Consider the following 53,473-nt stretch of genomic DNA (forward strand, 5'->3'; position numbering starts at 1 on the left):
AATTTTTATTAATTTATCCTTGTGATAATCAGTAAAAAACAGTAAAATTTCACGCTTTAAAGCGCCTGTAGCTCAGCTGGATAGAGTACCTGGCTACGAACCAGGCGGTCGCACGTTCGAATCGTGCCAGGCGCACCAAAATTGAAATACAATCAAGCAGTTATCATTAATTTGGTAACTGCTTTTTTGTTTCTGCTGTTCTTGCTTATTAGAACTTTTTTAAATGCCATTATCTTTAGTATGCTTGCACACCATACTTGAGTAGCATTCTCGGAAGAATATCATCAAGGTTCTGGACTTCTTCATCCTGCAACTCAATTAGATTAAACCCATATTTTTTGTAGATTTCGATTTTTTGTTTCTTCCGTGCCAGATATTTCTGATCGTTTTCATAACCCCAGTATTCAATATAGACTTTACCGGTCGGGATATAAAAATCGCAGTAAACATCTTCTTCTATTGGCAACTTGCGTTCATAGGCATGAACAATCTCAGCCATATAAAGCCAGTTATCAATTAACATCTCGGCTTTGGAGCGAACAAAATGTCCATCAGCACTGCGGTGCTTAGCTTCAAATTTTTCTCGAAATCCAATCTCGGTTTTTTCTTGTGCGGTATCAATAACCGGTTCGGACTCCGAAGATTTACCCTTAACCTGATCAATCGATTCATTAAGCGATTTAAGCTGAAGAATTGACTCAGGCCAGCGTACAAATGGTATACCTGACTTCCAATCTTCAGTTTGGATCCCTCCAAGTTTCACCCCCTGTTCGGTAGCAATCCACCCTTTAATGCCTTTTTTTAACCAGCCCAGCTCTGAAAGAATAAAGTTGATTTTGTTGGCTGAAATTTCAAAGTGGGCAGCCAAGGTTTTTGCGGTCATAAGTGTTTTTGATGCATTCTTATCAGCTGATTCAAGCTCTTCCTGAGAAGCCAGCGGGATTGTCTCTGGCCAAACTATGTATTTCCCATATTTGTCGGACTCCTGATACTCACCGCCACTGGCTTCTCCGTTCACGGTAAGAACCCAACTCTCACCATCTCTATTAATCAAACCTTGTTTGGCAAACTGGGAAAATAACTCTTTTGCTGAAATACCATGTATTTTTGCCAGTGCAGAGGTGGATATTTTTTTCATTAGTCAGTCTTCCTTGAACAAATATTATTCTGAAACAGATGGTTAATGACTTGTATGTATAGTCTTTTCAACGCTCATCTAATTTGACTTCGTACATATGTTTATCAGCCAAGTTTACTAACTCATCTGCAGATGTTGCATCTTGTGGACACGATGCTGAACCGATACTGGCTGTCACCGAAAGACTATTACCGTTATATATAAGTGGCTGTTGAATTGACTCATTAATCGTTTTTATAACTCGCTGAGCCTGAACCGGTGACGTTTCCGGTAACAAAACTGCAAACTCATCTCCTCCCAATCTTGCCAGTGTATCCGTCTGGCGCAAGGTTTTATTAAGCTGTTTTGCTACGTGTTTAAGAATCTCGTCTCCAACGTGATGGCCATAGTTGTCATTTATCGCTTTGAATCCATTTAAGTCGATGAACAGGATAGTGAACTCACGTTTGTTTCGACGGTAATCCTGAATAAGTTTATTGATAAATTCAAAAAACATCAGGCGATTTGCCAGTCCGGTTAAACCATCATGATATGCCTGCCATTCCAATTTACTCTCGGCCTCACGCCGGCTGGTGATATCAATAATAAATGCCAATACATGTTTATCATCTAATGCGGTTAAACGCTCCAGAAAGTAATACTCTTTGCCATCTACGGTCAATGGATACTCTAAAGTTGCTGGCTCACCCGTAAGAATCGTAGTGGCTATCAAGGCCAATTTCTTCTCAACCAGTTCTGGTTCTAATATTTCGCTGATATTGGCTCCATTCAATTTATCCACCGGCAAAAGCAATGGGAAACTTTCTTCAACTTCATAATCAATAATAGTACCGTCGGCCCGCATTGTGAGCAGAAGATCTGGCATGGCATCAATAATGGCTTTATTACGTTGATTAAGAACAGACAGCAGCTGCCTGGACTCAATCTGTTTAAGCAGTTGATATCCCAGAATCATCAATAACAGCGTGAAAGTTAGCAAGATGATGATGTTTCGTTTCATCATCAGATTTTGATAACGTTGAATCAACTGATTGGATGCAGCCAGATTTTCAGCAACAATGGAAAACATTCCCCACCGGTCAAGAAGCTGAACATCACACAGTGCATTGTCATCTAATTTAATGCGATAGATGCCAAGATCAGTTGTTGTCTCAGATTTATTGTTTTTGCAAAGACTATAAATATCACCTTTATACAGCTCATCATCCAGATTGGAAGACCAAATGAGTTTGCCAAACTGATCGGTTAACAATGCGGAAATATTTTTATTTTTAGTGATTTTGCCAAGCTGAGCGGTCAGAGCAGAACTTGTTATTGTGGCAAGCACCACTCCCATAAATTCATCTTCGCTATTTCGGATCGGATAACTCATCGCAATGTATAAAGCACTTTCCTGAATAACGGATTGTCTGGGAGATGATATAAAAAACTTCGATTGGTTACTTTTTAAATGCTCAATAAAGTAATCCCGCGTTGAAATAGAGGGCTGATAACCATCTCTGGTAGAGAACGTCACCTCCCCCTTACTGTCAGCAAGAGTGATATGCCAGATTGAAGGATTTAAATTTTTTAACCTCATAGCAAATGCCGAGACTTGCTCCGGGGAATAAACCGCTAAGGAGCCAAGCTGTTTAAGATTTGCAGCCAAAAAAGAAAACTCTTTATCAATAAGCTCTGCTTGCAACACAGATGACATGCTGACACGTTGAGAGATTTGGGAATGAATCGAGTTTTGATAGCCAGAGAGTTGTTGATGGTAAAAAAAGTGCAAACTTAACGCACCAACAAACCATAAGCACACCATGACAAACACGATAGAAGTGCGATTAAAAAACCATTTTTCAACGTTTTTACTCATATATTCAGATTAGCGCGATAGTAATAAAATCGCACTAAAAACACTTTAGAATTCGGATAGTTGTGCACATTTTTTAATAAAGCACCTGCTAAGCATCGTTACTTAATTATCGGTTGAAAACTAAAATACTTAATTGGTTTATTGGACTAGTATCGATCTTGTTCATGGTGGAGTTTTTTAAAGGTAATAACCAAATTTTTTTCGTAGCTGGTATCTAAAGTACATGAGAAATTATGTAAATTGATGACTAGTGCACGCATATTGCTTCCTTGTAGTGATGAGTGGCACTGATTTGCTACATCCTACAACGAAAAATTGATTTTGCTAGATAAAAATCAGGCTGATGAACAGAGCAGACTTCACACTGTTCATCAGCCTTGGATTGAAACGTTTTATTATCAGAGGTTATTGGTCGTTACAGTAACGATTCAATAGCTTCCGTGAGTTTTTTGTCAGTTGGTTCAACCTTGCTTGGAAAAGCAGCGACAACTTTGCCTTCTTTGTTAATTAAATATTTGCTGAAATTCCATCCAGGCTGTTCACTCTGGCGGTTAATTTCCTGAAACACCGGATTGGCTTTCTGACCAGTCACATAGCTTGGTGCGATCATGGTAAACGTGACACCAAAGTTTTCCCGGCAAACACGTTCAGTTTCAGCTTCGTCTTTGGCTTCCTGATTAAAATCATTGCTGGCAAAACCAACAACCATCAAACCACTTTCCTGGTATTTCTGGTGCAAAGCTTCCAAGCCTTCAAACTGCCGGGTATAACCACAGTGGCTGGCGGTATTTACGACTAATATGGGTTTACCATCAGCAACTTCACAAAGGTTTACAGTTTCATTGGAATGCAGTTTGGGCAGTTCATAATTCAGAAAATCCGGGCAGGATGATTCCGCCTGCACGGAGAAAGACAGCATTAAGCCCGAAATCAACAGCAATAGCAGACGCATAATCAATATCCTTTATAAGTATTCATCAATCAAAGCCATCTCGGCTTTAATACCTAATCAAGCAGACCAGCTAAAACCACAAAAGTTGAGATAAAGCGTTATTAACGGCTTGGATAAAACAGATTAAATCGCCGTAGCCAGATATTTATCATCAAGTCTCGGTACCGCATCCAGTAAATTTCGAGTATGTGCATTCTGTGGCGATTTCATCACTTGCTGGGTAATGCCTGATTCGACTAACTGCGCTTTGTGCATCACCACCATTCGATCCGCAAGATAATCGACCACACCCATGTTATGGGTAATAAACAACATGCCAATGCCCTCTTCATCCACCAACTGTCTTAATAGTCTTAAGATACCGGCTTGCACCGAAACATCCAGTGCTGAAGTGATTTCATCACACAGAATAAATCGCGGTTCCAATACTAATGCTCTGGCAATTGCCAGACGTTGACGCTGGCCGCCAGAAAATTCATGCGGATAACGCCATAAACTATCGGTTGGCATTTCCACCCGATCTAAAAATCTCGCTGCAATCTGAATACGTTCTGCATCAGTTTGACCGATACCATGAACCCGCATTGGCTCAACTAATGTGGTGTGGATCGGTAAGCGTGGATTCAAACTCGAACCAGGGTCCTGAAACACCACCTGCATACGCCGTCTTAAAGGCCGCATTGCTTTGGCAGATAGTTGAGTAATATCTTGTCCTTCAAGAATAATGCTGCCCGCAGTCACATCCTGCAGTCTTAATAAGGCTCGGCCTAATGTGGTTTTGCCACAACCTGACTCCCCCACCAGAGCGACTATTTCGCCAGCATTAACCTGTAATGAAACGTTATCCACCGCTTTAAACTGATCGACAACGCGACGCATCAGCCCCCGTCGCACCGGAAAATACACTGACACGTCTTTGACTTCCAATAAGATCTTATCGGATTTGGCTGGTCGGGTTGGTCTGGGTAAGCGTTCAGGTAATGCAGCAATCAAGCTTTGTGTATATTCATGTTGTGGGTTACGCAGCACTTCAGCAGTGGTGCCACTTTCAACTAATACACCTTTACGCATAACGCCGACAACATCAGCAATCTGAGCCACTACCCCAAAATCATGGGTAATGAATAACATGCCCATACCACGCTTGGTTTGCAGCTCACGCATTAATTTGAGGATTTCCGCCTGTACGGTTACATCAAGCGCGGTGGTCGGTTCATCAGCGATTAACAATGCCGGTTCACAAATCAACGCCATCGCTATCATGACTCGCTGACGCTGTCCGCCAGATAAGCGATGTGGAAACTCACGAATTCGGCTGGCAGGTTCAGGAATACGTACTTCTTCAAGCGCGGCTAGAACTCTTTGTTTACGGGCTTCTTCACTGAGTTCTGGTCGATGGATCTGTAACACTTCATCCAACTGTTCACCAATGGTTTGCACCGGATTAAGCGAAGTCATTGGCTCCTGAAAAATCATCGCAATACGACTGCCACGTACTTTCCTCAGCGTTTCAGTATCGGCATTAAGTAACTCGACATCTGCCAGTTCGCCTTGCGGATCTGATAAACGAATCTTACCCGCGGGATAGCGGAAATGATTTTGCGGCAACAACCCCATAATGGATAAAGCTGTAACGGATTTGCCACTGCCTGATTCGCCAACTAAACAATAAGTTTGTCCGGATTCAACTGCCAGACTGATGCTATTGACTGCGCGTAGCCAATTTTCACCTTCACCCAGTTCGGTTATCAAATTTTCAACTTCCAGCAACTTCATGACTGCATACCTCGACTGGTATGCGGATCAACAGCATCGCGTAAAGACTCACCTAACAGGTTGTATGCAAACACTGTCATGAAAATAGCACCGCCGGGAAACACCGCCAGCCACCAGTTAAATGTAGACGATTGCACCGCCTGATTGAGTAATTGTCCCCAGGAGGGATCATCAACCAAACCAAGACCAAGAAAGCTCAATGTCGCCTCTGCCAGAATCGCTGACGCCACACCAAAACTGGTAGCCACTAATAACGGTGCCAGACCGTTAGGCAACATATGACGGAATAAAATTGAGCGTAATGGCAAACCACTGGCAACCGCCGCCTGCACAAAATCCTGTTGCCGAAGTTTGAGAAATTCTGCTCGAACATAACGGGCATAACCGGACCAGGCCGTTATCCCGATAATCACCATCATCATGTAAATAGAACGTCCAAAAAACGCGACGAATGACAACAGCAGGAATAAGGTCGGTATTGCTTCAAATATTTCCACCAGTCGCATGCCGATAATATCGACAATGCCAGAAAAATAGCCCATCAAGCCCCCAATAATGGTGCCGATAACCAAGGCAATTCCGGTAGCGATAAAGCCGATGCCCAAGGCGATTCGTGATGCATGAATCATTCGTGAAGCGACATCCGCACCATTTTCATCCGTGCCCATCCAATGAGTCCGGTTCTGTGCAGATAACGGTGATTCAATACCGGTATCGGCATAATCACGTAAATAATCTTTTGCCGAATATGGAATCGGAGCGCGAATTATTTTTTCTACTTTACCTTCAGCTTCCAGCTCACGGTAATGCTCATACACGACCAGAATGGGTGGTGAAACCGTTGCATAGGCAATAACGGAAACAACCGCAATACTGACCAACCACAATAAAATCTTTTTCCACACGACTAATGAAAATGCTGAGATGACCAAGGTGATAAAAAAGCCACTTAACCAAATCCAATCCAGTGCTTCCATGTGCTTGAGTAACGGACTGGTGGCCTGGCCATCAATCACCAGATAAATGGGATGACTGCTAGCCAGAAACGGGGAAAAAGTTGCAATCATCACCAGTAAGCCAATCCATGCCAAACCGATCTTGGCGCTGGTTCGTTTTAATAATGATGAAACAACCTGTTGCGCCCAGGATTTGGACGGTTGCTTGACTGGAACTTCAATTATTTGCTCAGTCATAACTAACCCTCGGATCGACAATCGCGTAAGCAATATCAGCCAGTAAATAGCCGACTAATGTCAGCAGACCGGAAATCAATGTCACAGATAAAACTAACTCCCGATCACGGGTTTGAACCGCTTCAACGGCCAGTTTTCCCATACCATCAATACTGAAAATGCTTTCCACAATCACCGAACCCGCCAACAAACTCGGCAGCAAGGTTGCAGAAACGGTAATCAATGGCAGCAGCGAATTACGAAATACATGCCGCCATAAAACACTTTCTTCATCGACACCTTTAGCTCGGGCAGTACGAGCATAATCTGCTGCCAGATTTTCCAGCAACGATGACCGTGTCAGTTTGGCTAAAAAGGCCAACCCACCATAGGAAAGCGCGATAACCGGTAACACTAAATGCCACAGCCGATCTAATAAATATCCGCCCTGAATGAGTTCAGCGCCTAATAGATTGGATAATGCCAAACCAAATCCCACCGCAAATCCGCCGGTAATAATAATTCGCAAAGCAACATTGCCCAGTCCCGCGAAAAGTCTCACCAACATGGCCATCGAAGGAATCAACAACACATGTAGCACCCCGAACATGTCACCATTCAGATTAAACGCCATGGCGTAGCCCAACACTGCACCGATAATTAGCCCGGCAAGTTGTCTGATCTTCAATGAAAACGTTACCACTGCACTGATAAGCGCAACCGTGAGCAAAGCCACACAGGCAAAGGTAATAAACACATCGCCCATGCTGGCCATTAATGGCAGGAAAGTCTGATCAGCAGTCTCTCTTCGCATCAAACCGCCGGTTGGAAACCATCGCCAGTATTGTTCTGAAGCAAAAAAACCGATAAAAAGAACCCCGGCCAACATACTGGGCACAGACCACAAGCCGAGCAGGAAAATATTTGAAGTGACATCAAAGCGACCACCACGCTGCCGGGCGGCTTGCACACCAATGCCGATGGCCAAAGCATAGATAAGTGGTATTGAAATCAGATTGAGTAATAGCGTGATGGGTAAACGTTCAGCGATCATATCGGTGACCGGACGCCCGTAACGGAAACTGGTGCCCAAATTAGTCCCTTTCCATAAGGAAAACTCGCCAAAAGAGCCATCGGGCAAACGTTTAAAACCAATCGGTGAAATATTATTCAACCAGCGAACATATTGCACCGGGGCCGGTTTATCCAGCCCATAAAGCTTGTTGTAATAATCTTCCAGCGCCTGGCGGCTTTGCGGTTCCAGCTCCATGCCATCTACCAGCGATTGAGCACTGATTCCCCCCGGAGCCGCCGCCATCACTGTAAAGACGACAATGGTGATGCCGAGCAGCGTCGGAATCATCAGCAGGATGCGTCGTAACAGATAATTCAACATAGTTGTTTAGCGTCTGTTCTGTAGTTCGGCCGGCACATATATCTCAACCGGAACACTCATCAGATTCAGACCCAAACTGGTTTTTTCCAGATTGTGGATACGGCGATCAATAAAAGCCATGGTATTGCGGCGGAACAGGAAGGTATAGGGTTGATCATCCACCAGAATTTTCTCCGCCTGATGCCACAACTTCATACGTTCTTCTTCTTTCACCTCAGATCGTGCCGCATCGATTACAGCGTCAAGTTCAGGGTTTCGATAGTTGATAAAGTTATCCCCACCTTCCACCGTCTGGCTAGAGTGGAACATTTGGTAAATATCGATTTCGATACCTGAGGTCCAGGCCAGCGTGATGGCATCAAAGTTTTTCTGCTGGATGTTTTCCACCATCACCGACCACTCAGTTGGATTCGGTTTCATGATAATGCCGGAACGGGCATATAAATCACGCAGGAAAAGCACCATCCGCCGGGTATCATCACTGTCCTGAAAATAAGTCAGCGAGAATTCAAATCTGTCACCGTCAGGAGTTTCCAGAATGCCATCGTTGTTGCTGTCCTGAAAACCCGCTTCCATCAATAACTCACGAGCCTTTTCAATGTTATAGGGAATCGCCTGATTGGCTTCATCATGTTGGGCAGATCCTGGCATAAAGGGACTGGCAGCAGGCTGACCATAACCGAGGAATATTTCTTCCAACACCCTGTCTACATTAGTCAACAAGGACATTGCCATCCGTACCCGTTTATCAGCAAAAATGGTTTTCTTACCGCCACGCTCCTGATTCCAGGCAATAAAACTATAACCAGCGGTTGGGCTCATATATTCAAAATTCTGGCTGCGTTCAGTAATGCCCTTGTCATCAAGCAGATTTTGATATTCACGTGGCCGGGCACTGTAAACATCGATATCACCATTACGGAAAGTAGTTAACCGGGCACTGTCATTTTCGATAATACGCCAGACGATTCGATCAAATGACGCACTGACAGGTCCCCAATAGCGCGGATTACGCACCAGTTCGACAACACCGGTATCCGGTGTCCAGCCTTCCGGGTTACTTAAACGAAATGGGCCAGACCCCATTAATAACCCACGACTTTCATTAAATTTTTGTGGATCATCGAGAAAACGGCCATAGAAATGTTCAGGTAAGATGTCCAGGCTGCCTGCTAATTGCAGACTATTGAAATAGGGTTCATTGAAAACAAACTCAACATGATAATCATCCAGCGCGGTTACCCGTTCCATCCTGGATAAATACGCACGGCTACGCGGTGCGGCAATGGCTTCATTCATGATGAAATTAAAGGTGAATTCAACGTCTTTTGCGGTTAAAGGCTCACCATCAGAAAAAGTGATATCACGACGCAAAGTAAAAGTAATCGTCAAACCATCCGACGACGTAGTCCAGTCTTCCGCCAGCAAACCATTCCATTCCAGCGTATCCGGATCACGTGACAATAAGGATTCCAGTACATATTGCTGAACTTCACTTGAATAAGCATCTGCCGAAACCAGTGGGGTTAAAGTGCGGATGTTGCTGGCAAAGGCCATCATCAGCCAGTCACCTTGCGCATAATCTTCTTTTTCAGCGGCCAGACGCGCCCGTTCGAATGCGTCAGTTCCTTTCACATCATTAAGGCTTGTTGGTCGATTGTTTGGATTACTACTGAAATCAGCTGTACGTATCGTTTGTTCAAGATTACGCAATAAACCCCGCGTCGCGCGGATATCTTTTGCCTGCTCCTCCATCACCCGGGTCATTTCATTCATTTTGCTCCATTGCCGGTCTATCTGGACCATCAGCAACAGAAACATCACTACAAATAAACTTAATCCCAGCCAAAACCAGAGCTTACTGATACCCACGTTTCCATTTTTCATGCTTTTGTTTGCCTATATCTCTGTAGATGTGCGTTATTTTTGTTAATTGTGTTGCCCAGACTGACAGTTTGTACATCCGCTGTCAGTAGATTTCTACTAAAAATTAGCTTCACGACATGACAGTTTCAAATTTAAATTGGTTCTTAAACCCTGTTAAATTGTTCATTAACTCTCTCTGTCGTTATTGACGCTGCCCCAGACAGAATTGAATTTCTGCCAGATTTTTCTCCACACATTTCTCGCCGGACTGAATCGCTTCAGCTGCACGATAAAACTCCAATAATCCAATATGCGATATCCGCGGTTGCAATAATACATCCGGTGGGTCCCCTGCCATGCGGCTACGGGTAATTCTGTCCTGCGTGATATTCACTGAGGCCGCAATGGCCGCAAACATATCCGGTACATATTCTTTGGCTGGTCTCTCCTCGCCAAAAAAATTGCCCGTGTAATTGGTAATAAACTCACTGAGTCGATTGCCAAGCAAACTGGCACTTTGGTCATTTTTCGGCACGGGTGGATTTTGATGCAAATGCTTACCTAAAATATCGCCATTCAGATTCACTGCAATCACGATATCAGCCCCTAATGCGCGACAGACTGAAACTGGAACTGGATTAACCAGTCCACCGTCAATTAACCAGCGATTGTGATGTTTTATCGCCGGGAACAAACCCGGTAACGAGATTGACGACCAGACTGCTTCCAGTAATTTTCCTTGAGTATTCCAGACTTCCTGGCCCGAATGGAGATCTGTCGCTACGCTGGCATAACGAGCAGATAGTGACTCAATCAACATCGAATCATCCGCTACATAGCATGATAAAAAATCATGCAGCTTGTCTTTGTTGACCACGCCATTGAAGGGAAAACCAATTTTAAAAAAACCGGCAGTTTCGAGCTTGGTCAGTTGAAGTAATCGTTGTTGCAGATCGGGTAATTTATTACTCAGATAAGCCGCACCGACCAGAGAGCCTATTGACGTCCCCACCACTATATCCGCTTTTATTCCCGCTTTTTCCAACGCATTTATAACGCCAATATGGGCCCATCCTCGAGCGGAACCACTACCTAACGCTAAGCCTATTTTCAGTGAATCTTTCATTGATTTTCCATTAATTATAGGTTGCTTTTAGCGTTAACCTGATGAAAGAATTAAAGATATAGGAAATCAAACCGCTATCTTTGTAGAGTCGTGCAAAGTTGGGGCAAGATGATGGATATTTCACGAATTTATCATAATAATTTTTTAATTACATATAGCACACAACCTGTAAATCCTGGACAGCCAGCTGCGGATAAAACCCAGTCCACCATCCAGGAAGATAGACGGCAGCGTCGTGAGCGACGTAAACGCAGACAGAAAACATTAATTGAAAGAAGGGTTTCTTCAGAACGGCGTGGCCCTGCCTTCGATGCAAAGGCCTGAACTCAGATTTTTTTCAGCAGCTTTCGATCAAATAAACCCCAGCGTCCCGTTTTCACTGCGCCACGTCGAATGCCATTGACCGGCGCAATATAAAACAAATCACCATTCTGTCCCAATAACTGCTGTCTGATACCACTGGCTTTGGCAATTTTGGCGTTAGCTTTCATATGCATCAATTCACCATGAACCGGAATAGCACATTGAGGCTGTACCCATTGATACATGGTTTTCAGCTCTTCACTGGCCGGATGTCCCGAAGCGTGAATGGGTAAGGCACTGTTATCAATATCAATCACATCAACCTGCATGCCCTTAAGCCGCTCAATCAATGTGGCAATTGCTAATTCATTACCAGGAATAACTTTAGAGCTGAAAATAACGGTATCACCAGGTGACAATTGCAAATCGCGAAAACTGTTCTGGCTCAAGCGGTTTAATGCTGTTCTGGGTTCACCCTGACTACCAGTCGCCACCAATAGAACAGTGTGCGCAGGCAGATAACCCAAATGTGCTGAATCAACCGATGTTTTCACATTAGTCCATAAACCCACATTTTTGGCTGCTGATACAGTGTTGATTAATGATCTTCCAAGCAACCCCAAATGCCGGCCGGTTTCTTCAGCAATCCTCGCCAAAGTATGTAATCGCGCGATATTACTGCCAAAACAGGCAACAACGACCCTGCCCTTGGCGTGTTCAACATGGAATTTCAGGCCTTTATACAGATTCGCTTCTGATTCAGACCAGCCTCGCACATTGGCATTGGTCGAGTCACAGACCATTGCATCCACCTGATATTCCGCCAGCTTTTGAAATGCACTGGCATCATATGTCTTACCCACCACTGGGGCTTTATCAAGCTTCCAATCTGCAGTATGAAAAACCTTACCCACCGGCGTGCTGATTAATAAGGCATAGGGCTCTGGTATGGAATGTGTCAGTCGTAGCCATTCCACATGAAATACCCCAATCTGTCGTTTGGCATCGGCTTCGACGATGATCACCGGCACTTTATCTGCAATTCCCTGTTCGACCAGTTTACGGCGCAGCATTTCGGCGGTAAATGCGGTGGTATAAACCGGACAACGAAAATATTCCCACAGATAGGGCACTGCACCGATATGGTCTTCATGTGCATGAGTAATAATCAGGCCATCCAACTGTTGGCGACGGTCAATCAGAAATTGCGGATCCGCCATTTGAATCGGTGGGTTTTGGCTATTGAGCGGATCGCCAAACTCATCTACCTCTGCTTGAAAAGTGACGCCACAATCTACAATTAACCAGCGCCCGTTATGTCCATATACATTCAGGTTCATACCAATTTCGCCACAGCCTCCCAACGGCAGGAACCAAAAATCATCTTTTCCAGGTGTCATCCAGACCTCTTAATTCAGGCTCCTCAACAGGAGTCAGTGTTCAGTATTTTTCGGGGCAAATCGTGTGGTGATATGACTGGTGATACTTTTCGCCAGTTCATCTTCACTGAAAAAAACTTTACCAATACCATCTTTTGTTAATAGTTGTGCTTCGGCCGCATTGTATGTTCTTAATACAATCTCAATACCCGGATTTAATTTGCGGGCGGTATCAGCCATTTGTCTTATATCAACTGGATCCGGTGTTGCAATAACCAGCATGGCAGCATTGGCAATATGTGCCTGAATTAATACTGCAGGTTCGGCGGCATTACCCGCCACCGCTGCAATACCCTGTTTGCGTAACGCTTTGACCTGTTCGCGATTTTGTTCTGCAACAACAAATGGAATATCACGGGCTTTCAGTGCTTCAGCAACCCGACTGCCAACACGACCGAATCCGACCAACACCACCTGCCCCTTAAGAAATTTACTTGCGGTGGACATCGGCAACTCAGCAAACGGCTCCTGGCGACGTTCCAGTCTGCGGGCTAAAAATGAACGCATCAATATCCATTTACGTAGTGGATTGACCACAGAGAACAACAATGGATTCAGTGCTATCGAAATGATAGCTCCGGCCAGTACCAGATTCATTCCTTCCTGGGGTAATAATCCCAGAGTCAATCCTAAACCGGCAAGAATAAAAGAAAACTCACCGATTTGCGCCAGACTGGCAGCCACCGTTAAAGCCGTGTTCAGCGGATAACGAAACGCCAGCGTGATCGCCATTGCCGCCATGGATTTACCAATAATGATAATACCTACCACAGCCAAAACATGTAGTGGCTGTTCAAGCAGAATTACCGGGTCAAACAACATACCTACTGCAACAAAAAACAACACTGAAAACGCATCGCGCAGCGGTAACGATTCCTCTGCCGCGCGATGACTGAACTCGGACTCACGCATCATCATGCCAGCAAAAAAAGCGCCTAAGGCAAACGACACATTGAATAATAATGCCGCACCATAAGCAATGCTGATGGCGGCGGTAATAGTGGCCAAAGTAAATAATTCACGCGATCCGGTCCCTGCCACCTGCCAGAGGATCCACGGAAAAAGTCGACGACCTAGAATCAACATCACCGCAACAAATGCAGTAACTTGAAACAGTATCTGACTGATAGTTCGCCAAAGTGGCGCATCTGAAACGCCTGCTTCGCCAGAACCTAAAATCCCCGCCAATGCTGGCAGTAACACCAGCATCAGTACAGTGGCCAAGTCTTCGACAATCAGCCAGCCTATTGCAATACGCCCATTTATTGTCTCCAGCAACCCTTGGGATTCCAGAGCTTTTAATAACACCACCGTACTGGCACAGGATAATGACAAACCCAACACCAGTCCCTCTCCAAAAGTCCACCCCCAACTCATGGCGAGCATGGTGCCGAGCAAGGTGGCAATAGACATCTGCACAATGGCCCCGGGAACTGCAATGCGCTTGACCGCCATCAAGTCCTTGAGGGAGAAATGCAAGCCCACACCAAACATCAAAAGCATCACCCCAATTTCGGATAATTGAATCGCAATATCAACATCAGCATGAAAACCGGGTGTGCTGGGCCCAATAATGATTCCTGCCAGCAAATAGCCAACCAAAGCAGGGATATTAATTTTTTCGGCAATAAAGCCCAGCACCAGTGCCAGACCGAAGCCGGCAGCAATCGTGCTGATAAGGGGGACATGGTGTTCCATAAGTTTCAGCCTTTTTCCTTAAAAACACTGACTAAACTCTGTACACCCACATCGGTTTACAGACCATCCTTTTTCTGAGTTTTACCTAGCAAGTCATTAAAACACAAGCTATTTTCAATATGGTTTTTTCCCTGTTACTCTAGGTCAAATGAGGCCTTATGCGTAAAGGAAATATGTGAGTTAAATCAACAATGCTATACTACGCGGCTGTTTACAGTTGAATACGCTTCAAGCTTTTAACGACCCAAATCAATTAGAGGCAAACTGATGGAAGACACCACCCTTATGTCAGAAGGATTCACGCTTATGCTGACCGGCATGGGTTTTGTATTTATGTTCTTGACCGTACTAGTACTCGTCACAACCTTAATGTCATGGATAATTACCCGCTACGAAAAGAGCGTCGGCGCCCTTCCAGTTGATGGCATACCCGCTCCAACCGCCGTACTCGGTCAACCTGCATCAAACACCAAAAACTCATCACAGCCTTCCCAAGATCACGCACTACTCACCGTATTATCAAGCGCAGTGCATAAATACCGAAACAAAAAAAATAAGTGACGCCAAGTCACCATATAACTAAGTTTAATCACAAGGCCATAATATGACCGAAGCAAAAAAAACTCTTGGCATCACGGATGTTGTTCTACGTGATGCCCATCAATCTTTATTTGCAACTCGACTCCGTTTGGATGATATGTTGCCGATTGCCGATAAACTTGACCAAGTCGGTTACTGGTCAGTCGAAACCTGGGGTGGCGCAACGTTTGACGCCTGTATTCGTTATTTAGGCGAAGATCCCTGGCACCGTATCCGCAGTTTGAAAGCAGCTATGCCGAATACGCCACAACAAATGTTGTTGCGCGGTCAGAATTTGCTCGGTTATCGCCATTATGCTGATGATGTCGTACGCAAGTTTGTTGAAAGAGCCAGCATTAATGGCGTTGACGTATTCCGCGTATTTGACGCGATGAATGATCCACGTAACCTTGAAGTCGCCATTAAAGCCGTGTTGGAAAATGATAAACACGCCCAAGGCACCATGGCCTATACCATCAGCCCTGTTCATGATCTGCAAATGTGGCTGGATATGGCAAAACGCATCGAAGATATGGGTGCCCATTCCCTATGTATTAAAGATATGGCTGGTTTGCTTAAGCCTTACAAAGCTTTTGAACTTGTTAAAAGTCTTAAGCAAACCATTGATATCCCTATACATATGCAATCCCATGCCACTACAGGCCTGTCGACGGCAACCATTATGAAATGTGTTGAAGCTGGTATTGATAATGTGGATACAGCAATTTCCTCCATGTCGATGACCTATGGTCATTCCGCGACTGAATCAGTGGTATCCATCTTTGAAGGTACTGATCGTGACACGGGTTTAAATATTGAATTACTTGAAGAAATCGCCGCTTACTTTCGCGAAATCCGGAAAAAATATGCCAAGTTTGAAGGCAGTTTACGTGGGGTAGATTCACGCATCCTGGTGGCTCAGGTTCCGGGCGGTATGTTGACCAATATGGAAAGCCAGTTGCGTGAACAAAATGCACTGGATCGTATGGATGAAGTTTTACATGAGATTCCGCGAGTGCGCGAAGATCTCGGCTTTATCCCATTGGTTACCCCTACTTCGCAAATTGTCGGCACCCAAGCGGTTATTAATGTTTTGACTGGCGAGCGCTATAAATCCATTACTGAAGAAACCCAAGGTATATTACGTGGAGAGTATGGTTCAGCGCCTGCTCCCTTCAATACTGAGCTGCAAAAACGCGTTTTGAATGGTGCTGAGGTGATTACTTGCCGACCAGCGGATCTGCTTGAAGATGAAATGGATAAACTTACCGCTGAGTTGGTTTCACTGGCAGACCAGGACAACTTCAAACTGGAAGAAGGTGAAAGACAGATTGATGATGTATTGACCTTTGCCTTGTTTAACCAGACAGCAATTAAATTCCTCAAAAATCGTGGCAATCCGGATGCTTTTGAGCCATTACCCACGGCTGAAGCAACTCATTCATCAACTGCTCCTGCTAAACAAGCTGGCGCACCAGAAACTTACACTATTACCGTCAATGGCCAACAATATGTGGTTGAGGTCAATGAAGGCGGTGATATCAGTCAGATTGACAGTTCACAAGCACCTCAAGCAGTTCAAACGGCTCCCCAACAGCCAGTCAGCGAAGGTGCCGTCGTCAAGGCGCCTTTATCCGGAAATATCTGGAAAATCATGGTAGCTCAAGGACAAGCCGTTAATGAAGGTGATGTGATACTCATCCTTGAAGCGATGAAAATGGAAACACAGATCGTGGCAGAACATGCCGGTACTGTGACTGCTATCAATGTAAAACCCGGTGATACCGTCAAAGTTGGCGACGCACTGGTTTCAATCGCTTAAGGGCTAGTCGAATGGATAAGTTATTACATCTATGGGAAGCCACTGGTTTCTATCAAATGCAGCTCGGTCAGGCTGTGATGATTCTGATCGGTATGTTGTTGTTATATCTGGCTATCAAGAAAAACTTTGAGCCATTATTGCTGGTACCCATTGGATTTGGTGGTGTATTGGCCAATATTCCAGGAGCAGGCTTAGCCGAAGCCGGTGGTATTTTGGATTTGTTTTATACCATCGGTATTGCGAGTGGGGCTTTCCCACTGATTATATTTATGGGTGTGGGTGCAATGACCGATTTCGGTCCTTTGTTAGCGAATCCCAAAACCTTATTTCTGGGCGCTGCAGCACAGTTCGGTATTTTTGCCACGCTGATGGGGGCAGTGTTACTTTCGACTTTCGGAATTTTTGATTTCACTCTGGCAGATGCCGCGGCAATCGGCATTATTGGTGGTGCTGATGGTCCGACGTCGATATATGTTGCCAGTAAACTGGCACCGGAGTTATTGGGTGCAATTGCGGTGGCATCGTATTCTTATATGGCCTTGGTTCCATTGATCCAACCACCTATCATGCGTGCGCTGACTAATGAAAAAGAACGCAAAATCCGTATGCACCAGCAAAGACATGTGTCACAACGTGAAAAAATTGTCTTCCCGTTGGTATTGTTGATTCTTGTTGCCCTATTCCTGCCGGATGCTGCTCCATTACTGGGTATGTTCTGTTTTGGTAATTTGATGAAAGAATGTGCGGTGGTGGATCGTCTAAGCAACACTACCCAAAACTCATTAATCAATACCGTGACCATCTTCCTGGGCTTGGCTGTTGGTTCACGCTTAAGTGCGGATAGTTTTTTGAATCATATGACTCTGGGTATTTTAGTGCTTGGTATGGTCGCATTTTCTATCGGTACCGCATCCGGTGTCATCATGGCGAAGATTCTGAATAAAGTAACTAAAGAGCCCATTAATCCATTGATTGGTTCTGCAGGTGTATCAGCTGTGCCTATGGCGGCACGGGTTTCAAATAAACTGGGACTTGAAGCTGATAAACATAACTTCCTGTTGATGCATGCCATGGGTCCGAATGTGGCCGGGGTTATCGGTTCAGCAGTGGCTGCAGGTATTTTGATCAATTACGTCGCAAGCTAATCTTTTTGCTCCCTGAAACAGCCTGTTTCAGGGAGCAATTTGTTTACCCTTCACTATTCTGACGCCCGCGATTTGATTACCAAAGCCTCTTATTTCACAGCCATAGCCGCTAAATGATGCTTGTGATTCAACCAGTCCCAACCATTTCTCACCCGGAGCTTGAGCACCACTCATTCTGCTAAAGGTAAGTCCTCTGCTCTGCAGTTCAATGACAATATCGTTATACGTCATTCCCGGTTTGATTTGCTGACAAGCAGTTTTAATCTTTTCGGTTTCCCACACGTAATAGAGCGGGTATAACATCACCAGCACAATTGAAAACTGTAGCAACTTTACTAAGATCAGCTGATATTTCATGGCTAAGTTTCCTTTCATCAAGCCATATTGAGTTTGCTGATTGTAGTGGGTATGACTTTACTAAAACGTGATGTACAGATTGTTTTCCCATAAATAACAGGATCATTAAATGACAAACGAAATCACCACCGTGCATATCACTAAAAGCCCGGTCGAACTGTTCAAAATTCTCAAATTTGAAGGCATCGCCGACAGCGGCGCTGAAGCGAAAAATATCATTGCTGAAGGCCATGTTAAGGTCAACGGTGTGGTGGAAACACGTAAACGTAAACAGATGGTAGCTGGCGATATTTTTCAGATCGGTGACGATAGCTGGCAATTAGTAGATTGACATTCAAACAAATTAATATATGTTTTTCATATATATGAATTTCCGAATATATCACCATTATGGATTTACTGAGTTTTCACAAATGTCTGGCAGACGAAACGCGTTTGCGTTTAGTCCTGCTAATAGTCGATCAAGACGAATTATGTGTCTGTGAATTGATTTCAGCCCTGCAAATCAGTCAGCCAAAAATATCACGTCACCTGGCGTTACTCAGACAAAGTGGTCTTTTGCTGGATCGACGCCAAGGTCAATGGGTGTATTACCGTCTAAACCCTGATCTGCCCGCTTGGGCGACACAATCCATTGATGCTGCTTATCAAAGCAAACCGAACTTTTTTAGAGATGATTTAGTGAAGTTACAGCGCTTAGGTAATTGCTGCTAAAAATTTTAGCCTGAAATATATGGATAAACATATGTTATGACAACCACTCCTCCCAAACTGTTATTCCTGTGCACCCACAATGCCTGTCGCAGCATCCTGGCTGAAGCCATTTGTCGACAATTAGCTGGTCATAAATTTATCGTTGCCAGCGCGGGTAGTCAGCCAGCCGGAAAAGTGTTTCCCCAAACCTTAAACAAACTAACTGAACACGGTTACAACATTGATGGATTATCCAGTAAATCCTGGGAAGCTTTGAGTGACTATCATCCTGATATCGTGATCACCGTCTGTGATCAGGCCGCAGGTGAAAGCTGCCCTATCTGGTTCGGCAAAGCCGTCAAAGGTCATTGGGGATTGCCTGATGCTTCCAAAATCACTGATTCAAACGAACGGGATCAATGTTTTGATGGTTTGATTCAACTGCTTGAAACAAGCTTTACTGCTTTGTTGGAATTATCGTTGGCGAAGCTTTCTGCAACGGAAATCAGCACTGAATTAAAACGAATTGGAGCCACTAACTGATGGGTATTTTTGAACGTTATTTATCGGTATGGGTCGGGCTGAGCATTCTGGCAGGATTATTTTTAGGTAATCTGTTTCCGCCCATATTCGATCTAATCGCCAGCCTGGAATACGCTCATGTAAATCTGCTGATTGCGATATTTATCTGGTTGATGATTTATCCAATGATGGTACAGGTGGATTTCACCGCCATTAAAGATGTTGGCAAAAGGCCGCAGGGAATTTGGCTGACTTTGGTCATCAACTGGCTGATCAAACCTTTCACTATGGCTGCTTTAGGTTGGTTGTTTTTTAAAGTATTTTTCGCCGGTTGGGTCGATCCGCAATCAGCTGATGAATATATTGCCGGCATGATTTTACTGGGCGTTGCACCCTGTACGGCGATGGTATTTATCTGGAGCCAACTGGTTAAAGGCGATGCCAATTACACTCTGGTGCAAGTCTCGCTCAATGACATCATCATGATTTTCGCTTTTGCGCCGATTGCCGCATTTTTACTTGGCATCACTGACTTAACTGTGCCCTGGGAAACCTTGCTGATCTCAGTCGTGTTATATGTTTTATTACCTCTTATTGCAGGCTTTTTTACCCGGCAACACATCATTAAAAGCAAAGGCTTACCCGCTCTCAACAGCTTTTTAAGCCATATCAAACCTTGGTCAATCATGGGTTTATTGGCCACTGTGATTTTGCTGTTTGGTTTTCAGGCTGAAACCATTTTGCAACAACCTTTTATTATTGTGCTGATTGCTATTCCCTTGTTGATTCAAACTTACGGGATTTTTGCTTTGGGTTACTTTACAGCCATCAAAATGCGTCTGCAACACGATGTCGCTGCTCCTGCCTGTTTAATTGGCACCTCAAACTTTTTCGAAATGGCCGTTGCTGTTGCCATTTCATTATTCGGTCTGCATTCAGGTGCTGCTCTGGCAACCGTGGTCGGTGTATTGGTGGAAGTGCCAGTCATGCTGACATTAGTCTATTTTGCCAATCGCACCCGACACTGGTTTCCTAAACAAGAGAATTTATCATGACAATCAAAGTAGGTATTAACGGTTTTGGTCGTATTGGACGCTTGTGTTTACGCGCTGCGTGGGAATGGCCAGACATTGAGTTTGTACAATTAAATGATCCTGCTGGTGATGCTGAAACTCACGCGCATCTATTAAATTTTGATTCGGTACATGGTCGTTGGGAGCATTCTGCACTAGCCAATGGCAGCAATATTACAGTTGGTGATAAAACCCTTGCGGTAACCGCGAATAAAGCCATTAATGACACCGACTGGTCAGGCTGTGATGTTGTTATTGAAGCATCCGGCAAAATGCGTGATAGCACAATGTTACAAGCGTATTTGGATCAAGGTGTAAAGCGTGTGGTGGTGACAGCCCCGGTCAAACAGGCTGGTATCTTAAATGTGGTAATGGGTGTGAACGATGATCTGTACGATGCGGATGCGCATAAAATTGTGACCGCCGCCTCTTGCACCACAAACTGTCTGGCCCCTGTCGTCAAAGTTATTCATGAAAAGCTGGGCATCAAACACGGCATGATCACCACCATCCATGATTTAACCAATACTCAGTCAATTATGGATACCCCGCACAAAGATTTACGCCGGGCGCGTATGTCTGGTAACAATTTGATTCCCACCACAACCGGCAGTGCCACCGCTATTACTGAAATTTTCCCTGAACTCAAAGGCCGCTTAAATGGCCACGCGGTTCGCGTCCCCCTAGCTAATGCTTCATTAACGGATTGTGTGTTTGAAGTTGAACGCGCTACCTCGGTTGAGGAAGTCAACGCGTTATTAAAGTCCGCTGCAGAAAATGAATTAAACGGAATCCTGGGCTATGAAGAAAAACCCTTGGTATCGAGTGATTATCGGGGCGATCCACGTTCAAGCATTATTGACGCCCTATCCACCATGGTCACCAATCAGACACAGGTGAAAATCTACGCCTGGTATGACAATGAATGGGGCTACAGCATGCGAACCATGGAACTGGTACTTAAAGTAGGTCTAAGCTGAGTTATCTGGCCTGACGGAAGGTCAGGTTATATCGATACGACCCGGTCAATGGATGCTGACCGGGCTTTAACGTTAATACACCATGGTAATAACGTCTTGCCGCCCCACCCCAGACAATTACATCACCGTGCTCTAATGGAATTCGCTGTACAGAATCATTTCGCTTTGGCCCGCCGAACTGAAACACGATTGGCAACCCCAGTGAAACAGAAACTATTGGCTGAGAAAAATCCTTTTCATCCTTATCCTGATGCAGGCCCATTTTGGCACCGACTTCATAGCGGTTTATCAGACATACATCAGGTGAAAATCGGCTAAAACCGGATTGTTTTGCCGCTGTTTCAGCAAGTTCGCGAAAACTTTCCGGCATTGCTGGCCAAGCCTGTTGAGTTTGCGGGTCAATTTCACTGTAACGGTAACCCTGTCTGTCACTATGCCATCCCACGTCACCACAATTGGTAATTGCGGCAGACATATAAAAACCGCCCGGTGTCTGCATCCTGCTAAAAGGCGATTCTGCCGAGAGAGTGTCAAGCTGATTTAACAATTGGGGCGCCATTTGCAAAGCAAAGCTTCTTAACAAAAAAACTTCCGGCAGGATTTGTTCACATTGAAGCTGATTTGCCTCAGCAAATAAATCCGCTGTGATCATTTTGTCAGTGTCATGCGCTCACGACGCAACAAAGCCTGCTTAATCTCTACACCCCAGCGATAACCGGAAAGTGAACCATCCTTACGAATCACTCGATGGCATGGAACAATCACCGCAATATTATTCGCTCCACAGGCACTGGCAATGGCTCTCACCGCGCCCGGATTCTGCAGTTTTTCAGCAATATCGCTATAGCTAACAGTTGAACCAGAGGGAATATCAGACAAGGCTTGCCAGACTTGTTGCTGGAACAGTGTACCTCGTTGATCCAACCGGAAATCAAAACGCTTTTGCGGATTGTGTATTTGATCAATTACTTTTGAGAGAGTGCTTTTCACACCCTTGCCACCATCAACACAGGTTGCAGCAGAAAACTGCTGTTGCAGACTGGCCATCATATCCTTGGGAGATTTACCCAAATACACGGCACAAATTCCGCTTGAAGATTCTGCTGTCAGTACATGCCCTACATGGCTGATACCAATAGCAAAATGGATTTTTTCAGTTACTGGCGCAACGACTTTCAATTCACTGGCCATCATTGACTGTCCTCTGTTCACGTTGCGTTCACCTTACTGTTGTTAGTTTACATTCTAAATCGTATTCCCTTGTCAGTTTAACAGTAGGGAATTTGCCGATGCACACAGTTTAAAATTGGATTAAGCTGTGATTGATATGGGAATTATTCCTGGACACTACTATGAAATTGAAATTAATTTTACTGTTATTAGCTGCGCCACTGTTAGCAAATGCTGGTGCTGTTTCTCAACTCGGAACCGGCGATCCGCTAAAACTGGTTTATCAGGAAATGCTTTACCAATATCAGGTAGGTCTGGAATTGCATCAACAATACGACTTCAAGCAGCCGATTGATGTGATGCAGTGCAAAAATCAACATGGATATATTCAAACACGTGCACGATCCATGGTGGGTACTGCCAATCAAGTTGAAGAAGAAATCCGCAGTGAAGTAATTGATGCGGCATGGTTCGCATTAAATTGTTCACGTTGCGGCAGTCCGGCCGATAGTTGCGACGCCGTGCCGGAAAAACTGCAGTTCATTAAATCGCAGCTCGAAGCAAAACAAAAAGCTAAATCTGAGCAGCAATAATTTCACGCCCATCCAGACGTTTACATTTTTGAGATGTCAGATATTTACTCTCGTTAATTTTTACTTTTAAAACAGTGATTAATGATTATCAACGATGTTGCTTAGTTAAGCTTTAAGCATAGTGATAAGTACTTTTTCCAACGTTTTAATGTTTCTTCTTTTTTCTTTCATCCCAGAGGTCTTTGATGAACCAATCGCAAGATATTACTCTGTTATCACCTATCAAAATTGGTGACCAGACATTTAGAAATCGAATGGTCATGGCACCATTAACGCGGAACAGAGCGGGTGAAGGCTTAGTGCCCACTGACATGAATGTGATCTATTATCAACAGCGGGCATCTGCTGGCCTGATTATCAGCGAAGGTACACAAATAGCGGATGATGCCTTAGGTTACCCATTGACGCCCGGCATTCACACAGAAGAACAGATAATCGGATGGCGGAAAGTAACTGATGCCGTGCATAAAGAAGATGGTCTGATTTTTGTCCAGTTGTGGCATTGCGGCCGGGTTTCACATAGCTCTATGCTACCAAATGGCATGAAACCGCTTGCCCCCTCAGCCATTAAACCTGCAGGAGAAGTTTATACCTACCAAGGTATGCAACCCTATGAAACACCCCAAGCCATAGAAACCGCAGATATTCCACGAATTGTTGAACAATACCGTCACGCCGCCTGTTGTGCAGTTGAAGCAGGTTTTGATGGGGTCGAAATTCATGCGGCCAATGGCTATTTACTTGATCAATTTTTACGCGATGGTACCAACAAACGTGAAGATCAATATGGCGGCAGCCTAGAGAACCGCGCTCGCTTAATTATGGAAGTGACTGCTGCAGTCTGCGAAATTTGGGACCCGAAAAAAGTAGGCATTCGCTTATCACCTTTACAACCTTTCAATGACTTGCATGATTCCAATCCCGAGGCCACTTTTAGCTATATAGTCAAGGCACTTAATAAATTCGGGCTGGGCTATTTGCATATCACCGAGATGGGCGCAGAGACTCCTGGAATAGCTGGCCCGGCATTTGATATCAGCGCATTACGTGAATTATGGGATGGTATCTACATGACCAACAGCAATTATGACCAGGCATCAGGGAATAAAGCCCTAAAAGAAGGTAAAGCCGACCTGATTTCGTTTGGAAAATTATTTATTGCCAATCCGGATCTACCCGAACGATTTGCCACTAATGCCATGCTCAACGAAGCAGATTCCAACAGTTTTTATGGTGGTGATGAAAAAGGCTATATTGATTATCCATTTCTCAAACCTGCATAAATTTAAAATTTCGATAAAAAAACCGGCTTAGCCGGTTTTTTTATGTCTGAAGATTTTGTTACACGAAAGATTAAACGCCAATCAGCAGACAATGGGCTTATAGGGTGTGTAATAATCTTAATTGCTTTTGTTCAAGGTTTAATATGGATTTTATTAATACACTTTTTCTTCTCGGCGGCCTGCTTATCACGCTAAGCATTCTTGGTAGCCGACTCTCATCAAAATTTGGCCTTCCATTACTGATCATCTTCTTGGTGCTCGGCATGCTTGCCGGTGAAGAAGGTATTTTGGGCATCGAGTTTGATGATTACTCAATGGCATTTCTGATTGGCCATCTTGCCCTAGCCATGATTCTGCTGGATGGTGGACTGCGAACCAGGCTGAAAACCTTCAGGGCCGGCTTCAAACCCGCCCTCTCCCTCGCGACTTTAGGCGTTCTGCTCACCAGTGGCAGTGTTGGTTTGCTCGCTATGTGGGTATTTGATCTCAGTTTGTTTGAAGGCTTATTGATTGGTGCCATTATCGGGTCAACCGATGCGGCAGCCGTATTTTCTATGCTCAGCGGCCGCGGCATTAACCTCAATGAACGTGTTGGTGCTACGCTGGAAATTGAATCTGGCACCAACGATCCGATGGCGATTTTCCTGACCATTATGTTAGTTGAAGTGCTGGTTGGCGAAATTGGCGGACCATTAGATACTGTTTTATTTTTACTACAGCAATTTGGCTTTGGCTTGATTATCGGTATTGGCGGCGGCTGGTTAATTGCCCGATTACTCAGTTGGTTGGATTTAGCCCCCGGACTTTATGCCATGTTGGCATTAGCGCTTGGTTTCAGTGTATTTGGCCTGACCGGCGCAGTTGGCGGCAGTGGCTTTTTGGCTATTTACCTTTGTGGCTTGATGATTGGCAATCGTCCAGGACGTCATTTGAACTTTATTCTACCGGTACACGATGGTCTGGCCTGGCTCAGTCAAATCGGCTTGTTTCTGATATTGGGGTTATTAGTTAATCCCAGTGAATTAATTGAATATGCCCTGCCCGCTCTGGTTATTGCATTAGCCTTAATTTTTATTGCCAGACCAGTAGCGGTAGTTCTATCGGTCAAACCCTTTTTTCGCTTTCGCTGGCGCGAAATCGGTTTTATATCCTGGGTTGGACTGCGTGGCGCCGTCCCGATTGTGTTGGCCATTTTCCCGGTGATTGGCGGCGTTGAAAATGCATCGTTGTATTTCAATGTCGCCTTTGTAGTGGTACTGCTTTCATTGTTGATTCAGGGCAGCACACTGTCGTTGATGGCGCGTTGGATGCGAGTTGAAATTCCTGTTGGAATTACACCAAACCATCGCGGCGCATTAGGAATATTGCCGGAAAATGATTATGAGTTATTTGTTTATCGTATTGAAAACGAACAATTAGATGGTCAGCCAATTCGATTAATACGTTTTCCATCAGGTACGTTGATTTCAGCGTTATTTCGTAATCATGTGATGTTGCATCCCAAAGGCAGTACCGAACTCAAACTTAACGACACTATTTGTGTGATTAGCCGAAATGAAGATTTGGATGCGTTGAATCAAATCTTTAGCGGTCATTCCAAGCTTAAGCAAAAAGAGGCCTTTTTCGGCTCATTCAACATTCGCGGTGATGCATTACTAGAAGATGTCGCTAAAGCCTATGGTCTGGTTATCAGCTCTGCCCAATCTGGCATGACTGTAAGTGATTTTATTTCTCGCCGAGTTGGTGGACACCCGGTGGTAGGTGATGATGTAGATTGGCATGGCATTCATTGGGTAGTGAACGAAGTTGATGGCGATAAGATCATCAAAGTCGGACTCAGATTGTATTAATTACAATGCGGTGTAGATATCCAACACACCGTTAATGACAAACTGCACGGCTATTACTGACAGAATGATGCCAAAAATACGGGTGATAATCTCCTTACCGGTTTCGCCAAGGTAACGCACCAGAAAATGTGAATAAACCATCGCCAGATAACACGATCCGGTAGTTAGAATGATGGCTAGAAACACTAATATCAAATGTCCTGTTGTTGGTGCCTCACTGGTCAAAATCATCACTGTGGCAATCGCACCGGGGCCACTCATAAAGGGAATGGCCAGCGGAATCACCGAAATATCTCTGGCAATCTTGCCATCATTTCCGGGTTCAGAGGCATTGCTGGTTTCACCTTCATCCAACCCTTTGCGAATCATACTCATGGCAATCCCAAATAAAATCAAACCGCCAGCAATGCGAAACGCCTCAATGGTAATGCCAAAGATTTTAAATATCAGACCGCCTAGTAAGGCAAACACAAAAAATACCGCTGTCGCAATCAAACTGGAACGTTTTGCAACAGCTTTACGTGTTGCTTCTGTGGTACGTGGCAGAAGTGACACAAACATAAATGCTGTGGTCAGTGGATTGACGATGACAAACAATGCCGCAATGGTGATGACCCAATAATCAAAAAGCACACTTACGTTCATTTCTCATCACCTGAAAACTTAAAAGCCCATATCCTCTCATAATTTTTGAGTCAAGTACGATAGATGGTGAATTTCAATCCTGTTGTAACATGGTCGCAAACCAACAATCTTCTGCCTTTACAGCTTAACCAATCCTCGTACTGATCGTGGAGTAATCATCTTAAATTGTGGTGTGCTATACCCAACGGGTAGACTAGAAAACAACCAATCACAATCACTTTATCAGGAGTGACCTTTTTGTTTCGCAATCGACTTTATCTGGCCTTTTTTCTTTTGCTGATTATTACCCTGTTACAGGCCAGTCTTGCTGTGTGGGTTTCGGGTGTGGCGAGTTACCATCTTGAACGTGGTCGTGTTGCCAATCAAATGCTCAATGAATTTATTGCTTTAGGCGCTGATAAACAGCGATTGAAAGTCTGGCTGGCTCAGGCGCTGCTAACCAAAGAGTCCCCCATTGATCAACGGGATAATTATTTACAGCAGATGTATGACCATCTGGCAAACATCAATACCTTGTTATTACAGGATCAGAAACTCGCGCAAACAGCTGATGATTTCGATGCGATTAGTCAGCAGATGAAAACACTATCGATTCTCGAAACCAATGTGCAAGCATTGCAGCGTAATCTGGAAGAGAAAGAAACCCAACCACTGGCCGAAGCCGAGTTATGGCGGTTGTTGATTGAAACCTTTGATAATCTTGAAGGATTGGACCTGAAAAATGTGATTGCCAATGCCATCAATTTGCAACGTGAACGCTCCTCCACCGCTGAATATGCGGCCGCTGAAGCCTTAAAACATGTCAAGTTTCTGGTAGTAGTCATGTTGATTTTTGGCAGTATCACGGCCATCGTCTTGGCTTTAGTGTTATCACGATCGTTATACCAACCCATTCAGCAATTATTAAATGGTACCTCGGCACTGGCGGAGGGAAATCTGCATTATAGGCTTCCTGAACAGGGACATTCTGAATTCACCATGTTATCCCGAAGTTTTAATCAAATGGCGGCTGGGCTTGAACAAGCCATCCAAAAGGAAGAAAACCACTCCAAACTGGTTGAACAAGAAGTCGCTGAACGTACCAGACAGTTACAACATGCACTCGAACAACTTCAGCAAGCAGAACAGCAACAAAAACGTTTTCTAGCCGATGTCAGTCATGAATTGAGAACACCCGCCACGGCAATTCGGGGAGAAGCAGAGATATGCTTGCGCGGACAAGACAAAGAAGCCCAGATATACAAAGAAAGCCTGGTACGTATTGTCGACACTGCTAATGATTTATCCAATCGAATTGATGATTTGTTGATGCTGGTACGTGGTGAACAACAATTACAATTACGCTTAAAAACGGTGAGCATTAACGACTTTTGGTTAAAACTAAAAAATTCAGCTGATCCATTGCTTTCGGGGTATTCAACAAAACTGCTGACACATTTCAAACCGGAAAATCTCAATGCCGATGCGAAACTGTATATCGATATCGACAAGATGCAACAAGCGGTGATGATTCTGTTAGATAACGCCATGAAATATTCCCCCGCTGGCTCAACGATTAAGTTGGAATTTATCCTGGATGAACAGCTGACCATCCATATTCAGGATAGAGGCATCGGTATCGCTGAGACCGACCTTGAGTTTATTTTTGATCGTTATTTCCGTGCTGAAAACGCCAGGCAAATGCGACCTGACGGCCTAGGGATCGGTTTGAGTTTATGCCGTTTTATCGTCGAAGCGCATCATGGTTCTATTCATCTAGAAAGTGAACGAAATGTTGGCACATCGGCGACCATTGAATTGCCGCTTATGGAAAGCTAATCCCTGATGAATATTCTAATTGTAGAAGATGATCGAAAAGTCGCTGATTTTCTGTATCGAGGTCTCAAAGCTGAGGGTTATTTTGTTTCTATGGTCCACGATGGAGATCATGTTTTGCATGCCATCATGGAGTACCAGCCACGGGTGATGATTTTAGATCGAATGCTGCCGAATAAAACCGGTTTGGAGATTTGCCAGCTGATTCGCGCACAAAAATTACCGGTCAAAATTCTGATGTTATCGGCCATGGGTGAAGTGAACCATCGTATTGAAGGCTTGCGTAATGGTGCAGATGATTACCTTACCAAGCCTTTTGCCTTTGAAGAACTACTGGCACGTATTGAAGCTCTGGCAAATCGGGCAAACAGCGACATGCAATCACGTCTACTGCAATATGCCGATCTTGAAATGGATCTGGATACCATGCAGGTGAGATGTAAAGGTGTGAGCTTGGAGCTGACGGCTAAAGAATTTCGTCTGCTGGAATTATTAATGGCCTCGCCGGAAAAGGTGTTCAGCCGGGAGCGGATCCTGACCAATGTCTGGGAAGCCAATGAAGATCCGCTTACCAATGTGGTGGATGTTTATATTCGCCGTTTGCGCCGTAAAATTGATGAACCGTTTGACACCAAATACATCAAAACCCTGCGTGGTGTAGGCTATTGTCTGTCACAAAATTAGGCCGGACAGATTTGGCATCTGCCCGGCAATCTTGTTCAGCTTATTCAGGCATAGCTGAAGAGTGATGGTGACGAATCAACCATTGTCCATCAACATAATCGTAAATATAGCTATATCGAGCCTGAACTTGTTGTCCGTCGTCAAAACTAAAAGTATAAATCCCGACATCTGAAGCCTGATTACAACTGGTGGTAATAACGCGCTGATTAATTTCACCAACCGGCTTCTTAGCTAAGAAATCAACGAAATAGGCTTCGATACTTGCAGTATCAGTCCGCATTTCATTTGAGACGGTAGGTAGCAATACGGCATTATCCAGATAATTGGCTGCCACTTGTGCCGGCTCGCCCGTTGCCAATGATGAATTCCAGCGTTCAAATAACCCTGCCACCTCATCATTTGTTGGCAATACACAGGATTTAGCGACCTCAGCCTGTGCCGTGCCTGCCAAGCCCAGGGTGACAGAAGCAATTAAAAACATAGCTGTTTTATTAAGCATTTTTTCCTCAGTTTGCTGTTTAGGGAGTTCCATCATAGCGATGCTCCATGAACCTAAACTTGAGAGAAAATGAACACAAACTGCTCTGAACATTAACATCTGATGAACAGAATTTTAATTATCCAGATAAAAATAGCCCCCAAAGCATTTAGCTTTGAAGGCTAGGATTAAGCTACAAATTGACCACTGCGATAATCAGCAAAAGCTTGTTCCAACTCGGCGCGGGTGTTCATTACAAATGGCCCTGCCCGTTCCACCGGTTCGTTAATCGGTTTCCCGGCTACAACGATAAAAGTACTGTCCTGTTCAGCCAATACTTTCACCGCATCGCCTTCTTTTAATACCGCCAGTTGCGAAGCACCGATAGAAGTCGGTTTATCGCCAATACTGACTCGCCCTGCTGCCACGTATACAAAGGCATTATGGGTCGCCGGTATATTGTCTTCAAACACACTGCCAGCAGTCGCATCAATCACAAAATAAACCGGTTCAACAAAACTGTTATCAATAACACCTTTGGTTCCGTTGATGGTTTCACCGGCAACTACTTTTACCGTTAAACCTGCTTCGCGTGTTTCTATTGCAATCTCGCTGGCAGCTTTTTCCTGATATCGTGGTGCCATCATTTTCTGTTCAGCGGGCAGATTCACCCATAATTGGAAACCTGCCAACAAACCCGCTTCCTGCTCAGGTTTTTCTGAGTGGATAATGCCACGGCCTGCTGTCATCCATTGTACGCCGCCAGTTTCGATGACTCCTGCATTACCGGCACTGTCTTCATGACGCATCTTGCCAGCCAACATATAGGTTACCGTTTCAAAACCCCGATGTGGATGGGGTGGAAAACCGGCAATATAGTCTTCTGGTTTATCGCTACCAAACGCATCGAACAGTAAAAACGGATCCAACATATCTATTTCATGCGAGGCAATTAACCGTCTTAACGATACCCCCGCCCCATCCGAAGTCATCTGACCTCGAATCCATTTTTTCACTTCACGTTGTTGTGCCATGATGGCCTCCTTACGCCGCAATCACTGCAGCCAATTTCTCGCTGCTGTCCGGCTGTTCAAAATAGTGGTTGGCATTGACCAATGTGACATCACTAATGCCAATAAACTGCATAAAAAATTTCAAATACTGACTGGCAAAATCCACATCACTTTCCAGTGGTACGCCACCTGATGCCATCACCAGATAAACTTTTTTGTTTTCCAGTAATCCGACAGGACCATTTTCGGTATAGCGAAAGGTTTCGCGCGCTCTGGCCACCAGATCAATCCAGGCTTTGAGAACTGCCGGTATACCAAAGTTATAAATCGGTACTGCCAGAACCATTACATCTGCAGCCTTGACTTCATTAATCAGCTGATCAGACAAGGCCAATACATTTTTTTGTGCCTCACTTCTATCAGCTGGATCGGTAAAGTTGGAATTAATCCATTCTTCGTTGATAAATGGCAAACCTGTAGCCACATCACGTTGCTGCAAGGTTACATCATGTTGATTAGCCAATATCTCGGTTAACTGGGTCGATACCGTCCGGGTTAATGATCCGTCATAACGACCACTGGCATTAATATGTAATACATTTAATTTTTGCATCATTTAATTCCTTATGTACGCGCAGCCAGCGCTGCATCAATTGAAAAGCGTTTTGCACCATGGCTCATCAACACCAAAAAACCACCGGCTATTGCGATATTTTTCATAAACAAAATACTTTGAATTTGATCGGCAAAATCAAGGTGAAAAAACACTGCCGATAAAATTGAAAATCCCGCCAGCAAAAAAGCTGTGATACGGGTTTGAAAACCAACAATAATCGCGATCGCACCCAATATTTCTGTGGCAATCACCAGCGGTAAAAGAGCCGGCGAAATCCCCATAGCAGCCATGTATTGAGCTGTTCCTTCATAGCCAGCACCAAGCTTGCTTAAACCTGCACTGAGAAACAGTACTGAAAGTAAAATTCGTCCTGTCAGGTCGGTAATATTGCTAAACATTTTTATTTCCTTGTTAAGTAAGTACGGTGCCATTTTATAGTTCTTGAAATTTAGATAAAGAATGCTATAAAGAAATTATTGTTGATAAATAAAGAACAATAAGAGGATATGTTGGTGAATCAAATTGAAGATATGCAAACTTTTAAACGTATTGTCGAAGCCGGCAGTATCAGCCTTGCTGCCGAACAGCTTGATACTGTTAAATCGGCGGTGAGTAAGCGGTTAAAAGAATTGGAAAAGCGCTTGAATGTGACCTTGTTGCAACGCACCACCCGACGCCAAACGCTAACCGAGGCCGGACATCGTTATTATCAGCATTGTTTGCGTTTACTGGATGATATTGCTGAAGCGGAAGCGCAGATATCAGATATTGAGGCCGAACTCAGTGGCAAACTGCGAATTTCTGCCCCAGTCTCATTTGGTTTAATGCATCTGGGCCCTGCTTTGCAGGAGTTTCAACAGATACATCCATTGATTGAAATGTCGATTGATTTTAATGATCGGCTGGTTGATTTGATTGCCGACGGTTTTGATTTGGCGATACGCATCGCCAGACTGGATGACTCAACATTAATTGCCAAAAAACTATCGTCCACCAGGCTGGTAGTGTGTGCCAGTCCTGAATATCTTGCCTACCATGGCACTCCCGTCATCCCTACCGATCTCACTAATGGTCATGCCATTTTGCATTATCGAAATACCTCTGAAAGTTGGCAGTTTCAACAGGATGGCAGCCCGATAAGTCTGCATTTGCAAGGAAAAATTTCTGCCAATAATGGCAATTTTCTATGTGATGTTGCCATCGCAGGACAAGGCATTATCACTTCGCCTGATTTCATCTGTTATCAAGCTGTACAGTCTGGTCAACTGCAGGTCATATTGCGTGACTACATGCACGACAGTGAGCTTGGCATTTACGCGGTGTACCCACAAACACGTTATTTACCAAGACGCAGTCAGATCTTGATTGCTTATTTGCAAAATTATTTTTCCCGTAATGCACCTTGGCTGGATTGCTGAGCCATTTGACAGGCCTTGGAGACAATGCTCAACTGTCGGCCATAACAATAAGCTTCACTATCATTACAGAGAGAAATATATGACTGAAATCTATGGTTCACAGCACCGGCAATTACAACAGGAATTTAATAAAGAAAAGCTCGCCGATCGGGTTGGCGAAGCCATCATCACCGATTACATAACTGACCAGCACCGCAGCTTTATCGCCAGCCGCGATTTCTTTTTTCTATCGACAGTTGATCATCGAGGTTTTCCAACTTGTTCCCATAAGGGCGGCGATGTTGGCTTTGTCAAAATCCTTGATGACAAAACGCTTGCCTTCCCAAGCCTGGATGGCAATGGCATGTATCTGTCGATGGGGAATATTGATGCTAATAAAAAAATTGGCATGCTGTTTATCGATTTTGAAACCCCGCATCGGGTACGAGTGCATGGCACTGCCGAATTGAGCCGTGATCCTGCAGACCTGGCTTTATTCCATGAAGCTGAACTGGTGGTAAAAGTGACCATTGAGGATATGTTTCAAAACTGTCCGCGTTATATACATCGTTACAAACGCATCAGCGAATCCCGTTATGTCCCTAAAACTGAATGTGAGACACCACTTCCGGTCTGGAAGCGTCTGGATGCGGTTCAGGATGTCATTGACGATGCCGAAAAAGCCAAAGTGGCTTTGGAAGGCGGCATTATTACCATGGAAGAATATGAAGCCTTACTGCTTAAAGGCGAAGCATAATTTATTAAATATCAGTGGTTTGCGCACCACTGTGTCTCATCGCTACCACATTGATATTTAGGGAAAATTTCATGTAAGTGATCAACGCCCGAAAAATCAGGATTTCGGGTGTTGATCATTTTTACGGCTAAATCCTTGCTTGAAAATCCATATTGCGAAGCGAATACTCAATCATCCAAGGCCTTAGAGTTGAGGATAAAAACAATGATTTCGATTCGCCCAAGCGCAGTTGCAGGTTTGTATTATCCCGCCCGATCGACCGAGCTGGAAGACCTGCTCACCAAACAATTTGATAACCCCTCAGATCATATCCACCATCGTGCAAAAGCCTTGATTGTGCCGCATGGTGGTTTTTTCTATTCAGGTCAGGTTGCCGCCAAGGCTTATCAGTCTTTAATAGAAATTGCTGATGATATTGAACGTGTCGTATTAATTGGCCCGTCCCATCGAACGGACTTTAAAGGCGTAGCGATGAGTGAGGCAGATTACTTTGCCACCCCGATGGGCAGTGTGGCGGTAGACAAAAAAATCTATCCGCAGTTAAGTCGCATTAAAGGGGTGGAAACATACGAAAGCCCACACGACAGCGAACATTGCCTGGAAGTCCAATTACCTTTTTTACAATATTCGCTTAACCAATTTGAAATTGTGCCGTTGCTGACCGGTAAAGCCAGTTCTGCATTAATTGCCGATGTATTGGGCACTGCAACCAAAGATGCTAAGTCATTAATCGTGATCAGTTCTGATCTGAGCCACTATCTGGATTACGAAACCGCTCGCAAAATTGACCAATATACTTCTCAAGCGATCATCAGTATGGATAATCATGATATTGATAAATTTCATGCTTGCGGCTGTGATGCCATTCGTGGCTTTCTCGAGTTCGCCCGTAATGAAAAGATGTCAGGGCAAATCATGGCCTTAAGTAATTCAGGTGATGTGGTTGGTAAAAAAGACAGTGTTGTCGGGTATGGCGCCTATCTGTTCGAATAATCATAGGACGGTTTAATCACCCGATTTACCGCATCGACCACATTAGGACAAAGCCATGCACCGGGATAACGAATCTTCTCTTCGTCTCCTGGTGTATATTTTCCAGTTTGCACCAGACAGGCTCTTAATCCTGCAGCCAACGCCCCTTCCACATCAGCAAACATATCATCACCAATCATGAGTACTTCTTCGGCTTTAAAACCTGTCGATTCCACTGCCGTTTGAAAAAATGCTTTGGCCGGTTTCCCTAAAATCTCAGCTTCCACATCACAAGCAAATTCAAGTGCAGCTATAAAAGGCCCGGCATCCAACAATAACTGATTGTTTTGTCGAAAATAACGATTCAAACCAACTCCCAATAAGGGAGCACCTTGCATAATCAACTGAAATGCCCGGTTCATGCTCTCATAACTAAAACCATCAGCGGCATCCGCAACTACCACAGCATTGGGAGAATTCTGATCCAGATCGGCAAATTCCGGCAGCAAATTTTTGTGAACCAGACAATACGGACGTAATTTGCGTTGCTGCAGCACTTGTCTTAGCGCCACCGGAGCAGTAAATACTTCGTCTACACTTAGGTCAAAACCCATTTTTAATAAAGATTGCAACATGTCCGTGCTGGTACTGCGAGAGGTATTGGTCACAAACCGGACGATCTTTTGCTCGTCTCGGGCCCGCTGAATGGCTTCAATAGCACCAGCAACTGGTAACTTATCAACATGCAATACACCACTGATATCAAATAAAATTGCTTTTATCATCATAATCACCTCGGGTGTTCTGACACGGTAAATTATGCTCGGATATACCGAGACAAACAATTACTCGCCTACATCTGAATGATTATAAGTCACTGAAATCGTAATCAATATGGCAGCAGTTTTTCATCCACTTTTTCGATAGAGACGGCTATGAAAGATTACCAGCGTTATAGTAAACAAGATAGAATAGCCGCCTTTTACACTCTCCCAGTTACAGGTTACGCTTATGAAAGCTCCACAGGTCGGTTTTGTCAGTCTAGGTTGCCCCAAAGCGCTGGTCGACAGCGAACGCATTATCACCAAGCTACGTTCCGAAGGTTATGAGATTTCAGCAAATTACGATGATGCTGATCTTGTTGTAGTTAATACCTGTGGGTTTATTGATTCTGCTGTTGAAGAATCGCTGGAGAGTATCGGTGAAGCCATCGCCCATAATGGCAAAGTTATTGTCACCGGTTGTCTGGGTAGCCGTGATAATACGATTCGTGAAAGACATCCGCAGGTGCTGGAAATTACCGGTGCTCATGCGCTGGAAGAAGTAGTTGGTGCTGTACACAAACACTTACCACAACCCCATGATCCGTTTATCAGTCTGGTACCACCTGAAGGCATCAAACTGACTCCTCGCCATTATGCGTACCTGAAAATTTCCGAGGGCTGTAATCATCGCTGTACCTTCTGCATTATTCCGTCAATGCGTGGTGACTTAGTCAGCCGTCCTGTCAATCAGGTCATTGCTGAAGCCAAACGTTTAGCCGACGCTGGCGTAAAAGAAATTCTCGTTATATCCCAAGACACCAGTGCCTACGGTGTGGATTTGAAATATGCCGAATACGAATGGCAGGGTGAAAAAATTGCCACTCGCTTTACTGCCATGGCCAAAGCACTGGGTGAACTCGGCATTTGGGTACGGATGCATTATGTTTACCCGTACCCGCATGTTGATGATGTGATTCCGTTAATGGCCGAAGGCAAGATTCTGCCTTATCTGGATATTCCATTTCAGCATGCCAGCCCACGTATTCTGAAACTAATGAAACGTCCCGCTTCTTCACAGAACAATCTTGAACGAATCCGTGCATGGCGGGCGATTTGTCCTGAAATCACCTTACGCAGTACCTTTATTGTGGGTTTCCCTGGTGAAACCGAAGCCGAATTTGAAGAATTATTGGATTTTCTGGATCAAGCTCAATTGGATAAAGCGGGTGCATTTAAATATTCACCAGTAGATGGAGCTGTAGCAAATGAATTGCCCGATCCAGTACCGGAAGAAGTTAAAGAACAACGTCTGGCCCGCTTTATGGCTAAACAAGCCGAAATCAGTGCTCAGCGTTTGCAACAAAAAGTGGGCAAGCGCGATTTTGTCATTATTGATGAAGTCGTTGAAGAAGGTGCGGTGGGCCGTAGCCGGGCAGATGCACCGGAAATAGATGGTCAGGTATTTATCGATCACGCAACCCATTTAAAAGTTGGCGATATCGTCGAAGTTGAATTCGAAGAAGCCGATGAACACGACCTCTGGGCAAGACTAGTTTAGGAACTGATACGGTTTTTTCCAGACTCTTTTGATTGATAAAGGGCGTTGTCAGCACGAATAGATAAACGCATAGCTGACTCGCCCTGACGCAATTGAGCAACACCAAAACTTGTAGTGATTGTGGCTCGCTTATCCAGTTTGGCATCAACAATAAGTTGACGTAATTTTTCAGCGGTATGCGCAGCAGCTTCAAGCCCGGTATTAGGTAACAGAATCATAAACTCATCACCGCCCCAACGCGCCAGTAAATCAATTTCGCGAATGTTCTTTTTCAACAGTCGACTCATTTGCACCAGCACCATGTCACCATTGGCATGACCGAACTCATCATTAACGATCTTAAAATCATCAATATCCAGCGCAATCACGGATAAGGGCTGATGAAAACGTTCAGCACGCTCTACTTCGTGCTCCAGGGTTTTCTCCAGCCGGTAACGATTAGCCACGCCAGTAAGCGTATCGGTTTCTGCCAATCGCTGAACTTCGGCAATTTTATTTTCTAATTCAGCATTAGTTTGAATCAACTGATGGGTGCGTTCTTCAACTAAATCTTCAAGCGAATGATTTTGCTCTGCAAGTCGCTCCAGATTCATTTTGCGCTCATTAATATCACGATGGGCGCCAATCATTCTGGCGACCGATCCATCTTCATTCCACTCAATGATTTTGGCGCGGTCTTCTAACCATAAGTAGGTGTTGTCGGCTTTGCGGAAGCGATATTCAAGATGATAAATGCTGGTGTGATTATGGATGTAATCGTCAAAGTGTTTGAGTACACGTTCGCGATCTTCTGGATGCAAGGATCCTTCCCAAAACGCTATAGTAGAAGGGATGGCGTCTGCAGGATAACCCAACATACGACCCCAACCCGGACTGCGATAAACATAGCCGGTATTCGCGTGCCAATCCCATACACCATCGCTGATAATGTCTAATACGACCTGCAGACATTCATTATCGACATCACCCAACCCCGTCTTCATACCCAATCCTTAGTAATCAAACACTTAAGAGCGGGAGTATCTTACAAAAATTTATGTGATGCAAGTCACATATATTTCAGTGCTGACTTAATTTTGAATTCGCTTCTGCTTCCACTTCATTTTGTTTTTTTGAAATCGTTAAATTATCCGCCAGCGTTAATACCCGCTGAGGGAATGGAATCGTTAAACCGGCTGCTTCGATTTGCTCTTTAACAATTTTGTTTAACTCCCAATAGGTTTTCCAGAATACATCTATCGTTGTCCAGGCTCGCATATGTAATTGGATGGAACTCTCTCCCATTGAGGAAACAAAGATCTGCGGTGCCGGGGTTTCCAACAAGGCTGGATGACTTTCCACAACGTTATGAAGCACCTCCAATGCCACATCAATTGGATCGCTATAGGAAATGCCAACAATCACTTCCAGTCGCCTCTTACTGTTGCGGGTAAAGTTGGTAATCGGTGCGCCCCATAAGCGACTGTTGGGCACCGAAATATACAACCCATCAGGTGTTTCGAGAATAGTGGTAAATAAACCGATTTCACGAACCCCACCCACCAGCTCTCCACACTGAATAAAATCATCAAGTTTGAAAGGCTTTAAAAACAATAGCATGATGCCAGCAGCAATATTGCTTAGCGTTTCCCGTAAAGCCAAGCCCACCGCAAGACCAGCAGCACCCAATAAGGCAATAATACTTGCAGTATTAAAACCGAACATATCGAGAATAATTAATACAGCGACGGCATAGACCAGGTAGGCCATAGTTGAGCTGAATAACTTGATGACAGCAGGATCGATACTCTTTAACTTGAAATTGGTATTGGTAAATACCCGTCGTATCAAACGAGAGATGACGGTAGCCGCTATCAATACCACCACCGTCATCACCAGCTTATAACCAATAGCTAGAATTAATGCTGAGTTCTGCTCCCAAAACTGTAATAACCACTGCATCATGCCAAGCTCCGGGTTCAGGTCACGATAGTACTGATTAGATAAGCGGTATAAGCAACAAACACCAGCATGAAAAAGCCCCCTTCAAGTCGATTGATTCGTCCTTGTCTGCCGATCCCAAAGCCAAAGATAAACAATAGAATAGTCAATCCAGCCATCACGACGACATCACGCGAAAGTACTTCAGCTGGCACCGCAAACGGGTGAATCAATCCGGCAATACCGACCACAGCCAATGTGTTAAACAAATTTGAGCCAATTACATTGCCCAGCGCGATATCGTGTTCGCCTTTTTTCACTGCAATTAACGATGAAGCTAACTCTGGTAATGAGGTACCGATAGCCACCACCGTTAAACCAATAATCAGGTCACTAACTCCAAAAGCGACGGCAATTTCAACAGCGCCCCATACTAAAATTCGTGAACTGATAATCAATAAAACCAGGCCGATAAATAACCATATCAAGGCTTTTTTCAGGCTCATGGTTTCAGTGTTAAATTCAGCTTCCATTTCTGTGCCAAACGCATCCGGCGACTTCCTCATGCCCTGATAAATGGTCCAGCCCATCAAGATAAAAAATACCAATATCAAAATACCGGCATCAAATCTGGATAACGTTCCATCGGCTAATTGCCATGCGGCTAATGCTGTAACGCCAATCAGAATCGGTAATTCTTTGCGTAAAACCTGAGAATGCACGGCAATAGGACTTAATACCGCTGTCAACCCCAAGATCAACGCGATATTAGTGATGTTTGAACCATATGCATTGCCCAGCGCCAACCCCGGATTTCCTTGCGTTGCCGCTATTGCTGATACCACCATTTCCGGAGCCGAAGTACCAAACCCCACAATTACCATGCCGATTAACAAAGGTGGCATACCAAAATATCGGGCGGACACGGCGGCACCATCAATAAATCGATCTGCACTCCAAACTAACAAGGCTAGACCAACCACCACCGCAGCAAAGGCTAGTGTCATATATTCTCCGGAAAATAAAATTAAGGGTGTTCAAGCCATATTATCAGTGCTTGACTAACTGAATGGCAATTCGTAGTGGTTAACGAGAGCTTAAGCGCACATGACGACGTAATATGCGCTGATTTTCCTGCTGAACATCTCCTCGTTTACGCCAGGCCCATAAACTATCCCGGCTTTGTTTTGAGGTAGCTTTAATATCAACAATGGGAAATGGGTAATCTCGCCCTAACTCAAAATTTAACATCATCGACTCCATTGGCGTGACTTCCCATGGTCGATGAATAATCTCATTGGGCAATTCGCTCAGCTCGGGTAACCATTCACGGATAAACTTGCCTTCTGGATCCTGCTCTTCGGCTTGCTTGGTTGGATTGTAAATTCGAATCGTGTTGGTGCCAGTCACGCCTGCCTGCATTTGTAGCTGTGGATAGTGAATACCTGGTTCAAAATCCAAAAAGATCTGAGCTAAATGATAACTCCCGCGTTGCCAATCGATATGCAGTTGATGACATAAAAAACTCACTAACATCGCACGCATTCGAAAATTGATATACCCAGTAGCTATCAAACAGCGCATGCTGGCATCCACCAATGGAAAACCAGTTTTACCGTGTTGCCATGCTAATAAATCGACTTCCGACTGTTTATCTTCTCGCCAGGGATAGTTTTGATAACCACGATTTACCGGGCGATATTCCATCGCCGTTTCACTCTCAAATTTCTGCATAAAATGGCAATGCCAGTGCAGCCTTGAGGCAAATGCAGCCAAGGGTCTGCGCCAGCCAGGATCATTCCAGTGCTGCAGTAATTGTTGATAAACCTGCCGAAGGCTGATATTGCCCCAGGCAAGATACGGCGACATTCTGGAGCAGGTTTGACGACTTAGATCCGGGCTGGAAATATGCTTGTGATAGTGTCTACCACGTTCAGCAAAAAAATCGGCGAGCACACTCAACGCGGTTAATTCACCTCCATATTGAAATGAGACATCAGCTTGTTGCCACTCTGCTGGAGAACTGAATTCGACTAGTGGTAAATCAATAATAAATTGCGCCCGCTGCCACCGAGCTTCCAGCAATGGTGCCCGCATTACCTGTTGCCAATGTTTATCCCAATCATCTCGCGTCGAGGCTGCACGAATTACAGCGCCTTGAGCAAACTCATGCCAGCTTATCTGCTGCTGGCTGAAATACTGTTTCAGGGTTTTATCCCGGTCAAAAGTGATATTGAGACCAATTTCCTGATGACTGAAAACGGTGTTTATTTGAAAATATTGTTGGAGCTCTTGAAACACCCCTAATGCTTCGCCTTCAATAACCACGACCTTGGTTTTATCAGCAGCTAATTGTTGATTAAGTTGTTGCAATGATTGCCAGACAAATCGCCAATGACGCAGGCTGTAATGCGGATCTGCCAGCAGCGAAGGTTCAACTATATATAACAATAAAATGGGTAAATCCTGTTCACAGGCCGCGTGAAAAGCTGCGTTATCGGCAAGCCTTAAATCACGTTTGAACCAGACAATATTGATTGGTTGACGAGCCATTATTGTTTGGGTGGCGGCATAATCGGCCAGTCTGCGGCATCGACTGAATCCAGAGGAACAATATCAATCCCTCCTTCCCAACGACGGATAAACTCACCATTTGGATCATACTGCTGGGTCTGCTTTTCTATATTGAAATGTCGTCCACCGCGTGGATCAGCCCCTACCCCGGCAATATACTGCCAGTTACCCCAATTGGCGGCGACATCATAATCAATCAACTGTTGTTCGAAATACGCTGCGCCGAAACGCCAGTCCAGATTCAAATCATAAACAAAGCAACTGGCAACAATTTGTCTGCCACGGTTTGACATATAACCCGTTGCATTGAGCTGTTTCATACAGGCATTGACTAGCGGATATGGCGTATTGCCATTGCACCATTTTTGATAACGCTCAGGATAATAACAACGCCGGCTTTTGGTGTTTTTTATGCCGTCAAAACGAAATAATTTGGCGCCATGCCGCATGGCATACCATTGAAAATACTCTCGCCACAGCAATTCAAAATAAATCCAGTAAGTTGAATCATTGCTGGTTTTATTCTGTTCATAGGTTCTAAGTTTACTCACCAGATGGCGAACAGACAGGCAGCCCAGAGCCAACCAGGGGGAAAATTTGGTCGAATGTTGCCAGCCATCCAGTTCATTTCTGACTTGTTTGTAATTTGCTGGCAGATCCGCAGAAAAATACTCACTAATATGTTCTAGCGCCGCGGTTTCGCCACCATAAAATGGAGACGGTTTGTGTATTGGTGTTGATAGCTTGTCTATCGCAATCGGCCCTGGTGGCGGTGGTAACTGCTGTGGTGCAGACATGGGCCTGGGCAATGCTAAGTCCTCTACCAGTTTGCGAAACTGGGTAAAACTGTCTGGTAAGTCACCGATAGCAAACGGCAAATCCTCTGCAGCAAAAAGGGTATGACTCACTTCGGTAATAAATTTTCGCTGTGGAAATTGTTGCTGCAGCAAATGCCAATGCCTGTTTTCGTAAACACCTGCATGCTGACTGCGAACGATAATATCAACGTTATAAAACTCAATTAATTCTGTCAGAGCTTTATGCGGTGTTTGTTGTTTGATGATCAACTGTTGCCCAAATTGTTGTAATTGCTGCTGAAGATCTGCCAGAGATTCATATAAAAACTGTAAGCGTCTTTCTCCCATCGCTTTGGCATTTAAACCATTAGGTCTGAACCATTGTGGATCAATACAAAATACACAGATCAGTTTATCGACCGACTGCATTTTCCATAATGCGGGTTGGTCATGCAGTCGCAGATCGTTGGTAAACCAGAATAATCCTGTGGTCATAGGTTTTGACACTCCGGTGATGGTGTTAAATGCAGTCAGTTCACAGACTGTCTTGAGGGATATAGGTTCGGTTCAAAGTAGAACTAAGTCAGAAAAATAACGTCTGATTGGCACACTTTACAGTAGAGCAAAAACCATGCATCAGTTGACCGTATTTTTTGATGGGCACTGCCCTTTGTGTACAAAAGAAATTGCTTTGCTTAAGCAATTAGATACCCGGAAAAAGCTGCATTTTGAAGATATTCATGCCATCGATTTTGTTTATCGTTATCCCTACATTGATGTGGTTAGCGCTGATAAACGATTGCATGGTCAATTGGCGAATGGCCAAATCATTACAGGGTTAGATGTTACAGCCAAAGCATGGGGTCTTGTAGGCCATCATAAATGGCTACAAATCCTGCGTTGGCCGGTGATTCGCTGGTTTGCAGATTTAGCCTATCTGGTTTTTGCCCGTTTTCGTCATCCCATTGCCCGTTTAGTTGGTGGGAAAACGTGTGATGATCAATGTAAATTCTGAAAACGATTACTTTTCGGTTAACCAGTAACAACCGAAACGCGGGACCACCACCGTATTACCGAATTTTTCAGGGCTTTGTCCGGTTATTGCATCGACCAGATAACCATGATGAGATTGCGACCATCTAGGTAATTGATCCAAATCCAATCGTTGTGATTTTCGATCAAAATTTGCGACGACCAAGACTCTGTCTGCCGGTTTTTGCAGGTGATATCGCTCAAAAACAAACAGATGCGGATTATCTACATCGACCAGATCGCGGTTATTAAAATCAGCAAACGCATCCAATTCTTTATGCACAGCAATCAGCGTTTTCAACTGATTAAATATCAGATATTCAATCGTGCCAGGCACATTACGTTTTTCTGCTTTCTGCCAATCGATGAAAGGTCGATGTACCCAGCGTGAATCATCCATTTTGACCGGATCATTGCGATAGCTTTCATCATTGGTAGTGCCGATTTCATCACCGTAATACAACAGTGGCAACCCGCCAAATGACAGAATCAAACTATGTAGCAACACAATAATACGCACGGCATCATCTATCGCCTTTTCATCACCGATATCGATTGCATGTTGCAGACCCACCAGTGAGGCCAAAGAGCCGGAAATACGTGCATCACCGGTTTTATCGTTCTGACCGAAAGGCACTCCTCGGGCATGGGAATCGGCAAACTTACCGGTGAAATAGTCGATCAAAAACCGTCGATGATCACGCGGCTCATAACCGGCAAGTTCAATATCTTTGTCATCAAAACCTAAACCGATATCATCATGGCAGCGGATATAGTTCAGCCAGGTGGCGCGTTCGAGTTTTACCGGCAGGCTTTTAATACCTTGGTTTAATAGCCGGGCATTTTTTGTGGCCACGGCATCCCATAACAAAGCCATAAATGTGGCGTTATAGGCGATTTCACATTCCTTGGCGATAACGGCGTCTTCACCAAAGTACTTGGTGACTTCTACCGGCGCGACAATGGCTTCAGCAATAAACAATACGCCTGGAGCCGTTACCTGACAGCAGTCTTTCATTAACTGCAAAATCAAATGGGCTTCACGTTCGTTCTGGCAGGTACTGCCGATTTTTTTCCATAAAAAAGCCACGGCATCAAGACGAACTATGTCGGCACCTTGATTGGCCCAGAACAAAATAATATCCAGCATTTCAATAAAGACGGTGGGATTGCTATAGTTCAAATCCCATTGATATTCATTAAATACCGTCATTACCCAGCGCTGCATTTCTTCGTTCCAGGTGAAATTACCTGGAGCCGTTTCCGGGAATACTTCTGGCATGCTTTGTTCAAACATATCCGGCACATGACGGTTTTCGAAGGTGTAATAGTAGTCACGGTATGGTGAATAACCATCACGGGCTTTTTGCGCCCATTCATGTTGATCGGAGGTGTGGTTTAACACCACGTCCATTACCAACAGCATATCGCGTTGGCGTAAATCATCTGCCAATGCTCGCAAATCGTTTAAATCACCGGCCCGCGGATCAATTTCACGGAAATTGCTGACCGCATAGCCGCCATCACTTTTACCTTCCGGGCATTTCATAATGGGCATCACATGAACCAGATTAATCCCTAAATCCTGGAAATAATGCAGATGCTCACGCATGCCTTGCAGATTCTTGGCAAACCCGTTGCAATACAATGCCATGCCAACCCATTTCTGACTGAGAAACCAGTTGTAATCCTGCTCCCGTTCCATATCTTTGGCCCGTAGTACGTCGGACCGATCGATATATTGCCGAGCCAGGGTCTCTACCAGACGTTGTGCCTGTTCAGCAAAATCCGGGCGTTTGCCATAGAGGCGCTCGAACAAGGAATGAATCGCATAAAAGTTAGCCCCCAGACGCGTGTAGAAATAACGCAGATCATGTTTGGCAAATTCGGGCTCAATCTGATTCAGGATGGCATTCAAAAGCGAATGCGATTGCTGTTCGTACATGTAATTTCCTGATTAATAGAGGCGGATATTTCTGTGATGACTTTAGGGTCTGTTGATCTTTAAGTCCCTAGCTGAATTCAGAATAAAAAGCAGGATCTTCGCTGACCGCTCCGCGTAATCCTATCACCTTGCTGGCAAACTGCTGAGCTTTCAATAAAATTTTCTGTACCGGCCATCCCGCCAACAGACCGTGAATATACATAGCAGTGAAGGCATCACCAGCCCCGACCGAATCCACTAATTTGTCAGCAGCCACACATTTTTGTTCATAAAATGCGCCATCATTGCAACGCACGATAGCGCCCTCTTCTCCTCGTGTCACAATCAGTTGCTCTAACTGAAAATGACTTTGCATGCGCGTCATATCCTGTTGCAAATCAGCAGAATTAAAACCCAATTCAGCTAATTCATGCTGATTGAGCTTGCACCATTTTGCCCGTTCCAGACACGTATATATGCCTTCCTTCGTCCACCAGGGGCTGCGTAAATTAACATCCATAAACACAGAAACAGATTTAGGTCTGGTCAGAAACTCGAGCGCACTTTGAGAAACCGCATTTCTAAGTGCTAATGAGCCGTGATACACCACCGCATCATTTCTCAGGTTGGGCAAATGGGACGTTTGAATAAAGTCATAAGCCCGTTCAATCATGATGTCATAAGAGGGTTCCCCTCCCTGCAAACTGACTTTAACCTCACCTGTTTGATGACTTTTATCGGTTTGTAAACCTTCTGCTGAGAGTTGCCATTGTTGCATCGCATGGCGAATTTGCTCTCCCGACTCATCCTCTCCGACACTGGAGATAAATAAAGGGTTATCACCAAAAGCCTGCAGATGCCAGGCTACATTGAACGGAGCACCGCCTAGTTTCTTCTCACCATCCGGAAAACAATCAAATAAAACTTCGCCGAAAATGGCTAAGGCTGACTGCGGACTCATGGATTGTCTCCCGTTTCAAGTTGGTTTCTAAACGCTTCGGCATAATGCCAGACGCCTTGTAAAACACCTGCACTGTAATTTCCATTCATGCCTAATGCTCCAGGATCGCCTGCGATATAGAGTGATTGTGGATGGCCATTTTCTGTTACAAGTTGCTGCGCCATGGCTTTAATTTCAGCTGAAGCATTGTTCACCACTACGGATAGTATCGGGCTGGCCAATACAGGCATATCGTTACCACTGTCACCAGCGAAAATTACTTCACTGTCATCGTAACCCAGTCGATTTTGTAGAAATTCAATGGCATGTAATTTGGTTGCATGTTTTGGCAACACATCCAATAAACCAACATTAGTTAGTTCATCAATACTCCACATGACTGAGGCCTGAATCTGTTTGGCAGCCAAACGCTGCTGAACGGCGTCAATTACAGCATCTTTATCCAGATATAAGGGCAGATAAAAACTCAGTTTGTGAGTGTTTTGTTTGCTGAACTCCTGCAATTGCAGATCCTTAATATCGCTCAATAAGGCTTTAAGATCGCTATGAGAATTTCCATTCCAATCCTGATCAATCTCATCACACCAACTCTGCACTTCTTGCCAATGCTGATCCTTGAACTGAAAAATCTTGGTGCCAACATCACTGATGATGTAATCCGGTGTCGGCAAACTATAGGTTCGTATCGCTTTTTCTACCAATTGCCGATGTCGCCCTGTCACATAAACCAGACAGACATTATCTGCTTGGCAGAACTTGCGGAATCGTCGCCGTGCATCAGGATGTTCGGCTTGCATTCCATTGGGTATCACTGTGCGATCCATATCGGTACAGAGTAAAAGTTTTGCACTCATTTAACGTGAACCTGTTGCTTGTTCAGAAGTGATTTCAAAAAAATCATAATATTCAATAGCTTCCATAATCCCTGCGGCAAAGGGTTTATGGGCAAAATAAATATGTGAGAAATCTTCCAGCTGTGACAGTTCCTCGTGGTGTCTGTTTGCCACCACCACTGCCAATGTATTACCGCGCATCATATCTTCATCTGCACCGCTGCCACCGGCAACACAAATACGTTCTAACGGCATCTGCCAGCGATTAGCGACAAATCTTAATGCCATACCTTTTGACGCTCTGAGCGGCAGAATATCCAGATACTGACCAAATGCCAGCTGCACATGAACCGATAATTCCTCGCGATGTAATAACGATTTAATGTCTTCGATATCAACCTGATCCCGATCAATGTAATAGCTGAGCTTGAACTGACTCTGTTCCGACTTTGGCTGTCGCTCCAGTCCCGGAATCTCATCCAGCAGTTTACTGACCCGGTGAGGTAACCATAAATGATCAATATGTTTCGTCCAGGCGGTATCCGGTGTCAGTTTGGGGGCGTAATAAATTTCGCTGCCACTACTGGTTATCAGAATATCCGGTTCAGGAATACGATGTTTTTTCATCAGTTTCAGAGCCTGATCCAGGCGTCGCCCGGTAGCAATCACAAACTTGGTACTTTTACGATGTTCACGAAGCAAATTTACCAAAGCTTGTAAGGATTCATCATCCCCGACCAGATTCAAATCCAGATCGGTGACCAGTGCCCTCTCATCGCGTCCGGATTCACGACGCTCAACCGGAAGGCGTAACAGTTTTTCAGTTCGTGCGGCTATCGGTTCAATGATTTCCAGATAACGCTTTGCATGGGCATGCCAGGAATAATGTTGTGTCACGCCCTTTAATCCATTTTGCTGACACTGCTGCCAATAAACGTCGTCTAGAATCAACTTTTCAATCGCTGAACTGATGCTGGAAACTTCAAGAGGATCAATCAACTCACCATTTAAGCAATTGGCCATAATATCTCTGGGACCACCGTCTTCAGTGGCAACAATCGGTAAGCCGCTGGCAGCCGCCTCAATCAGCGTAAGACCGAAAGGCTCCGTCAGGGCAGGATTCACAAAGACGCCCCCGGTAGCAGCAGCAATACGGTAAATCAGGGGCACTTCATCACGACGATGATGTTTGGGAATAGTGACTTTGCCATAAAGATCATAACGATCAATCGCGACCAGCAGTTCATGGAACACTTCCTGCGCACCACGTTCCAAATCATCAATATCATCCCTGTTACCGGCGATAATCAATACATTGGCATGTTGCTGCAATATTTCGGATTGACCATAGGCTTCAATGAGGCTGACAATATTTTTACGTTTATCAGGGCGTGATAACGCCAGAATCATCGGTTTTTCAGGTTCATCCAGATGCTGAGTAATACGGTTGAATAATTCGTTTTGCAGCTCATCGCCTTTTGGCGGAGTAAATTGCTGCACATTGGTGCCTGGCGGCACAATACGCATTTGTGCGGGTTGATAATGGTCATATAACTCGTACTGCTCTTGAATTTCCTGATGAGTACTGGTTATCACCCGCTCTGCGGTCGCCAATGTAATTTCTTCAGCCTCAATGCGCTGATTCATCTTGTACTGCTGTTCCAGTTGCTCGATATCGACGCCACCGGCCAGCAACCTTCGTCGTTTGACACGTCCTAAGGAGTGACCGGTATGAATAAGGGGAATACCCAGTTGATTAGCTATATGTGATGCCACCAGACCGGCATCGGCATAGTGACTGTGCAGAATATCCGGTAAAAATTCCTGTTCACGGAAAAAATCCACCAGATTATCGGCAAAGGTATCAAGGTGTTCCCAAATCTGTTCTTTTGCCAGATATTGTTCAGGACCCGCATCAATCCTGATAATTCGTAACTTATCGTTGAGTTGCTCAATCGGACGCGAATAATCCGGGGATATTTCTTCATCCACTACCCGACGGGTAATCAGTAAGACTTCACCGACCCTTTCCTGCTCAGATAGAGCCTGAGCTAATTCAAGTACGTAAAGTGTCTGTCCACCTGTATCTGCGTCTCGCCCGAGCTCAAGATCATGTCCTCGAATCAGTCCATGAATATTTAACAAGGCAATTTTGAGTTTTTCTCTGTTATCTGTCATATCTGTTTAGTATCTTCATCACAATGAGTTTTTTCTGGGCACACTTGCGACAGGCAGATATAGAATCTCAGTCTGTTACATTGGGGTATAGCCTTTAAAACTACCCGCTAAGTACTCAGAAGACAAATTTACGACCAAAGGCGTTGAAAGTTTTCGGCAACCTTGAGCGTATCATGCAGTCAGTTAATACAGAATTAACATTGGTTTAAATAGGAAAAATTTTATGGCTTTACCACGTATTTATTCCCAGATTTTGCTTTTTTCACTGCTTCCACTTAGCCATTCATCATTTGCAACTGATTTGTTACAGACTACGATTGAAAGTCCCCATCGTGCCGAAAGCAATAAACAGCGTGATGCATATCGTCATCCTGCTGAGACGTTGAATTTCTTCGGTGTGACCGAAAATATGCGAATCGTCGAAATCTGGCCCGGACGCGGCTGGTACACCGAAATCCTTGCGCCTTGGTTAAAACAAGGTGATGGCGAGTTAATTGCTGCGGGATTTGCGGCTGACACAAGCTCAGCCTACCGGCAAACCATTCGCCAGGAATATAACGCCTGGCTTGAGGCTTCTCCTGAACTTTACGATGAAGTAGTGATTACTGAGTTTGGTCCTGAAACCAACTGGCAGTTTGCCGAACCTGCCAGCTTAGATGCCGTGCTGACTTTCAGAAATGTACATAACTGGGTACAGGGAGAATTTGCTGATCAAGCTTTTTCAGCCATATTCGACGTACTGAAATCCGGTGGTATTCTCGGTGTAACCGACCATCGGGCTAAACCAGACACTTCAATTGCCATAATGAAAAAAAGCGGCTATCTCACCGAAGAATATGTGATTTCGCTGGCAGAAAAAGCAGGTTTTGTTTTGGAAGAAAAATCTGAAATCAATGCCAACTCTGCTGACACAGCTGATCATCCAAATGGTGTATGGACACTACCGCCTAATCTACGAGTTGAAAATGAATCTGATAAAGCTAAATATCAGGCAATTGGTGAAAGTGACCGGATGACCTTACGTTTTCGCAAGCCTTAATAATTGACCGCTCAGACCCTGTTTCTCTGGGTCTGAGCTATTCTTTATCGAATCACCCTGACAGCAATTTCCAATACAACTGGCTGCTGCAAACGCCGTTCTATTTCCTGTTTAACTTTATCCATAACCTCATCATCTACCGCGGTTTTTGACACCATGGTCAGACTGATAATCAATGGATCGCGCGGCCGGACCTGGACATCCACCAGTTTCACACCGGCAATTTCCTGACCGTCTAACTGACGTAGCACATTGTTTTCTGCCACCATGCGATCAAAACCAATAGCCAAGGGTACCGCCAAAATAGCGACCATGACCAAGGTCAACATCAAACCACGTTTCGCCCGGTGAAATGGGCTATACCCCAGGAACATAAAGGTGATTAACGCTGCCAAAATAATGCCAACCAGGTTGGTCAGATATAACAAAAACGCGCCAAAGAACACGGTCAAATCAAACCAGCCGAGACCAATGCCGGCAACAGCTAATGGTGGTACCAACGCCACCGCAATTGCCACACCTGCCAGACTTTTGGCCACTTCAGCTCGGGCATGTGCATAAGCCCCGGCAATACCCGATACCACGGCGACACCCAAATCCAATAATGTGGGGCTGATACGAGCTGCAATTTCAGTATTAATGTTATTCAGTGGAATAAACCAGGCGATTAGCATTGCACATAGCAGCGCGAGTCCTGTGCCTATGGCAATACTTTTACCACTTTCCAGCATCAATGATTCATCCTGGCGCAAGGTGCCAAGAGACATCGAAATAATCGGTCCCATAAGTGGTGCCAGAATCATTGCGCCAATCACCACCGGAATAGAGTTAGCAAAGAGTCCGAAGGCTGCCAGTAAAGTCGAAAGCACCATCAAGGTTAAATACGCAGGAGTCGCTTTGGCACTCTCTCGCATCAACATAAACAGATCTTTAAATTCTTCCGGTGCAGCATGATGCATCCATGGCAATGGATAACTGATCAGTTCATTTCGGGCCTTGCCTAATGGCAATGCCTGAGTACGAACGATTTCTTTCTGCTCGCCGCCACTCTCTGCTAAGGCCAACAATCGTCCCGGAATCAAACGAATGGTTCGTCGCTCGACTTTAAACTCAAGCTGCTGTGCTTCAGAAACCATTTCGTCATGGCTATATTGAATGGGTTTATTGGTTTCCAGTTTTAACCGGCTGCTTTTGAAAAAACCAACAAATGGTGGGTTATTTCGGCTCCATATATTGCGCATAAACAGCGAAGCAAACAGAAAACGTAACATTTCGAACACACTTCGTGGTGCCAACACCAGCGCATGCATCATGCCATCATTAGCATTGGAATCCGCCATAAAACGACGTGATAACACTGAGCTTCGCCCGTGTTCAACAGCAACCACACCAAAAGCAGCTGTTTCAATGACTTTCTCTTTCTGTGTGGTAATAGTGAATGGCGTAAACCGTACTTCTTTCAGACTACGCATCAGTCGCCAGAAACGTCGAACCCGAGCCCAGAACGGTTCAACCATCGCTTCCCCTGGCACCAACGTAAAGGTCTGCCCGACGATGACCGAGTTAAAGACTGGCTGTTCATTACACAACATTAAATCAAGCTGTGAGGCATCGTTTTCCATAATATCGCTAAGCGCCTCGTCAAAACTGGCTGCGATACCAAAACCATAACGAGCATGCTTCATCTCAGGATGTGGCAATAAACCGATTGTCCATTCCTGTTCACGCGCTTGTAGCATTAATTCACGTAAACTTTCGTCATTCAGATAGCTGATGACTAACTGATCATCATCAAATTGATATTGCTGCCCTAGCTGGAAATTGTTAAGTCGTATCTCCCATTGCTGCTCCGGTAGCTTCGGCAAAATAGTCTCTTGCACAACCGCGTCATCGGCGACTGAAAACAGCAAGACTACCCGACGTTTTTCCGTCATCGAATCAAGTTTGCTGATCAGATCTTCTACCATCTAAAAACTCCGAAAGGGGATAAATGCGTTGTAGAGTAAGGCAACAGAACCTGCCTGAGCGACAGGTTTTGAGATTATTAAAACATGAATATTGTTAGATTTAACCTTGATATAGCAATTTATTCATTTTGCTAATGGTATCTGTACCTATCTGTTTCGGGCAAACCCGTTCACATTCCCGGTAATTACTGCAACTGCCAAAGCCTTCAGCTTCCATACGGGCTAACATTTTGGCGGGACGTTTTGTATCCAACTGTCCCTGTGGCAGGCTGCTCAAATGACTGACTTTGGCCGCAATAAATAAAGTAGCTGAGGCATTAGGACATACCGCTACACAGGCGCCACAACCAATGCAGGTAGCCGCATCAAACGCTTTGTCTGCGACCGGCTTGGCTACTGGCTGAGTATTAGCTTCGGGTGCCGCGCCGGTTCGGACAGGGATGTACCCTCCCGCCTGAATGATTCGATCAAAAGCACTGCGATCCACCATCAAATCTTTTATCACCGGAAACGCTGTAGCTCGCCAGGGTTCAATCCATAATTCATTTTGATCATGATAGTCACGCATATATTGCTGGCAAGTAGTCGTCGCCTGATGCCGGCCATGCGGTTCACCATTAATCACCAGACTGCAACTGCCACAGATCCCTTCACGACAGTCATGATCAAATACAATCGCTTCTTTTCCAAGACCGATAAGCCGTTCATTCAAGGCATCAAGCATTTCCAGAAAAGAAGATTCAGCTTCGACTTCCAGC

50 protein-coding genes and 1 tRNA gene are annotated in these 53,473 nt (G+C 44.6%); 21 read left to right on the forward strand and 30 right to left on the reverse strand.

The genetic code is table 11. The features are described from left to right. Window positions 1–61 precede the first annotated feature (61 nt). Window positions 62–138 (forward strand) — tRNA-Arg (locus tag Q7V21_RS01915). Between the two features lie 97 nt (window positions 139–235). Here Q7V21_RS01915 and Q7V21_RS01920 read toward each other — a convergent pair. The 8 genes from Q7V21_RS01920 to Q7V21_RS01955 form a co-directional block, all read right to left on the reverse strand. Beyond that, the gene (locus Q7V21_RS01920; protein WP_304915668.1) at window positions 236–1,138 is read right to left on the reverse strand and encodes a hypothetical protein; all 903 of its coding nucleotides are present in this window, start codon (window positions 1,136–1,138) and stop codon (window positions 236–238) included. Between the two features lie 67 nt (window positions 1,139–1,205). Then, window positions 1,206–2,996 (reverse strand): diguanylate cyclase, encoded by a 1,791-nt coding sequence (locus Q7V21_RS01925; RefSeq protein ID WP_304915669.1) that lies wholly within the window; start codon window positions 2,994–2,996, stop codon window positions 1,206–1,208. A 415-nt stretch (window positions 2,997–3,411) separates the two neighbouring features. After that, the gene (locus Q7V21_RS01930; RefSeq protein ID WP_304915670.1) at window positions 3,412–3,948 is read right to left on the reverse strand and encodes a glutathione peroxidase; all 537 of its coding nucleotides are present in this window, start codon (window positions 3,946–3,948) and stop codon (window positions 3,412–3,414) included. 123 nt (window positions 3,949–4,071) lie between these two features. Continuing rightward, window positions 4,072–5,724, reverse strand: a complete 1,653-nt coding sequence (locus Q7V21_RS01935) for an ABC transporter ATP-binding protein (RefSeq protein ID WP_304915671.1) — start codon at window positions 5,722–5,724, stop codon at window positions 4,072–4,074. Continuing rightward, window positions 5,721–6,917, reverse strand: a complete 1,197-nt coding sequence (locus tag Q7V21_RS01940) for an ABC transporter permease (RefSeq protein ID WP_304915672.1) — start codon at window positions 6,915–6,917, stop codon at window positions 5,721–5,723. The genes Q7V21_RS01935 and Q7V21_RS01940 overlap by 4 nt, the downstream gene beginning before the upstream one ends. Continuing rightward, the gene (locus Q7V21_RS01945; protein WP_304915673.1) at window positions 6,910–8,292 is read right to left on the reverse strand and encodes an ABC transporter permease; all 1,383 of its coding nucleotides are present in this window, start codon (window positions 8,290–8,292) and stop codon (window positions 6,910–6,912) included. Before Q7V21_RS01945 ends, Q7V21_RS01940 begins: the two co-directional genes overlap by 8 nt. A gap of 6 nt (window positions 8,293–8,298) precedes the next feature. Continuing rightward, on the reverse strand, window positions 8,299–10,179 hold the full coding sequence (locus tag Q7V21_RS01950) for a peptide-binding protein (RefSeq protein WP_304915674.1): 1,881 nt from the start codon (window positions 10,177–10,179) through the stop codon (window positions 8,299–8,301). A 181-nt stretch (window positions 10,180–10,360) separates the two neighbouring features. Further along, window positions 10,361–11,284 (reverse strand): patatin-like phospholipase family protein, encoded by a 924-nt coding sequence (locus tag Q7V21_RS01955; protein ID WP_304915675.1) that lies wholly within the window; start codon window positions 11,282–11,284, stop codon window positions 10,361–10,363. A 108-nt stretch (window positions 11,285–11,392) separates the two neighbouring features. Between Q7V21_RS01955 and Q7V21_RS01960 the strand changes: the two genes are divergently transcribed. Next, window positions 11,393–11,608, forward strand: coding sequence for a hypothetical protein (locus Q7V21_RS01960; protein ID WP_304915676.1), 216 nt, complete (start codon window positions 11,393–11,395; stop codon window positions 11,606–11,608). A 2-nt stretch (window positions 11,609–11,610) separates the two neighbouring features. Here the strand turns inward: Q7V21_RS01960 and Q7V21_RS01965 are convergent, their stop codons facing one another. Both Q7V21_RS01965 and ybaL read right to left on the reverse strand, forming a co-directional pair. Next, on the reverse strand, window positions 11,611–12,987 hold the full coding sequence (locus Q7V21_RS01965) for a ribonuclease J (RefSeq protein ID WP_304915677.1): 1,377 nt from the start codon (window positions 12,985–12,987) through the stop codon (window positions 11,611–11,613). A gap of 33 nt (window positions 12,988–13,020) precedes the next feature. Next, the gene (ybaL, locus tag Q7V21_RS01970) at window positions 13,021–14,724 is read right to left on the reverse strand and encodes a YbaL family putative K(+) efflux transporter (protein WP_304915678.1); all 1,704 of its coding nucleotides are present in this window, start codon (window positions 14,722–14,724) and stop codon (window positions 13,021–13,023) included. A gap of 267 nt (window positions 14,725–14,991) precedes the next feature. Here ybaL and Q7V21_RS01975 point away from each other — a divergent pair, with 267 nt between their 5' ends. Genes Q7V21_RS01975 through Q7V21_RS01985 form a run of 3 tightly spaced genes read left to right on the forward strand, consistent with a single transcriptional unit; the run spans window position 14,992 to window position 18,270 of the window. Beyond that, a complete protein-coding gene (locus tag Q7V21_RS01975; protein WP_304915679.1) occupies window positions 14,992–15,285 on the forward strand; it encodes an OadG family protein in 294 nt (97 codons plus the stop codon). A 43-nt stretch (window positions 15,286–15,328) separates the two neighbouring features. Then, window positions 15,329–17,125 carry a sodium-extruding oxaloacetate decarboxylase subunit alpha gene (oadA, locus tag Q7V21_RS01980; RefSeq protein ID WP_304915680.1) on the forward strand — a complete coding sequence of 599 codons (1,797 nt, stop codon included), beginning with the start codon at window positions 15,329–15,331 and terminating at the stop codon, window positions 17,123–17,125. An 11-nt stretch (window positions 17,126–17,136) separates the two neighbouring features. Next, window positions 17,137–18,270 (forward strand): sodium ion-translocating decarboxylase subunit beta, encoded by a 1,134-nt coding sequence (locus Q7V21_RS01985; RefSeq protein WP_069295279.1) that lies wholly within the window; start codon window positions 17,137–17,139, stop codon window positions 18,268–18,270. Window positions 18,271–18,297: 27 nt separating this feature from the next. On the opposite strand, the gene Q7V21_RS01990 is transcribed toward Q7V21_RS01985, so the two are convergent. Beyond that, window positions 18,298–18,627, reverse strand: a complete 330-nt coding sequence (locus Q7V21_RS01990) for a hypothetical protein (protein WP_136553109.1) — start codon at window positions 18,625–18,627, stop codon at window positions 18,298–18,300. Between the two features lie 109 nt (window positions 18,628–18,736). Here Q7V21_RS01990 and Q7V21_RS01995 point away from each other — a divergent pair, with 109 nt between their 5' ends. Genes Q7V21_RS01995 through Q7V21_RS02015 form a run of 5 tightly spaced genes read left to right on the forward strand, consistent with a single transcriptional unit; the run spans window position 18,737 to window position 21,895 of the window. Then, window positions 18,737–18,958, forward strand: a complete 222-nt coding sequence (locus tag Q7V21_RS01995) for an RNA-binding S4 domain-containing protein (RefSeq protein WP_069295281.1) — start codon at window positions 18,737–18,739, stop codon at window positions 18,956–18,958. A gap of 59 nt (window positions 18,959–19,017) precedes the next feature. Beyond that, window positions 19,018–19,341, forward strand: coding sequence for a metalloregulator ArsR/SmtB family transcription factor (locus Q7V21_RS02000; RefSeq protein ID WP_304915681.1), 324 nt, complete (start codon window positions 19,018–19,020; stop codon window positions 19,339–19,341). 36 nt (window positions 19,342–19,377) lie between these two features. Further along, window positions 19,378–19,863: an arsenate reductase ArsC gene (locus Q7V21_RS02005; RefSeq protein WP_304915682.1), complete on the forward strand. Its 486-nt coding sequence runs from the start codon at window positions 19,378–19,380 to the stop codon at window positions 19,861–19,863. Next, a complete protein-coding gene (arsB, locus tag Q7V21_RS02010; RefSeq protein WP_304915683.1) occupies window positions 19,863–20,897 on the forward strand; it encodes an ACR3 family arsenite efflux transporter in 1,035 nt (344 codons plus the stop codon). Before Q7V21_RS02005 ends, arsB begins: the two co-directional genes overlap by 1 nt. Next, window positions 20,894–21,895, forward strand: coding sequence for an ArsJ-associated glyceraldehyde-3-phosphate dehydrogenase (locus tag Q7V21_RS02015; RefSeq protein ID WP_304915684.1), 1,002 nt, complete (start codon window positions 20,894–20,896; stop codon window positions 21,893–21,895). The genes arsB and Q7V21_RS02015 overlap by 4 nt, the downstream gene beginning before the upstream one ends. Before the next feature lies 1 nt (window position 21,896). Here the strand turns inward: Q7V21_RS02015 and alkB are convergent, their stop codons facing one another. Both alkB and Q7V21_RS02025 read right to left on the reverse strand, forming a co-directional pair. Further along, window positions 21,897–22,547 carry a DNA oxidative demethylase AlkB gene (gene alkB, locus Q7V21_RS02020; RefSeq protein WP_304915685.1) on the reverse strand — a complete coding sequence of 217 codons (651 nt, stop codon included), beginning with the start codon at window positions 22,545–22,547 and terminating at the stop codon, window positions 21,897–21,899. Continuing rightward, window positions 22,544–23,107 (reverse strand): methylated-DNA--[protein]-cysteine S-methyltransferase, encoded by a 564-nt coding sequence (locus Q7V21_RS02025; RefSeq protein ID WP_304915686.1) that lies wholly within the window; start codon window positions 23,105–23,107, stop codon window positions 22,544–22,546. The genes alkB and Q7V21_RS02025 overlap by 4 nt, the downstream gene beginning before the upstream one ends. Before the next feature lie 140 nt (window positions 23,108–23,247). Here Q7V21_RS02025 and Q7V21_RS02030 point away from each other — a divergent pair, with 140 nt between their 5' ends. The 3 genes from Q7V21_RS02030 (at window position 23,248) to Q7V21_RS02040 (ending at window position 26,791) form a co-directional block, all read left to right on the forward strand. Continuing rightward, window positions 23,248–23,658, forward strand: coding sequence for a hypothetical protein (locus Q7V21_RS02030; protein ID WP_069295287.1), 411 nt, complete (start codon window positions 23,248–23,250; stop codon window positions 23,656–23,658). A 185-nt stretch (window positions 23,659–23,843) separates the two neighbouring features. Further along, window positions 23,844–24,941, forward strand: coding sequence for an alkene reductase (locus tag Q7V21_RS02035; RefSeq protein ID WP_136553102.1), 1,098 nt, complete (start codon window positions 23,844–23,846; stop codon window positions 24,939–24,941). A gap of 143 nt (window positions 24,942–25,084) precedes the next feature. Beyond that, window positions 25,085–26,791, forward strand: coding sequence for a potassium/proton antiporter (locus Q7V21_RS02040; protein ID WP_304915687.1), 1,707 nt, complete (start codon window positions 25,085–25,087; stop codon window positions 26,789–26,791). Here Q7V21_RS02040 and Q7V21_RS02045 read toward each other — a convergent pair whose 3' ends face one another. Beyond that, the gene (locus Q7V21_RS02045; protein ID WP_136553098.1) at window positions 26,792–27,436 is read right to left on the reverse strand and encodes a MarC family protein; all 645 of its coding nucleotides are present in this window, start codon (window positions 27,434–27,436) and stop codon (window positions 26,792–26,794) included. A 237-nt stretch (window positions 27,437–27,673) separates the two neighbouring features. Between Q7V21_RS02045 and Q7V21_RS02050 the strand changes: the two genes are divergently transcribed. Together Q7V21_RS02050 and Q7V21_RS02055 are read left to right on the forward strand one after the other, a co-directional pair. Beyond that, window positions 27,674–29,254, forward strand: a complete 1,581-nt coding sequence (locus tag Q7V21_RS02050; RefSeq protein ID WP_304915688.1) for a cell wall metabolism sensor histidine kinase WalK — start codon at window positions 27,674–27,676, stop codon at window positions 29,252–29,254. A gap of 6 nt (window positions 29,255–29,260) precedes the next feature. After that, the gene (locus Q7V21_RS02055) at window positions 29,261–29,935 is read left to right on the forward strand and encodes a response regulator transcription factor (RefSeq protein WP_304915689.1); all 675 of its coding nucleotides are present in this window, start codon (window positions 29,261–29,263) and stop codon (window positions 29,933–29,935) included. 40 nt (window positions 29,936–29,975) lie between these two features. Here the strand turns inward: Q7V21_RS02055 and Q7V21_RS02060 are convergent, their stop codons facing one another. The 4 genes from Q7V21_RS02060 to Q7V21_RS02075 form a co-directional block, all read right to left on the reverse strand. Beyond that, entirely contained in the window at window positions 29,976–30,470 is a 495-nt protein-coding gene (locus tag Q7V21_RS02060) for an SgcJ/EcaC family oxidoreductase (RefSeq protein ID WP_304915690.1), read from the reverse strand. A 131-nt stretch (window positions 30,471–30,601) separates the two neighbouring features. Further along, the gene (locus Q7V21_RS02065; RefSeq protein WP_304915691.1) at window positions 30,602–31,447 is read right to left on the reverse strand and encodes a pirin family protein; all 846 of its coding nucleotides are present in this window, start codon (window positions 31,445–31,447) and stop codon (window positions 30,602–30,604) included. 10 nt (window positions 31,448–31,457) lie between these two features. Then, on the reverse strand, window positions 31,458–32,042 hold the full coding sequence (locus Q7V21_RS02070) for an FMN-dependent NADH-azoreductase (protein ID WP_304915692.1): 585 nt from the start codon (window positions 32,040–32,042) through the stop codon (window positions 31,458–31,460). Between the two features lie 8 nt (window positions 32,043–32,050). After that, window positions 32,051–32,440 carry a DoxX family protein gene (locus tag Q7V21_RS02075; protein ID WP_168800146.1) on the reverse strand — a complete coding sequence of 130 codons (390 nt, stop codon included), beginning with the start codon at window positions 32,438–32,440 and terminating at the stop codon, window positions 32,051–32,053. Window positions 32,441–32,548: 108 nt separating this feature from the next. Between Q7V21_RS02075 and Q7V21_RS02080 the strand changes: the two genes are divergently transcribed. From Q7V21_RS02080 to amrB, 3 genes are all read left to right on the forward strand, one after another. Continuing rightward, window positions 32,549–33,460: a LysR family transcriptional regulator gene (locus tag Q7V21_RS02080; RefSeq protein ID WP_304915693.1), complete on the forward strand. Its 912-nt coding sequence runs from the start codon at window positions 32,549–32,551 to the stop codon at window positions 33,458–33,460. Between the two features lie 79 nt (window positions 33,461–33,539). Then, a complete protein-coding gene (locus tag Q7V21_RS02085; protein ID WP_136553087.1) occupies window positions 33,540–34,196 on the forward strand; it encodes a pyridoxamine 5'-phosphate oxidase family protein in 657 nt (218 codons plus the stop codon). A gap of 204 nt (window positions 34,197–34,400) precedes the next feature. Continuing rightward, on the forward strand, window positions 34,401–35,189 hold the full coding sequence (gene amrB / locus Q7V21_RS02090) for an AmmeMemoRadiSam system protein B (RefSeq protein WP_304915694.1): 789 nt from the start codon (window positions 34,401–34,403) through the stop codon (window positions 35,187–35,189). Here the strand turns inward: amrB and Q7V21_RS02095 are convergent. Further along, window positions 35,174–35,956, reverse strand: coding sequence for a TIGR01458 family HAD-type hydrolase (locus tag Q7V21_RS02095; RefSeq protein WP_304915695.1), 783 nt, complete (start codon window positions 35,954–35,956; stop codon window positions 35,174–35,176). The two genes, amrB and Q7V21_RS02095, sit on opposite strands and share 16 nt — an antisense overlap. A gap of 223 nt (window positions 35,957–36,179) precedes the next feature. Between Q7V21_RS02095 and rimO the strand changes: the two genes are divergently transcribed. Next, the gene (gene rimO / locus Q7V21_RS02100; RefSeq protein WP_069295300.1) at window positions 36,180–37,490 is read left to right on the forward strand and encodes a 30S ribosomal protein S12 methylthiotransferase RimO; all 1,311 of its coding nucleotides are present in this window, start codon (window positions 36,180–36,182) and stop codon (window positions 37,488–37,490) included. Here rimO and Q7V21_RS02105 read toward each other — a convergent pair. The 5 genes from Q7V21_RS02105 to Q7V21_RS02125 form a co-directional block, all read right to left on the reverse strand. Continuing rightward, window positions 37,487–38,473 carry a sensor domain-containing diguanylate cyclase gene (locus Q7V21_RS02105; protein WP_069295301.1) on the reverse strand — a complete coding sequence of 329 codons (987 nt, stop codon included), beginning with the start codon at window positions 38,471–38,473 and terminating at the stop codon, window positions 37,487–37,489. The genes rimO and Q7V21_RS02105 overlap by 4 nt on opposite strands. A 76-nt stretch (window positions 38,474–38,549) precedes the next feature. Continuing rightward, window positions 38,550–39,434, reverse strand: coding sequence for a mechanosensitive ion channel family protein (locus tag Q7V21_RS02110; RefSeq protein WP_069295302.1), 885 nt, complete (start codon window positions 39,432–39,434; stop codon window positions 38,550–38,552). A 14-nt stretch (window positions 39,435–39,448) separates the two neighbouring features. Continuing rightward, window positions 39,449–40,417, reverse strand: a complete 969-nt coding sequence (locus Q7V21_RS02115) for a calcium/sodium antiporter (protein WP_069295303.1) — start codon at window positions 40,415–40,417, stop codon at window positions 39,449–39,451. A gap of 79 nt (window positions 40,418–40,496) precedes the next feature. Continuing rightward, on the reverse strand, window positions 40,497–41,963 hold the full coding sequence (locus tag Q7V21_RS02120) for a cryptochrome/deoxyribodipyrimidine photo-lyase family protein (RefSeq protein ID WP_304915696.1): 1,467 nt from the start codon (window positions 41,961–41,963) through the stop codon (window positions 40,497–40,499). Continuing rightward, window positions 41,963–43,276, reverse strand: coding sequence for a DASH family cryptochrome (locus tag Q7V21_RS02125; protein WP_304915697.1), 1,314 nt, complete (start codon window positions 43,274–43,276; stop codon window positions 41,963–41,965). Before Q7V21_RS02125 ends, Q7V21_RS02120 begins: the two co-directional genes overlap by 1 nt. Window positions 43,277–43,412: 136 nt before the next feature. Here Q7V21_RS02125 and Q7V21_RS02130 point away from each other — a divergent pair, with 136 nt between their 5' ends. After that, on the forward strand, window positions 43,413–43,796 hold the full coding sequence (locus tag Q7V21_RS02130) for a thiol-disulfide oxidoreductase DCC family protein (protein ID WP_069295306.1): 384 nt from the start codon (window positions 43,413–43,415) through the stop codon (window positions 43,794–43,796). Window positions 43,797–43,802: 6 nt separating this feature from the next. Here the strand turns inward: Q7V21_RS02130 and Q7V21_RS02135 are convergent, their stop codons facing one another. From Q7V21_RS02135 to Q7V21_RS02150, 4 genes are all read right to left on the reverse strand, one after another. Next, window positions 43,803–45,758: an amylosucrase gene (locus Q7V21_RS02135; RefSeq protein ID WP_069295307.1), complete on the reverse strand. Its 1,956-nt coding sequence runs from the start codon at window positions 45,756–45,758 to the stop codon at window positions 43,803–43,805. Window positions 45,759–45,825: 67 nt separating this feature from the next. Next, a complete protein-coding gene (locus Q7V21_RS02140) occupies window positions 45,826–46,698 on the reverse strand; it encodes a carbohydrate kinase (protein ID WP_304915698.1) in 873 nt (290 codons plus the stop codon). Further along, window positions 46,695–47,552 carry an HAD-IIB family hydrolase gene (locus tag Q7V21_RS02145; RefSeq protein ID WP_136553083.1) on the reverse strand — a complete coding sequence of 286 codons (858 nt, stop codon included), beginning with the start codon at window positions 47,550–47,552 and terminating at the stop codon, window positions 46,695–46,697. The genes Q7V21_RS02140 and Q7V21_RS02145 overlap by 4 nt, the downstream gene beginning before the upstream one ends. Continuing rightward, on the reverse strand, window positions 47,553–49,709 hold the full coding sequence (locus tag Q7V21_RS02150) for an HAD-IIB family hydrolase (RefSeq protein ID WP_304915699.1): 2,157 nt from the start codon (window positions 49,707–49,709) through the stop codon (window positions 47,553–47,555). A gap of 223 nt (window positions 49,710–49,932) precedes the next feature. Here Q7V21_RS02150 and Q7V21_RS02155 point away from each other — a divergent pair, with 223 nt between their 5' ends. Beyond that, entirely contained in the window at window positions 49,933–50,748 is an 816-nt protein-coding gene (locus tag Q7V21_RS02155; RefSeq protein ID WP_304915700.1) for a class I SAM-dependent methyltransferase, read from the forward strand. Window positions 50,749–50,792: 44 nt separating this feature from the next. On the opposite strand, the gene Q7V21_RS02160 is transcribed toward Q7V21_RS02155, so the two are convergent. Both Q7V21_RS02160 and Q7V21_RS02165 read right to left on the reverse strand, forming a co-directional pair. Further along, window positions 50,793–52,715, reverse strand: a complete 1,923-nt coding sequence (locus tag Q7V21_RS02160; protein ID WP_304915701.1) for a TIGR00341 family protein — start codon at window positions 52,713–52,715, stop codon at window positions 50,793–50,795. A gap of 100 nt (window positions 52,716–52,815) precedes the next feature. Continuing rightward, window positions 52,816–53,473: succinate dehydrogenase/fumarate reductase iron-sulfur subunit (locus Q7V21_RS02165; RefSeq protein ID WP_304915702.1), on the reverse strand; the 658-nt coding region annotated here is incomplete at its 5' end.

The organism is Methylophaga sp. (assembly GCF_030651745.1).

What these genes read in the sequence shown, in the direction of transcription:
- Q7V21_RS01920 (WP_304915668.1), bottom strand. Translation starts at nt 1,138, where the DNA reads ATGAAAAAAATATCCACCTCTGCACTGGCAAAAATACATGGTATTTCA.
- Q7V21_RS01925 (WP_304915669.1), bottom strand. Translation starts at nt 2,996, where the DNA reads ATGAGTAAAAACGTTGAAAAATGGTTTTTTAATCGCACTTCTATCGTG.
- Q7V21_RS01930 (WP_304915670.1), bottom strand. Translation starts at nt 3,948, where the DNA reads ATGCGTCTGCTATTGCTGTTGATTTCGGGCTTAATGCTGTCTTTCTCC.
- Q7V21_RS01935 (WP_304915671.1), bottom strand. Translation starts at nt 5,724, where the DNA reads ATGAAGTTGCTGGAAGTTGAAAATTTGATAACCGAACTGGGTGAAGGT.
- Q7V21_RS01940 (WP_304915672.1), bottom strand. Translation starts at nt 6,917, where the DNA reads ATGACTGAGCAAATAATTGAAGTTCCAGTCAAGCAACCGTCCAAATCC.
- Q7V21_RS01945 (WP_304915673.1), bottom strand. Translation starts at nt 8,292, where the DNA reads ATGTTGAATTATCTGTTACGACGCATCCTGCTGATGATTCCGACGCTG.
- Q7V21_RS01950 (WP_304915674.1), bottom strand. Translation starts at nt 10,179, where the DNA reads ATGAAAAATGGAAACGTGGGTATCAGTAAGCTCTGGTTTTGGCTGGGA.
- Q7V21_RS01955 (WP_304915675.1), bottom strand. Translation starts at nt 11,284, where the DNA reads ATGAAAGATTCACTGAAAATAGGCTTAGCGTTAGGTAGTGGTTCCGCT.
- Q7V21_RS01960 (WP_304915676.1), top strand. Translation starts at nt 11,393, where the DNA reads ATGATGGATATTTCACGAATTTATCATAATAATTTTTTAATTACATAT.
- Q7V21_RS01965 (WP_304915677.1), bottom strand. Translation starts at nt 12,987, where the DNA reads ATGACACCTGGAAAAGATGATTTTTGGTTCCTGCCGTTGGGAGGCTGT.
- ybaL (WP_304915678.1), bottom strand. Translation starts at nt 14,724, where the DNA reads ATGGAACACCATGTCCCCCTTATCAGCACGATTGCTGCCGGCTTCGGT.
- Q7V21_RS01975 (WP_304915679.1), top strand. Translation starts at nt 14,992, where the DNA reads ATGGAAGACACCACCCTTATGTCAGAAGGATTCACGCTTATGCTGACC.
- oadA (WP_304915680.1), top strand. Translation starts at nt 15,329, where the DNA reads ATGACCGAAGCAAAAAAAACTCTTGGCATCACGGATGTTGTTCTACGT.
- Q7V21_RS01985 (WP_069295279.1), top strand. Translation starts at nt 17,137, where the DNA reads ATGGATAAGTTATTACATCTATGGGAAGCCACTGGTTTCTATCAAATG.
- Q7V21_RS01990 (WP_136553109.1), bottom strand. Translation starts at nt 18,627, where the DNA reads ATGAAATATCAGCTGATCTTAGTAAAGTTGCTACAGTTTTCAATTGTG.
- Q7V21_RS01995 (WP_069295281.1), top strand. Translation starts at nt 18,737, where the DNA reads ATGACAAACGAAATCACCACCGTGCATATCACTAAAAGCCCGGTCGAA.
- Q7V21_RS02000 (WP_304915681.1), top strand. Translation starts at nt 19,018, where the DNA reads ATGGATTTACTGAGTTTTCACAAATGTCTGGCAGACGAAACGCGTTTG.
- Q7V21_RS02005 (WP_304915682.1), top strand. Translation starts at nt 19,378, where the DNA reads ATGACAACCACTCCTCCCAAACTGTTATTCCTGTGCACCCACAATGCC.
- arsB (WP_304915683.1), top strand. Translation starts at nt 19,863, where the DNA reads ATGGGTATTTTTGAACGTTATTTATCGGTATGGGTCGGGCTGAGCATT.
- Q7V21_RS02015 (WP_304915684.1), top strand. Translation starts at nt 20,894, where the DNA reads ATGACAATCAAAGTAGGTATTAACGGTTTTGGTCGTATTGGACGCTTG.
- alkB (WP_304915685.1), bottom strand. Translation starts at nt 22,547, where the DNA reads ATGATCACAGCGGATTTATTTGCTGAGGCAAATCAGCTTCAATGTGAA.
- Q7V21_RS02030 (WP_069295287.1), top strand. Translation starts at nt 23,248, where the DNA reads ATGAAATTGAAATTAATTTTACTGTTATTAGCTGCGCCACTGTTAGCA.
- Q7V21_RS02035 (WP_136553102.1), top strand. Translation starts at nt 23,844, where the DNA reads ATGAACCAATCGCAAGATATTACTCTGTTATCACCTATCAAAATTGGT.
- Q7V21_RS02040 (WP_304915687.1), top strand. Translation starts at nt 25,085, where the DNA reads ATGGATTTTATTAATACACTTTTTCTTCTCGGCGGCCTGCTTATCACG.
- Q7V21_RS02045 (WP_136553098.1), bottom strand. Translation starts at nt 27,436, where the DNA reads ATGAACGTAAGTGTGCTTTTTGATTATTGGGTCATCACCATTGCGGCA.
- Q7V21_RS02055 (WP_304915689.1), top strand. Translation starts at nt 29,261, where the DNA reads ATGAATATTCTAATTGTAGAAGATGATCGAAAAGTCGCTGATTTTCTG.
- Q7V21_RS02060 (WP_304915690.1), bottom strand. Translation starts at nt 30,470, where the DNA reads ATGATGGAACTCCCTAAACAGCAAACTGAGGAAAAAATGCTTAATAAA.
- Q7V21_RS02065 (WP_304915691.1), bottom strand. Translation starts at nt 31,447, where the DNA reads ATGGCACAACAACGTGAAGTGAAAAAATGGATTCGAGGTCAGATGACT.
- Q7V21_RS02070 (WP_304915692.1), bottom strand. Translation starts at nt 32,042, where the DNA reads ATGATGCAAAAATTAAATGTATTACATATTAATGCCAGTGGTCGTTAT.
- Q7V21_RS02075 (WP_168800146.1), bottom strand. Translation starts at nt 32,440, where the DNA reads ATGTTTAGCAATATTACCGACCTGACAGGACGAATTTTACTTTCAGTA.
- Q7V21_RS02080 (WP_304915693.1), top strand. Translation starts at nt 32,549, where the DNA reads ATGTTGGTGAATCAAATTGAAGATATGCAAACTTTTAAACGTATTGTC.
- Q7V21_RS02085 (WP_136553087.1), top strand. Translation starts at nt 33,540, where the DNA reads ATGACTGAAATCTATGGTTCACAGCACCGGCAATTACAACAGGAATTT.
- amrB (WP_304915694.1), top strand. Translation starts at nt 34,401, where the DNA reads ATGATTTCGATTCGCCCAAGCGCAGTTGCAGGTTTGTATTATCCCGCC.
- Q7V21_RS02095 (WP_304915695.1), bottom strand. Translation starts at nt 35,956, where the DNA reads ATGATGATAAAAGCAATTTTATTTGATATCAGTGGTGTATTGCATGTT.
- rimO (WP_069295300.1), top strand. Translation starts at nt 36,180, where the DNA reads ATGAAAGCTCCACAGGTCGGTTTTGTCAGTCTAGGTTGCCCCAAAGCG.
- Q7V21_RS02105 (WP_069295301.1), bottom strand. Translation starts at nt 38,473, where the DNA reads ATGAAGACGGGGTTGGGTGATGTCGATAATGAATGTCTGCAGGTCGTA.
- Q7V21_RS02110 (WP_069295302.1), bottom strand. Translation starts at nt 39,434, where the DNA reads ATGATGCAGTGGTTATTACAGTTTTGGGAGCAGAACTCAGCATTAATT.
- Q7V21_RS02115 (WP_069295303.1), bottom strand. Translation starts at nt 40,417, where the DNA reads ATGACACTAGCCTTTGCTGCGGTGGTGGTTGGTCTAGCCTTGTTAGTT.
- Q7V21_RS02120 (WP_304915696.1), bottom strand. Translation starts at nt 41,963, where the DNA reads ATGGCTCGTCAACCAATCAATATTGTCTGGTTCAAACGTGATTTAAGG.
- Q7V21_RS02125 (WP_304915697.1), bottom strand. Translation starts at nt 43,276, where the DNA reads ATGACCACAGGATTATTCTGGTTTACCAACGATCTGCGACTGCATGAC.
- Q7V21_RS02130 (WP_069295306.1), top strand. Translation starts at nt 43,413, where the DNA reads ATGCATCAGTTGACCGTATTTTTTGATGGGCACTGCCCTTTGTGTACA.
- Q7V21_RS02135 (WP_069295307.1), bottom strand. Translation starts at nt 45,758, where the DNA reads ATGTACGAACAGCAATCGCATTCGCTTTTGAATGCCATCCTGAATCAG.
- Q7V21_RS02140 (WP_304915698.1), bottom strand. Translation starts at nt 46,698, where the DNA reads ATGAGTCCGCAGTCAGCCTTAGCCATTTTCGGCGAAGTTTTATTTGAT.
- Q7V21_RS02145 (WP_136553083.1), bottom strand. Translation starts at nt 47,552, where the DNA reads ATGAGTGCAAAACTTTTACTCTGTACCGATATGGATCGCACAGTGATA.
- Q7V21_RS02150 (WP_304915699.1), bottom strand. Translation starts at nt 49,709, where the DNA reads ATGACAGATAACAGAGAAAAACTCAAAATTGCCTTGTTAAATATTCAT.
- Q7V21_RS02155 (WP_304915700.1), top strand. Translation starts at nt 49,933, where the DNA reads ATGGCTTTACCACGTATTTATTCCCAGATTTTGCTTTTTTCACTGCTT.
- Q7V21_RS02160 (WP_304915701.1), bottom strand. Translation starts at nt 52,715, where the DNA reads ATGGTAGAAGATCTGATCAGCAAACTTGATTCGATGACGGAAAAACGT.